The organism is Streptomyces sp. NPDC002577 (genome assembly GCF_053594815.1).
The window spans coordinates 1-54,514 of sequence record NZ_JBSFWK010000055.1 but is presented as its reverse complement, the minus strand read 5'-3'; the positions used below and the strand labels follow the sequence as shown (position 1 = coordinate 54,514).

Below are 54,514 nucleotides of genomic sequence, written 5' to 3'. Positions count from 1 at the left end.
CAGCTGCGCAAGGAACTACCGGGTGAGGTTCTGGAGGCCGATGAGGCTTCTGGGGCTTGCGAGGCGCAGGAGGCTGATGGGACCCCCAAGGAGGCGGTCGGCAAGGCATCGGCCAACTCTCAGGCCCCTGTGGAACCCTCCGACACACCCGAGACGTCCGCCGAGGACGAGACGCCGGAGCCTTCGCCGACCGGACGACAGCGGCTGGCGAAGAGCCTGTGGCCGCCGCGGGTCAGCCGTGCCCAACTGATCGTCGCCCTCCTGTTGTTCGTACTCGGTCTCGGACTGGCCATCCAGGTCCGCTCCAACAGCGACAACAGCGCGCTGCGCGGCGCACGCCAGGAAGATCTCGTACGCATCCTCGATGAACTCGATGACCGTACGCACCGTCTTGAGGATGAGAAGCAGCGTCTCGAGGACCAGCGCACCGAGCTGGAGACCAGCTCGGACCAGGCCGAGGAGGCCCGCAAGCAGACTGTCGAGAAGGAACGCCAACTCGGCATTCTGGCGGGCACGGTGGCGGCGCAGGGCCCCGGGATCACGCTGACCGTAGGAGACGGGAAGGGGACGATCGAGGCCGACATGCTGCTCGACGCCATCCAGGAGCTACGCGCGGCCGGGGCCGAGGCCATCCAGATCAACGACGTCCGGGTGGTCGCCGGCACCTACCTCGCCGATGCGGACGGCGGCGGTGTGAGCGTCGACGGGAACAAGATCACCCAGCCCTATCGTTTCAAGGTCATCGGCAATCCGCAGGACCTCGAGCCGGCGCTCAACATCCCCGGTGGGGTGGTGCAGACGCTGGAAAAGGAGCAGGCCACCGTGACGGTGACGCGCGCGCAGAAGATCGTCGTGGACGCCTTGCGGCCCGCGAAGCGGCCTGACTACGCTCGGTCGTCCTCTCGGTGAAGCCCAGGTGCATGGGGGGTGCCGTGGGAGGGCAGGAGGTTGCGGGGGGTCGGCGCACAGGACTGGTGGTGCGTGGTGGAAACTGTCTGATGGTTACGGACGTTGTGAAGATGTCCGGGTCGGCCGGTGAGTGCAGTCAGGGTTCGTCCTGCCCCACGGGCGGGTCTGTTTCAGTCAAGGGGAATCGCCCGTGAAGTTGTTTGCGAAGTTGTTCGGCAAGAGCGCGCGCCAGGACGGTGGCAGTGCCACCGCCCGGCACCGTGCACCAAGCCATGGGGAGGTCGAGGGGCAGGGTGCCGAGCGCCCCTTGTTCCGCGATCAGGTCGCTGGTCCGGGTGGTGACATTTCGGGCAATCAGGGCGCGTCTTCTGTTGACCCTGGCGCATCGGGGCGCATAGGTTTCGGGGAACCGTCAACCTCAAGTGCGGGTGGAGGGTTTGTCCCCGGCCCGTATGCACCCCATGCCCCTGCGGGGCAGCCGCGGCAGGAGGATCCGTCCATGTCGGCCTTGGTATGTACGAGGTGCGGGAACCGGAACGCCGAGGCCAGCCGATTCTGCTCCAACTGCGGCGCCCCCCTCCGGGCCGGATTGGTGGAGCGCTCCTCCGAGACGACCTCGACGATCTCCATTTCCGGTATCGAGGCCTACGACGCCGAGGTCACCGGTCAGACTCCGTCGCCGATGCTGTCTCCCGAGGCCCAGGCGGCGGTCGACGCGCTTCCGCTCGGCTCGGCGCTGCTGGTCGTCCGGCGGGGACCGAACTCGGGCAGCCGCTTCCTGCTGGACGGTGAGCTGACGACGGCCGGCCGGCACCCGCAGAGCGACATCTTCCTGGACGACGTCACCGTGTCGCGCCGCCACGTGGAGTTCCGCCGCGGAGTGGACGGCTCGTTCACGGTTGCCGACGTGGGCAGCCTCAACGGCACGTACGTCAACCGGGAGCGGATCGACTCGGTCGTCCTGTCGAACGGCGACGAGGTGCAGATCGGCAAGTACCGGCTGGTCTTCTACGCAAGCCAGCGGGGCATCTGACCTGTCAGGAAGGTCCATGCTGCAAACACCGAGCGGCGGTGCCGGGAGCGGCACCGCCGCAGCGGAGAGTCGGCTGATGAGCATCGGCACCGTGCTGAACGTGCTGCGCGACGAGTTCCCCGAGGTCACGATCTCCAAGATCCGCTTTCTGGAGTCGGAAGGCCTCATCGAGCCGCAGCGGACCCCGTCGGGCTATCGCAAGTTCAGCCCTGAGGACGTCGAGCGGCTCGGCCACGTCCTGCGGATGCAGCGGGACCACTATCTGCCGCTGCGGGTGATCCGCGAGCATCTGGACGCCCTGGAGCGCGGTGAGCCCGTGCAGCTGCCTTCCGTGGGCAGGCCGCGCGAGGGAACCGAGGGCGAGAGTTCCGCCGGAATCCCTACCGCCGCCCGCGTGGGCCGGGCCGAGCTTCTTGCGGCCGCCGAGATCGACGAGGAGCAGCTGGCGGAGTGGGAGTCCTACGGGCTCGTCGCTCCGCTGCCCGACGGCGGGTACGACGCGGAGGCGGTGACGGTCGCAGCCCTTGTCGTGGAACTCGGCGGTTTCGGAATCGAGCCGCGCCATCTGCGCGCGATGAAAGCCGCCGCAGAGCGGGACGCGGGGCTGGTCGACCAGGTCGTGGCTCCGTTGCGGCGACACCGTAACCCGCAGACCAGGGCCCATGCGGAGGCCCGTGCCAGGGAGCTCGCGGGGCTTACCGTGAAGCTGCATGCGGCGCTCGTGCAGACGGCGCTGGGCGTGCGCCTCCCCTGATTTCGTACAAGCTCGAACGGCGCCTGTGGAGTGCTCGACTACCCAAAGGTGCCGGGCACGGCCTAGGGTTGCTGTGTGAACGAGCTCGACGTCGTAGGTGTCCGGGTCGAAATGCCCTCCAACCAACCGATCGTGCTGCTGCGTGAAGTGGGAGGCGATCGGTACCTCCCCATCTGGATCGGCCCGGGGGAGGCGACCGCGATCGCCTTCGCCCAGCAGGGCATGGCGCCCGCGCGACCGCTGACCCACGATCTGTTCAAGGACGTGCTCGACGCGGTCGGCCAGGAACTCAGCGAAGTGCGCATCACGGACCTGCGCGAGGGCGTGTTCTACGCGGAGCTGGTGTTCGCGAGCGGAGTTGAGGTCAGTGCCCGGCCCTCCGACGCGATAGCGCTGGCGTTGCGCACCGGGACGCCGATCTACGGCAGCGACGGGGTGCTGGACGACGCGGGGATCGCGATCCCGGACGAGCAGGAGGACGAGGTGGAGAAGTTCCGCGAGTTCCTCGACCAGATCTCGCCCGAGGACTTCGGAACCAACAGCCAGTGAGACGCGTGCCCACCGCGGCCCGCAGCCGTCCGGTGCCGATCATGGCCGGCCCGGAAGGGGGGTCACGAGCGGTGGGTGACCGGCGGCCGCTGTCGGCACATTCGGCTAGCCTTTCCCCGCGGTGAGGTAAAGGAAACCACTCGTAGGGTGATTATCACTCGGCGTGCCGAGTGTGGCGATCGTTGACGCACCCCTGGTGACTGCCTACCGTCGAGAAGGCGGGTCAAGGACGGAGGTCGGCGTGAGAAGCAGCGGCGACGGTACGACTGGGGGTGGCCCCGGACGGGGACCGGTGGAGGCGTATCCGCTCCACAGCAGCACGGCCGACCACACTCCGAAACGGCGGGAAACGGTGTTGGGTAACGGCGGCGTAGCGGTCGAACAGATTGGCTACCGCGGTCCTACGGCCTGCGCGGCAGCCGGCATCACCTATCGGCAGCTGGACTACTGGGCGCGCACGGGCCTCGTCGAGCCGAGCGTGCGGCCGGCATACGGCTCGGGCAGCCAGCGGCTCTACAGCTTCCGGGACGTCGTCGTCCTGAAGATCGTGAAGCGGTTTCTCGACACCGGTGTGTCCCTGCAGAACATCCGCACCGCGGTGCAGCATCTGCGGGAGCGCGGGTTCCGCGACCTGGAGCGCATGACGCTGATGAGCGACGGCGCGACGGTCTACGAATGTTCGTCGCCCGACGAGGTCCACGATCTGCTGCAGGGCGGGCAGGGCATCTTCGGGATCGCCGTGGGCGTGGTGTGGCGGGACGTCGAGAGCGCCCTGTCACAGCTGCACGGCGAGCGCATCGACACCGGCGAGACGCTCGTCGGACACCACCCCGCCGACGAGCTCGCAAGGCGCCGCAACCGCGCTGTGTGAGCGCCGCCCGGTCGGGCCCGAAGGGCCGGTCATCGTCCGTGAGCCGCGGCATTGTCAGACCGCGGCCATTGTCGAACCGGGGCATTGTCAGTGGCGTGAGGCAGCATCGGTGGTGTGAGAACCGCGCCCACCATCCTGCATCTGGACATGGATGCCTTCTACGCCTCCGCGGAGCAGGCGGCGAAGCCGAGCCTGCGCGGAAAGGCCGTGGTGGTGGGCGGGCTGGGGCCCCGCGGAGTCGTCGCCACCGCCTCGTACGAAGCCCGTGCGTTCGGGGTGCACTCCGCGATGCCCATGGGCCAGGCACGCAGGCTCGCGCCCAACGCCGCGTATCTCGTGCCCCGCTTCGGGCTGTACCGGGAGATCAGCGAGCAGGTGATGGGGCTGCTGCACCAGCTGTCGCCGCTGGTCGAACCGCTCAGTCTGGACGAGGCCTTCGTGGACCTGGAGGCAGGCGGCACGGGCTGGGACGAGGACTCCGCGCGGGCCACCGGAGAGCGGTTGCGTGCGGACATCAAGGCGCTCACGGGGCTGACCGGGTCCGTGGGCCTCGCCGCGTCGAAGATGGTCGCCAAGATCGCCTCCGAGGAGGCCAAGCCGGACGGCCTCGTGCTGATACGGCCGGGCACGGAACGGGCCCTGCTCGGTCCTATGTCGGTGCGGGTGCTGCCGGGCGTCGGGCCGGCCACCGGCGACCATCTGCGGCGGGCCGGGATCACCACGGTCGAGGAGATCGCCGAGGCAGGGGAGGACGAGCTCGTACGGCTGCTGGGCAAGGCGCACGGGGCTGCCCTGTACGCGATGGCGCTGGCGCGGGACGAGCGGCCCGTGGTGGCCGAGCGGGACGCCAAGTCGGTGTCGGTCGAGGACACGTACGACGTGGACATCCATGAACGGGTGCGGATCCGCCTGGAGGTGCAGCGGCTCGCGGACCGGTGCGTGCAGCGGCTGCGGGGTGCCGGGCGGTCCGGCCGGACGGTGGTCCTCAAGGTGCGGCGGTACGACTTCTCGACGCTGACCCGGTCCGAGACCCTCCGCGGCCCCACGGACGACCCTGCCGTGGTCCGGGAGGCCGCGGGGCGGCTGCTCGAGGCCGTGGACACCACCGGTGGAGTGCGGCTGCTCGGGGTCGGCGTGAGCGGGCTCGCCGACTTCACACAGGAGGATCTGTTCGCCCAGGCGGCCGGGGAGCGTGCAGAGGAAGCGGAGCACGAGGACGCGGCGCAGCCGCCCGAAGGGGAAGAGCGGGCGCCGGCCGAGCGGCACTGGATGGCGGGTCGCGACGTACGGCATGCCGAGTACGGCGCGGGTTGGGTGCAGGGGAGCGGCCTGGGGCGGGTGACCGTCCGCTTCGAGACGCCCGGCTCCCCGCCGGGACGCGTACGAACGTTCAGGACCGACGATCCGGACCTGGAGCCGACCGAGCCTCTGCCGCTTGTCCCGGGACCAGGAGTGTCGGGCGAGGGCGGCGAGTACGGGATCGCGGGCGGAGAGCGTGACAGACCGGCTGAGCCGGAATCTGCGGGTCGCGGGAGCCCGCAAGCCGGACCGGGAGTCGAGGTGGCTCAGGTGTCCTCCGAATCCGCGAGGCGCCCGAAGTCGCGGTCAGGGGGCGGGGCGGCACCCGGTTCCGAGACGTCCAGGCCGTAGTGGTGGTACAGCTGCAGTTCCTGTTCGGGGGAGAGATGGCGGCCCACGCCGAAGTCGGGGGCGTCCTTGATGAGGGCGCGTTCGAAGGGGATCCGCAAGGTGCCCTCGACCAGCTCGCTCGGCTCCAGGGGCACGAAGGCGTCCCTGCTGAACAGGCCCGTGCGGATGGCCGCCCACTCCGGGATCCCGGTCGCGTCGTCGAGATAGACCTCGTCGACGGTGCCGATCTTGTGTCCGTCGCGGTCGAACGCCTTGCGACCTATCAGAGTGCGCGGATCGATGTCGGTCTGCACGGGCCCTCCAGCTGCTCGCAACTCATCCGTAAGCACTACGAAAGAGCACATTGGGCAAGGCGGCCACTCGAGACGCCGGGTGTCGCATCCGACGGGACCCGGAGCGAGGTCATGGGCGAGGCCCCGTGCCGGGCCCTCGCTGGTAGGCTGACACCGGCTGCTGACCCCGTGCGGGAGAGTCCTCCGGTCCTGATCGGAGGCGCCGAAGGAGCAAATCCTCCCCGGAATCTCTCAGGCCCCTGTACCGCACGGAAGAGGTCACTCTGGAAAGCAGGGCGGGCGTCGACGGCTTCCGCTCTCACCGACGGTGAAAACCGGGCGACATGTGCGTGCCGGTGAAACTCTCAGGTTGAGATGACAGAGGGGGAGGCCGTCCGGGCACCCGCGCGTGGTGCCCACGAAGGTCGCGTCAGACCAGGAGGCCTCCGCACATGACCGCCAACCGCATTCCGCTCTCCCAGCTGGAGCAGGGGATCCCCTTCGAGCAGCGGCACATCGGGCCCGATGCCGGGGAACGGGCCAAGATGCTCGCCCAGATCGGGTACGGCTCGCTCGACGAGCTCACCGCCGCCGCCGTACCGGATGTGATCAAGAGCGCCGATGCGCTGGAGCTGCCCGGTGCGCGGACCGAGGCCGAGGTGCTGGCCGAGCTGCGCTCGCTCGCCGCTCGCAACCAGGTCCTCGACTCGATGATCGGTCTCGGCTACTACGGCACGTTCACCCCGCCGGTGATCCTGCGCAACGTCATGGAGAACCCTGCCTGGTACACCGCCTACACGCCGTACCAGCCGGAGATCTCGCAGGGCCGCCTCGAGGCGCTGCTGAACTTCCAGACGACGGTGGCCGAGCTGACCGGGCTGCCCACCTCGGGTGCCTCGCTGCTCGACGAGGGCACGGCGGCGGCCGAGGCCATGGCGCTCTCCCGCCGTGTCGGCAAGGTGAAGAACGGCGTCTTCCTCGTCGACGCCGACGCGCTGCCGCAGACCATCGCCGTGATCGAGACGCGCGCCGAGCCGACCGGCGTCGAGGTGGTTGTCGCCGACCTGTCCGACGGCATCCCGGCCGACGTCGCCGGGCGCGGGGTCGTGGGTGTGCTCCTGCAGTACCCGGGTGCATCGGGTGCCGTGCGCGACCTCAAGCCCGTCATCGACCAGGCGCACGAGCTCGGTGCGATCGTCACCGTCGCCGCCGATCTGCTGGCCCTCACCCTGCTGACCTCGCCGGGCGAGCTGGGAGCCGACATCGCCGTCGGCACCACCCAGCGGTTCGGTGTGCCGATGGGCTTCGGCGGCCCGCACGCCGGCTACATGGCGGTCCACGAGAAGTTCGCCCGCAACCTGCCCGGCCGTCTGGTCGGCGTCTCCGTCGACGCCGACGGCAACAAGGCGTACCGCCTCGCGCTGCAGACCCGCGAGCAGCACATCCGCCGCGAGAAGGCCACCAGCAACATCTGCACCGCGCAGGTGCTCCTCGCCGTGATGGCGGGCATGTACGCCGTCTACCACGGCTCGGACGGCCTGAAGGCGATCGCGCAGCGGACCCACCGGTACGCCACGATCCTCGCCGAGGGCCTGCGGGCCGGCGGAGTCGAGGTCGTGCACGGCGCGTACTTCGACACGCTGACCGCCCGGGTTCCGGGCAAGGCGGCCGAGATCGTCTCCGCGGCCCGTGAGCGCGGGGTCAACGTACGTCTGGTCGACGCCGACCACGTGGGCATCGCCTGCGACGAGACCACCACGCGTGCGCAGCTGGGCGCCGTCTGGACGGCCTTCGGCGTCGAGGCGGACATCGAGGCGCTGGACGCGACGGCCGCCGAGGCGCTGCCCGAGTCGCTGCTGCGCACCGACGACTTCCTCACGCATCCGGTGTTCCACCAGCACCGCTCGGAGACCGCGATGCTGCGCTACCTGCGCAGGCTCGCCGACCGCGACTACGCGCTCGACCGCGGCATGATCCCGCTGGGCTCCTGCACGATGAAGCTCAACGCGACCACGGAGATGGAGCCGATCACCTGGCCCGAGTTCGGCCAGCTGCACCCCTTCGCGCCGGCCGACCAGGCACAGGGGTACCTCACGCTCATCACGGAGCTGGAGGAGCGGCTCGCGGAGGTCACCGGCTACGACAAGGTGTCGCTGCAGCCGAATGCCGGTTCGCAGGGTGAGCTCGCCGGTCTGCTGGCCGTACGCGGCTACCACCGGGCCAACGGCGACGACCAGCGCACGGTCTGCCTCATCCCGTCGTCGGCGCACGGCACCAACGCCGCGAGCGCGGTCATGGCGGGCATGAAGGTCGTGGTCGTGAAGACCGCGGACGACGGCGAGATCGACGTCGAGGACCTGCGCGCCAAGATCGAGCAGTACCGCGACGAGCTGTCCGTACTCATGATTACGTACCCGTCGACGCACGGTGTGTTCGAGGAGCACGTCGCCGACATCTGCGCGGCCGTGCACGACGCGGGCGGTCAGGTGTACGTGGACGGCGCGAACCTGAACGCGCTGGTGGGCCTCGCCAAGCCGGGCCACTTCGGTGGCGACGTGTCGCACCTGAACCTGCACAAGACGTTCTGCATCCCGCACGGCGGCGGCGGCCCCGGTGTCGGCCCCGTCGGCGTCCGGGCGCACCTCGCCCCGTATCTGCCGAACCACCCGCTGCAGCCAGCGGCGGGCCCTGCGACCGGTGTCGGCCCGATCTCCGCCGCCCCCTGGGGTTCCGCCGGAATCCTGCCCATCTCCTGGGCGTACGTGCGGCTCATGGGCGGCGAGGGGCTGAAGCGTGCGACGCAGGTCGCCGTGCTGTCCGCCAACTACGTCGCCAAGCGGCTCGAGCCGCACTACCCGGTGCTCTACACGGGCCCCGGCGGGCTCGTCGCACACGAGTGCATCATCGATCTGCGGCCGCTGACCAAGGCGACCGGCGTGACCGTCGACGACGTGGCCAAGCGCCTCATCGACTACGGCTTCCACGCGCCGACGATGTCGTTCCCGGTGGCCGGGACGCTGATGATCGAGCCGACCGAGAGCGAGGACCTCGGCGAGCTCGACCGGTTCTGCGAGGCGATGATCGCCATCCACGCGGAGATCGAGAAGGTCGGGGCGGGGGAGTGGCCCGCGGACGACAACCCGCTCGCGAACGCACCGCACACCGCGGGTGCGCTGGCCGGTGAGTGGGAGCACGCGTACTCCCGCGAGGAGGCCGTCTTCCCGGCGGGCGTCTCGGCCGCCGCCAAGTACTGGCCGCCGGTGCGCCGCATCGACCAGGCCTACGGCGACCGGAACCTGGTCTGCTCCTGCCCGCCGCTGGACGCGTACGAGGACTGACGCGACGCGTCCTGACCGGTTCGTGGCAGCTCGTGCCGCGTGCCGGGGACGGCCGTGCGGCATGCGTCGGGGCCGGTTCGGAGATGTCTCCGGGCCGGCCCCTCATATGTCCGGACGGTCCCTGACCTGCCGCCCTCGACGGTGTGCGTACCGCTCAGGCGGCCCTGACCACCTGGCCCGTGCCCAGCGGGCGGTGCGGGGCGATGATCCGGCCGTCCGGCAGCAGCTCACCGGTGTCCTCGAAGAGCAGGACGCCGTTGCAGAGCAGGCTCCATCCCTGCTCCGGGTGGTGCGCCACGGGGACCGCGGCCTCGCGGTCGGCGGAGTCTGCTGTCGGGCACGGTGGCTGGTGCTGGCACATGGATGGGTTCTTTCGCTGCGATGTGATGTCTGTCCTGCGGCTCGATGCCTCGTTCATGGCCGCCCCCCGTTCAGTTCGGTCCGGAACCAGTGTTGCCCCACGGGCGAGAATCCGCAGGGATTTGGCAGCACCTCTCCTCACAGGTTGATGACGCATCACCCGTGCGGACGGTTCACCCCAACTGCACTCTCCCTTCGGGCGGTTCGCCGTGGTCCCACGGGACTAGTCCGGATGGGTCGGTGGGCATGCGTGCGCCCCGCGGCCGGACTACCACGGCAGCGGGGCGCACGAGGTGGACGCTCTTCAGGCGGCCGGCTGGGCCGGCTCTGTCGGGTGGGCCGGCCCGGCCGGCTGGCCGACCAGGGGAGTCCGGTTCAGCCGGTGGGTCACCACGGGCAGCAGGTCCGCGACGAGGTGCGGGCGGTGTGCGGCGATGCCGGGCGGTGCGGGCGCGATCGGCACCAGGACGTCCGTCGCGGCCGGATTGCCTACGGCACCGTCCGCCGTGCAGTCGCCGTGCAGCCACAGGGTGAGCATGTACAGCTCGGGCACCGACAGCAGTCGGGGCTGGTACGGCGTGGCCATGACCTCGGCCTGGCGCAGTGCCAGCTCGGTGGCGGCGATGTAGGGGCCCTCGAAGAAGTGCGAGAAGGCCCATCCGTCGGGTGTCAGCCTCGTCTCGGCAGCGGCCACCGCGCGGTCGCCCGCGCGGATCAGAAACCGCCAGCCGGTGAGGGTGGTGGTGGGTGAGGAACCGGCCGGGGTGTCCCGGTCCAGTACGTGTACGGGCAGGGGCAGTTCGGGTGTGACGGGTCCCTCGACGGAGCGCAGGGACGGGGTGTGGGCCTCGCGGACCGCGGTGGGGGAACCGAGTGCCGTGAGGACGCTGCGAAGTGCGGGCGCGGGAGCCGGGGGAACATGCAGCGGCATGGTGGGTCGCCTCTCATCCGACAGGCATGGTGGGACCAGGGGAAGGTGCAGACATCGCTGTGAGCTCGCGGGGTCAGAGGGGGCGGGGGCATCGGCCAAGCGCCAACTCTCTGCCTCGCCAGCGGAGTTTATACGACGGTTGTTCACGCAGTGTTTCGCCTAGCCGTCCACCGTATTGCAGGCAAGGCCGATTTAGGCCGCTCTAAAGAGGTGTTCGTCCCGATTCTCTGGGTAGTCAAGTCCCTGACCTCGCATTCTCCGGTGGAAGCGGACGGCTGAAACTCGTCGGCTATTTCACCAGACAACTACGAGCGGTATCTGCAGAGTGTGACATGCCCCGTGAATGTGCCGCGGGACATCCGCGCAGAGCGTACCGGGTCATGGGCCGGTCAAGGGGCGTTATCGATCAATTGCCTGGGCATCATCCCCGGTGACACTGCGGCCGGTCCGTCGGCTGCCCGTCCGAGGAGGGACGCTTCGATGGGGGAGAAGGTCGAGGCAGCCGCGTTCGACCTGGCCGATCGGCACGAGTACCGGAGGAAGCTCCGGCAGTGCCTGGCGGGGCTGGCGCGCCTCCTGGAAGAGAAGCGCTTCGATCGACCCAGGAACCTGATGGGTCTGGAGATCGAGCTGAATCTCGTCGGGGCCGATGGCCTGCCGAGAATGATGAATGCAGAAGTGTTGAAGCGCATCGCCAGTCGCGATTTCCAGACCGAACTGGGAATGTTCAATCTGGAAGTGAACATAGCGCCACACCGATTGGAGAACCGCGTTCTCGACCGGCTCGCCGAGGAGCTGCGGACGGCACTCGCATATGCCGATCGCAAAGCGAACGAGGTCGATGCGGGGATCGCGCTGATCGGCATTCTGCCGACTCTCGGGCGCCATCACCTGGTTTCCGGAAACCTCTCGGACGTCGATCGCTACATGCTGCTCAACCAGCAGATCGTGGCGGCCCGCGGAGAGGATTTCGCCCTCGACATCGAGGGCGTGGAACATCTCGTGTGCACCTCGGCGTCCATAGCGCCGGAGGCTGCCTGTACCTCCGTGCAGCTCCATCTGCAGGTCACACCCCAGCGATTCGCGGACGTGTGGAACGCCGCGCAGGCCGTCGCCGCGGTGCAGATCGCCGTGTGTGCGAACTCTCCGTTCCTGTTCGGGCGTGAGCTGTGGCGGGAGTCCCGGGTCCCGCTGTTCCTCCAGTCCACCGACACGCGGCCGCCCGAGCTGCAGGCGCAGGGGGTGCGGCCGCGCACCTGGTTCGGGGAGCGGTGGATCAACGACGCGTACGAACTCTTCGAGGAGAACCTGAAGTACTTCCCCGCGCTGCTCCCCCTCCCCGACGGGGAGGATCCGTTGAGCGTCCTGGACGAGGGCGGGGTGCCGCGCCTTGCCGAGCTCGTGCTGCACAACGGCACCGTCTACCGCTGGAACCGGCCGGTGTACGGCATCGCGGACGGCGTCCCCCATCTGCGCGTGGAGAACCGCGTGCTGCCTGCCGGACCCACCGTCACCGACGTCGTCGCCAACGCCGCCTTCTACTACGGCGTCGTACGGGCACTCGCCTCGGACGCGCGGCCCGTGTGGACCCGGATGCCGTTCGAGGCCGCGGCCGACAACTTCGAGACGGCATGCCGCCATGGCATCGAGGCGCAGCTGCAGTGGCCGCGCCCCGGTCGGCGCGGCGGGACGGCCGAGGTGCCGGCGGTGGCCCTCGTACGCGACGAGCTGTTGCCGCTCGCCGCCGCGGGCCTCGACGCGTGGGGCGTCGAGCCCGCCGACCGCGACTTCTACCTCGGCGTGATCGAGGAGCGGTGCCGCAGGCGGGTCAACGGCGCGTCCTGGCAGGCGGCCACGTTCCACCGTGCGCTGGAGAGCGGCCTCGACCGGGACGCCGCGCTCGCCGCCACCACGCGGCGCTACTGCGAGCTGATGCGCGCCGGTGAGCCGGTGCATACGTGGCCGGTGGGGTTGCCTGCGGCGGTGCCGACGGGGTGACGGCACGCGCCTGGGCGTCCCCCGGCTACCGCTTGGAGGTGCCCCCGGACGGGCTGTAATGCGCCGGCCGGACGCAGTCCCCGAAGTCAGTCCTGGGCGCCCGCCTCCATGATCGCCTTGAGTATGACAGCGTGGATCTGCGACGGATCGGTGACCCGGTGGCCGGATCCGCCGGTGGCCTCTGCGATCGCCTGCAGCTCCTTCTGGTCCGCTTCGGGACCCACGGCGATCGCGATGAGCGGTATGGGGCGCTTGGGGTCGGCGAGTTCGCGCAGCCTGGAGATCAGCTGGGAGCGGGAGATGCTGCCCGGGTCCTGGTTCACGCCGTCGGTGAGGATCACCAGGGCGTTGAATTTGCCGCTCACATACGAGGCCGTGGCCGCCTTGTACGCGGCGAGCGTGGTGTCGTACAGGCCGGTCGCCCCGCCTTGGACGGGCTGCAGGCCGGCGAAGGCGGCGGACAGTCTGCCCCGTTGTGTGCTGTTCCCCTTGCTGTCGCCGAGGCGTGCGGTCGGCACCAGCTCGCGATAGTCGCGGGCCCCGTCGAGATGCGTGGAGAACTCCCACAGGCCGATCTCGTCCTCCGGCGTGAACTGTGCGAGAGCCTGCAGCAGCGACGCCTTCGTCACCTCCATACGGGACTGGCCGTGTCCCGGGACGATCTCCGCCATGGAGCCGGAGGCGTCGACGACGGTGGTGAGCCGGGCGCTCTGCACCGTGATCGTCCACATGCCCAGCGTCTCCTGGAGATCCTTGTCATCGGGGTCTTCGGAGGCGGCCTCGGCGTAGGGCTGCGGGGAGCGCCCGCCGGCCTCCGTGACGAGTTCTGCCGACACCGTGTCCTCGTCCGTGCGGAACCCGTGCTCGGCCAGGATCCGCTGCCCGGCGTCCTCGCCGAGCAGCGTCATGAAGCGCAGTGCCGCGCGGCTCTCGTCCGTGGTCAGGCGTGTCTCGTCGACCATCGTGAAGGGGTAGTCGAGCCGCGGTGACCCGTCCTTGGGGTAGAAGAGGTCGAGGCCGTCCCCGCCGTCGGCCGACGAGTTGTACGTGAAAGCGGCCTGCTCGGAGAGGAACAGCGCCTGGTTGCGGCGCGGATTGCCCTCCTCGGTGCCCGAGGAGTCGCGGGCCAGCGTTTCCAGGGCCTGGGAGTCGCTGTCGGCCGTGCGCTGCGAGAGCACTTTCGCCATCGCGGCCACCTGGGTGTCCCCGTCGGGGCCGGTCCGCTCCGCGGACGCGCCCAGTGCGGTCAGCGCGAGCAGACCGGTCGCGCTGCGCGCCGGGTCGGCGGCGCCGAGCCGCAGCTTGTCGTCCTGCATCGCCGCGCCCGTCAGTTCGGCCCAGGAGTACGTCTTCTTCGGGAAGCCCAGCGACTCGGCGGCCGACGGGACCATGGCCACCCCGATCGGGGACGAGGCGATGTCGCCGGTCGTCGTGACGGACGTGCGCCCGCCGTCGGTGGCTCGCTCGACCCACAGGTCGGAGTCCGGAACCCACACCTGGTAGTCCGGCTGGTCCGTGTTCTTCTTCAGGGCTGCTGCCACCTCGTACGCCTCGCGCGCGGTCACACGGATGTCCATGCAGTTCCCGTCCGAGGTGACGTTCTTGTCGCGGACGTACCGTGCGGCGGAGCGCAGGGCGGGTGCGACGTCCGGGGAGGCGACCACGTCGAGGTGCACCGTGGTGTCGTCGCACGCGCCGCCGAACGGCAGCAGGCCGCCGCGCACCGCGCCCGCGGTGCCCGCGGCGACGGCCAGTACCAGGACCGTGGCGATGGCCACGGCACGGCGGCGGGCTCGAGGAGGGGACTCGATGTCGGCTGTCCCATACTCGTCGGGCAAGCTGTGACGTCCCATGGCGGTGGTGCCCCTCCTTGATAAGCCTTGAGCGGTAGAGCAAGGAAAAGGGGAAGGCACGGTTCCACAGCGTCCGTCCCCCCGGCCGGTCGCGCACGATCTTCGTACTTGTTGTCGAGACCTTAGCGGGACGTCGGTGGGGATGAGGCGGGATTAGTCAACTGGAGGCAGGAGTGCAGGCGGAGGCAGGGCCGGTGGCCGGTTCTTATCCAGAGGAGCGGCTCTCACGGCGGATCTTCCGGGACGAGACACTTCTCGTTCTGGGGCTTTCGCTCGGTGCGAGTGGGGTGTCCGCACTGATCAGCTTTGTCGGTTCGGTCACCAAGCCGGGAGGTCTGAAGGACCAGGCGGCCACGATGAACGCCTCGGCGGCTCCGGGCCGTCCATGGCTTGATCTCGCATGGCAGCTGTTCGGTATCGCGACCGCACTGGTGCCCGTCTTGCTGGTAGCGCACTTCCTGCTGCGGGAGGGCGCGGGGTTGCGCACGATCGGCTTCGATCGCTCCCGGCCGTGGACCGATCTGGGCCGCGGCGCCGTGATCGCAGCGGTGATCGGCAGTACGGGCATCGCCTTCTACCTGGCGGCACGCGGCCTGGGGTTCAACCTGACAGTGGTGCCCGAGGCGCTGCCCGACGTGTGGTGGAAGTACCCCGTGCTCGTTCTGGCGGCGATCCAGAACGCCGTCCTGGAGGAAGTGATCGTGGTCGGCTATCTGCTGCGCCGGCTGGATCGGTTGGGGTGGACGCCGGTCGCCGCGCTCGCGGGCAGCGCTGTGCTGCGCGGTTCGTACCACCTCTACCAGGGGGTCGGCGGATTCGTCGGCAACATGGCGATGGGCGTCGTCTTCGTGCTCCTGTACCGGCGGTGGGGCCGGGTGGGGCCGCTGGTGGTCGCCCATTCGCTGCTCGATATCGGGGCGTTCGTCGGGTATGCGCTGCTGGCCGGGAAGGTGGGGTGGCTGCCCACGGCGTGACCGCGTGACGGCATGACGTGCTGCGATGGGGGCGTACGAACTCTTGCTCGTACGCCCCCACAGTGCTGTCAGGCGAGGAGCTCCCCGTCGATGACCGTGACTGCGCGGCCGGTCAGCAGCGTGCGGTCGCCCTGGAGTTCCGTGCGGACCAGGCCGGAGCGGGCCGATGCCTGCAGGCCCGTCAGTTCGGTACGGCCCAGGCGTCCGGACCAGAAGGGCGCGAGCGCCGTGTGCGCACTGCCGGTGACCGGGTCCTCGTCGATGCCGACGCGGGGGAAGAAGCAGCGCGAGACGAAGTCGTAGCCGCGGGCCGGGTCTTCGGCGGGGGCGGTCGCGATGATGCCGCGCTTCGAGTGCTCGACCAGGGCCTTCAGATCCGGGGCGAGCGCGAGGACCGCCTTTTCGTCGGCGAACTCGACGAGCAGATCGCCCGTGTGCGGGCCGGTGTCGTACGCGGAGAGGGGCTGTGCACCCAGGGCGGCCGGCACTCCTTCGGGGATGTCCACCCGGGTGAGCGGGGCGGTCGGGAAGTCCAGCGTGATGCTGCCGTCCGCGCGTACGGTCGCGGCGAGGACGCCGCTGCGCGTGGCGAAGCGCACCGTGCCGTCGGCGGCGCCGGTGGTGTGCAGGACATGGGCGGTGGCCAGCGTCGCATGGCCGCACAGGTCGACCTCGGTGGCGGGCGTGAACCAGCGCAGAGCCCAGTCGGCCTCGCCGCCCTCGGGCAGCGGGTGGGCGAACGCGGTCTCCGCGTGGTTGACCTCGGTGGCCACCTGCTGCAGCGACTCGGCGTCCGGGAACTCCTCCAGGAGTACGACTCCGGCCGGGTTGCCGGCGAAGGGCCGGTCGGTGAAGGCATCGACGATTCGAATCCGCATGAGGGCGACGTTAGGGGCGTCCTGGAGGCGGGGGCCAAGGCCAATCGCCGGAACCTGGCCCCCTTTGTGCGGCAGCCCCCTTCGTGCGGCAGTCGGGGATCGCGCGAGAAGGCATTGCCATCCGAGCGTTCCCGATATATCGTTGACGCATCGCGACCGATCAACGATGGAAGGAGCGATTGCGATGCGTTCCCATGGATACGAACACGGACATGGACACGGGAAGGGGCCGTTCGGGCCCGGCCATCAGGGTCGGGGCGGCTTCGAAGGCCGCCGGGCCGCCTTCGGCCCGTTCGGCCCAGGTGGTTTCGGCCCCGGCTTCGGCCCGGGTGGACCCTGGGGCGGGCGCGGTGGCCGAGGCGGACCGGGAGGTCCGAGGGGCAGGGCGCGGCGCGGTGACGTACGCGCGTCGATCCTCGCCCTGCTCAAGGACCGCCCGATGCACGGCTACGAGATGATCCGGGAGATCGGCGAGCGGAGTGGAGGGGTGTGGAAGCCCAGCCCCGGGTCGGTGTACCCGACGCTCCAGCTGCTCGAGGACGAAGGCCTGATCGCCAGTGCGGACCAAGGCGGCAAGAAGCTGTTCTCGCTCACCGAGTCCGGCCGCGAGGCGGCCGACGAGGTGCCCGAGGCGCCCTGGGAAGAGGCCGGGCGCGGGGTCGACTGGGAGGCGCTGCACGAGATCCGGCAGGCCGGCTTCGGCCTGATGGAGGCGTTCGGGCAGGTCTGGAAGACCGGCACCAAGGAGCAGCGCGAAAAGGCGCTCTCCGTGATCAATGAGGCCCGCAAGAAGCTGTACCTGATCCTGGCCGACGAGGACTGACGCCCGCTGGGCTGACGACGGACGTACGGCGTGACGGCGCCCCGCACTTCGCAGTGCGGGGCGCCTTCGCGTGCCCGATGGTGTGCCGTGCCGTGCCGTGCCGTGCCGTGCCGGTTCGGCTCAGGTGACCAGCCCGTCCAGCTTGCGCAGCGACTCGTTCAGTGCGGCGCTTGCGGAGTCCTTGAGCTTGCCGGCCATCAGCGACACGGCGGCGCCGGTGAACTCGCCGTCGATGCGCACCGTCGTGGCGTCGCCGTCGGGCGTCAGCGAGTAGCGCGTGGAGACGGTGACGGCCATCGGACCCTTGCCCCGGATGGCCAAGGTCCGGGCGGTCTCCAGCTCCTCGATGGTCCAGATCACCTCGGCGGGGAAGCCCATCAGCTTCATGTTCTCCTCGAACGTGCCGCCCACCTCCAGTACGGCCGGGCCGCCTTTCGGGAAGCTCGTGTGCGTGGCGTTCCACTCGCCGTAGGAGGAGAAGTCGGTGAGCTGCGCCCAGACCTTCTCGGCGGGCGCCTCGATCCGTGCTTCCGCGCTGACTTCGGCCATGCGACCACCCCATCTTGTCGTGCGCTGCGCCCGGCGCAGCAACGGTGTCGCGGAAAGTAGCCGCAGGGCCTTGAATATTCAATACTGATGAACAGTCAGAAAATGTGGATGCGGCGCCACGGTGTCGCGCGTGGTGTCCGGGCAAAGGCGACGCGCTCCTCATCCGGAAAAAACCGCGCGATCTCCTCCGTAAGGATGAGAACCCGCTCATGTTTGCCCAACCTGCGTGGGACGCAAAAATGCTTCCCGCCGTGGATGCCGTAGAGCGCAGAGGCTGATGAGGTGGGAGATGTGCAACCTCGAATTCCCCTCCAGGCCGTGGGCCGCGGCTCTATCCGTGCCGAGTCCGATGCCGGACTCAGCGTGGAGCTGGCCTCGGTGGTCGCGGCTGCGCGGCGGCGGGCGGTACGGGACGGGGACCGGCAGATCGACACCGCACATCTGCTGCACACCCTCATGGAGTCGGACCCGGACGTGCGGGCGGTCTTCGAAGGCGGTGCGCAGGTCGCGCGGCTGCTGGGCTATCTCGTGCAGCGCAGCATCGGATACGGACTGAGATGGCAGAGCACGGTCGAGGACTCGGGTGCCCTGCCCGTCGTAGCGGGTGCCGGCTGGTCTCCCGCGGCGGCCGCCGCCATGGACGCGGCCCGCGAGCGCGCTCGGCTCCGCGGTGCGTCACAGGCGTGCGGCGTCGATCTCCTGGCGGCCCTGGTCTCCGACCCCGAGTGCCGCGCGGTCGAGGTGCTGGGGCGGGCCGGGGTCGATGCCGGGCGGCTGCTCCTGCGCATCGATTCGGGATGCGAGTGCGTGGGCGGCCGGGAAGGCGGGCGCTGAGGGTACTGAGGGCGGGCGCCGGACGGGCCGGGTCCACCGGTTGAGACAGGTGTCAATGGGGGTGACGGTCATGACGGCGCCTGCCATGATGTGCCGGTGCATGCGTCTCAGGGGATTCAGGTCAACCACGGAAAGGGCGTCGGCCTGGGCCTCGCCCTCATATCGGCGCTCGCCTTCGGCGGTTCGGGGGTCGCGGCCAAGCCGCTGATCGAAGCGGGTCTCGACCCGTTGCACGTGGTCTGGCTCAGGGCGGCGGGTGCCGCACTCGTGATGCTGCCCGTCGCCTGGCGCCACCGCTCCCTGGTGCGCCGCCGCCCCGCTCTGCTGGCCGGATTCGGTCTTCTCGGTGTCGCCGGTGTGCAGGCCTGCTACTTCGCCGCGATCTCTCGTATCCCTGTCGGAGTCGCGCTGCTCGTCGAGTACCTTGCCCCGGCGCTCCTCCTCGCGTGGGTGCGCTTCGTGCAGCGGCGGCCGGTGACCCGGGCCGCCGCGGTCGGTGTCGTCCTCGCGGTCGGCGGTCTCGCCTGCGTCGTCGAGGTGTGGTCGGGTCTGGGCTTCGACGCGGTCGGCCTGTTGCTCGCCCTGTGCGCGGCCTGCTGCCAGGTCGGCTACTTCGTCCTGTCCGACCAGGGCAGCGACGCGGGCGAGGAGGCGCCGGACCCGCTTGGCGTCATCGCTTACGGACTGCTGTTCGGCGCCGTCCTGCTGACGGTCGTCGCGCGCCCCTGGGGCATGGACTGGTCCGTGCTGGGCGGAACCGCGCAGATGGACGGCACACCGGTCGCGGCATATCTGCTGCTCGGCTGGCTCGTCCTCGTCGCGACCGTCGTCGCCTACGTCACCGGCGTGCTGTCCGTCCGCAGGCTCTCCCCGCAGGTGGCGGGTGTCGTGGCCTGCCTCGAGGCGGTCGTCGCCACCCTCCTCGCCTGGATCATGCTCGGTGAACACCTGTCGGCGCCCCAGATCGTCGGCGGGGCCGTCGTCCTTGTCGGCGCGTTCATCGCGCAGTCGTCGGCCCCGGCGAAGCCACCGGCCGAGCCGGTCGCGGGCGTGCGGCCGGTCGCCGAGGGAACCTCGCACGGTGAGGGCGAGCCCGGCGGCCGAGGCAACCCGGCCGACCTGGGCAACCCCGGCGAACAGGACGTGCCCAGTGCCTTGTCGGCGCGCGGTGGCCCCGCATAGGGGACCCCACGGGCCCCGCGCGGCAAGGTCACGCCGGGCGTCTGCGCAGTTGATGGGCCCGGGCAGCGGAGTCCCGCGGACCCGACCGCTCCGCGAGGCCCTCGGCGATCCGGTCCTGCACCGCCTCGGGCTTCTGGCCCGCGTACTTGAACTTCGCCCGGACGTCCACCACTTCCAGGAGCAGCCCGCGGATCCCGGACAGCATGCGACCGTACGGCGCCGCTCCCACAGCGGCGCCGGGGGAGCCGACCTCCGGCTGGAAGTGGGTCAACTGCCGGTTCAGCAGCTCGGCCTTCTCGTGCGGATCGTCCACGACGCGGGCGGTGCACCAGAGCTGGACCGCGGCGTAGAAACTGGTGGGCACGCCGTGCTCGGGCGGGATGTCCTCCGGGGCTTGCCACGGGCCCGGTACGAACACGTAGTCGTCCACCACGCTCAGCAGCACCTCGGGATCGGACTCCAGGGCCGGCCAGAGCGGGTTGTGGCGCGAGAGATGGGCGATCACCTCACCGCGCGCGCCGCGCTCCGCGTCGTAGACGAAGTGCATGGGCTGGACGTGGGGCGGGCCGTCGGGCAGGCCGTTGACGGCGAGCTGCCCGAAGTCGTGGCCCGCGAGCCAGTGCTGCCACTCGGCGTCGTCGCGCGGTGCGTCCCAGGGGTGGATCAGCATCACAGACCGGCCAGGTAGGCGGGGATCTCCACGGAGCCGTCGAGGTCCTCCGAGGGGACGGGGGCGTCGTAGCCCTTGCGCAGCGGGACCACGCCGGCCCAGTGCGGAAGGTCCAGGTCCTCCGGCTCGTCGTTGGGGCCGCCCGTGCGCACCTTCGCGGAGACCTCCTCGAGGTCGAGGCGCAGCACCGCGGTCGCCGCGAGCTCCTTTGCGTCGGCGGGGCGTGAATCGGTGGCGCGGCCGGGCACGACGTGGTCGACGAGTGCGTCCAGCGCGGTACGCAGTTCTTCGGGGTCGGTCACCTGGTGGGCCACGCCGTGCACCACCACGGAGCGGTAGTTGATCGAGTGGTGGAACGCGGACCGAGCGAGGACCAGCCCGTCGACGTGGGTGACCGTGAGGCACACGGGGAGTCCCGGATCGGCCTGACCGGCCATCCGCAGCGGCCGCGAACCGGTCGAGCCGTGCACGTACAGACGGTCGTCCACCCGGCCGTACAGCGTCGGCAGGACGACCGGAGCACCGTCGCGTACGAATCCGAGATGGCAGACGTATGCCTCGTCGAGTATCGAGTGCACCAGCGCGCGGTCGTACGACGCGCGCTTGCGGCCCCGGGTGGGGACGGTGCGCTCGGTCGGGGCGTAGGCGGTCTGGTCTGGCATGGCTGCTCGTCTCCTTGCGGTGTTGCGGTGTGGCGGCGCTGTTGTGCTGCGGAGCTGTGGGCTTGGTGCTGGTGGTGCGGGAACGGGCTTGCGATGCCGATTGTACTAGTGCATACTCGGCTTTGTGCTAGGAGAGTATCGGATTGCGGGCCGGCGTGCAGCAGAGATTGCGGGCAGCGTCGAGCGCGCGGTGGGTTCGGGTGACCTGGAACCTGGCCAACTCCTGCCGCCCATGAGGGAGTTGGCGCAGCAACTGGGGGTCAATCCCAATACAGTGGCGGCCGCTTATCGCACGCTGCGTGAACGCGGTGTCATCGAGACGGCGGGTCGGCGCGGCAGCCGTGTCCGCTCCAAGCCGGCCACCACGGCGCGTGGGCGGACCCGTGTCCACGTGCCCCCAGGGGTGCGGGACGCGTCCAACGGCAACCCGGACCCCGCGCTGCTGCCATCGCTCGCCGAGGCGTTCGCGGCGGCCGCGGCGCAGGGGGACGAGCGGCCGGTGCTCTACGGACAGCCCTCCGTGGATCCCCAACTCGCCCGCCACGCGCGCGTGGCCTTCGACGCGGAAGGCGTCCCCGACGGGCCGCTCGCCGTCACCTCCGGGGCGCTCGACGCCGTCGAGCGGGTGCTCGCGGTGCACCTCAAGCCCGGCGACGCGGTCGCCGTGGAGGATCCGGGCTGGGGCAGCATGCTCGATCTCGTAGCCGCACTCGGACTGCGTGCGGTCCCCGTCGGCGTCGACGACGAGGGGCCGCTGCCCGACGACGTGCAGCAGGCGCTGCTCGGCGGCGTGCGCGCCGTCGTCGTGACGGCCCGTGCGCAGAACCCCACCGGCGCCGCGGTGAGTGCCGCACGCGCGCGTGCTCTGCGCAGAGTCCTGGCCGCGCACCGAGAGGTACTGCTCATCGAGGACGACCACGGGCACGGCATCGTCGACGTGCCCCTCCATCCCCTCGCCGGTGCCACGCACAGCTGGGCGTTCGTCCGATCCACCGCCAAGGCGTACGGGCCGGATCTGCGCCTCGCCGTGCTCACCGGCGACCCCCTCACCGTCGACCGTGTGCTCGGCAGGCAGCAGCTCGGCCCTGGTTGGGTCAGCCATCTGCTCCAGCGTGCCGTCGTGCGCCTGTGGACCGGGGGAGCGGTGGACGAGAAGGGGGTGGCCGCCTCCTACGGGCGGCGGCGCGACGCGTTGATCGCCGCCCTCGCCGAGCGGGGCATCGGGGCGCACGGACGCAGCGGTATGAACGTATGGGTGCCGGTGCCGGACGAAACGGCGGTGGTGGCGCGCCTGCTGCATGCCGGGTGGGCTGTCGCGCCGGGTGCGCGCTTTCGTACGAGCGCGTCACCTGGCGTGCGTATCACCGTCTCGGCGCTCGCCGCCGAGGACATCGGGCCGGTGGCGGACGCCGTCGCGTCCGCCACCGGCCCGGCTCCGGCGCGGCGCTACGACTGAGGGGGCTGGTCCGGCGCCGGTACGTCGGTGGGGTTCCGTCCACGCCGCAGTGCCCCTCAGAGGTCGCCGCGCTGCCGCTTCCGTACGCGAGCCCGCGGCTGTGTCAGCGCCGCGCCCGCCAGGATGATGAGTGCGCCGACCGGTGTCGACCACGACAGGGACTCCCCGAGCACGGCGACGCCCGCGGCCGTGGCGATGACGGGAACGAAGTACGTGACCATCTGGGCCGTCGTCGGGCCGACCTCGGCGACCAGGCCGTACTGGACGAGGAAGGCGAGACCTGTGCCGAGGATGCCGAGTGCCGCGATCGCGAGCAGCGGCACCACCGCGATCTGCGTGGGCAGGGTCGTGAAGGCGGTGGTCACCACGGCCAGTTGGAGGGTCGCGAGGAGGAGCTGCGCGCCGGTCAGTGACAGGTTGGAGTAACCCGACCCGGCGAGCGTTCGGCGCACGTAGATCCAGCCGACCGCGTAGCTCAGCGATGCCACGAGTGCCATCGCCGTGCCGGCGAAGTCGAGACCGCTGAAGCCCTGCCAGGCGCCCAGCACCGTCAGCACGCCGATGAAGCCGATTCCGAGGCCGGTGACCCGGCGCCGCGTCGGGCGGTCCTCGGAGAGGGCGACCAGCGACAGCACCATGCCCCACAGCGGTGACGTGGCGTTGCAGATCCCGGCGAGCGTCGACGGAATGGTCAGCTCCGAGAACGCGAACAGGGAGAACGGCAGGGCGTTGAGCAGAAACGCCGCCACCATGAGATGCCCCCATGTGCGCACTCCACGCGGCAGCCGCTCCCGCTTGACGACAAGCGCTACCGCGAGCACCGCAGCCCCGAAGAACAGCCGCCCCAGGGTCACCTGGAGAGGCGCGTACCCGTGCGTGCCCACCTTGATGAGCAGGAAGCTGAAGCCCCAGACGAGTGACAGAAAGCCGAACCGGATCCGCCAGTCGAGAGCACCGTGGCGCGGCGGGGCGGCAGGCGTGGCGGACCCCGCGGGCGGGGCGGCGGTGGGCAGGGCGGCGGTCGGTTCCGCGGCGGTGCGGGACCCGTGAGGGGGAGTGACGGTGCTCATGGATTGCACGATGTCGCAGAACAACCTCTTAGCGCAAGCGAGATTTCTTACCCGATATCGCGTAGCATTGCTTACATGTTGAACCTGGAGCGCCTGCGCACCCTCGACGCCCTGGCCCGGCACGGCTCGGTCAGCGGCGCCGCGGCGGGGCTGCATGTCACGACGTCGGCCGTGTCCCAGCAGATGTCCAAGCTCGAACGCGAGGTCGGGCAGCAGCTCGTCGCGAAGAACGGCCGGGGCGTGCGCCTCACCGACGCCGGCCGCCTGCTCGCCGATCACGCGGCGCGCATCCTCTCCCAGGTCGAGCTCGCCCAGTCCGACCTGGAGGCACAGCGCGGACAGGTCGTGGGGGAGCTGCGGATATCGGCGTTCCCGACGGCCGCGCGGGGGCTCTTTCCCGCGGCCCTCGCCGCGCTGCGTGCCGAGCATCCCGGCCTGCGCGTGCGCACCCAGGAGCTGGAGCCCGAGGCAGGGGTGGCCGGAGTGGTGAGGGGCGACGTCGACATGGCGGTCGTCCTCGACTGGTACAACAAGCCGCTGCCGCTGCCGGACGGGCTCGTCAAGGCGTCGCTCCTCGACGACCCGGCCGATGTCGCGATGCCCGTCTCGCATCCCCTCGCCGACCGTCAGGAGGTGGACCTCGACGAGTTCGCCGACGACGAGTGGATCACTTGGGCGGAAGGGGAGTTCTGCCACGAGTGGCTGATGTTCACCCTGCGCGCCAAGGGCATAGAGCCGCGCATCGCCCATCGAGCCGAGGAGCACCACACGCAGCTGGCACTCGTGGCCGCCGGGCTGGGCGTGTGCGTCGCACCACGGCTGGGCCGCGAGCCCGTGCCCGGCGGCGTCAGCACCGTGCCGGTCCGCCAACGCGTACGGCGGCACGTCTACGCCGTGTGGCGCGCCGACGCGGACCGCCGGCCGTCGATCAGGGCGTCGGTGAAGGCGCTGCAGGCCGCGGGGGCGGCGGTTGGTTGATGTACGGGGGCTTGGCCCCTCGGCCGGGCAGTCGCGGGGCCGCCTCGCACGGCGCGGGGCGGCGTCCACCGCGCCGTGAACTGCTCTCCTTGGCGTTCAGGCGCAGGCTGCGGTGGGACGGTCGGCCCGGCCCGGTCGGCTCCCGATCGGCTAGGCCTTGGGCGTTGCCAGCTTGCGGAAGTCCCAGGACGCGATCGCTTTCGGGGTAAGCCGGAGCCACGCGTGCCGGCCGTCGTGCGGCATCTTGTCCATGCCGAAGTTCTTCCGGGCGAAGAGCTCCTCGGGGGTCTCCAGTTCGGGAACCTGCTCCTCGCCCGTGCGGGGTACCTCGCCGACGAATTCCACACTGCCGGTCAGTTCGACGCCGCGCAGCTCGCCGTACTCCTCTCCCGCGTCGACGACGACGGCGATTCGCGGATCGTGCCGGATGTCGGACCAGCGTTTGCTGCGCGTGATCGAGTACAGCCACAGTGATGTGCCGTCCCAGGCGAACCAGAGCGTGCTCACATGCGGCGCGCCGTCCGGCGACACCGTCGCCACCCGGCAGGTCCGCTGCGTGGAAAGGAACTCGTCGAGCTCGGCCGGTGTCATCATGATCCTGCGGCCCCGGCGCTGTGTGACGGCCATGCGACTCCCCCTTCTGCGGTATCGGCTCGGAACCAAGCCCTCGAGCCGACTCGACGACGGCCCTGACATCGAGTCAGAGAAGCATGTGCCGTCTTCCGTCCTGGCGCAATGGTGGCTACTCTCGCCCGCCCGGACGCCACCACAGGGGTTCCCGCCACAGGAAGGCCTTACCAGAGGAAGGCCCCACGACAGGAAAGTCATGCCGTCGTACGCAGAGCTCAGCGCACTTCTCGCCCCCACCACCACCGTGCTGCTCACCGTCGAGTGCCAGCAGGGCGTCGTCGGCACGGACAGCGCGCTGCCCGAACTCGCCAAGGAGGCACGCGCGTCGGGGGCGCTTACGAACATCGGGCGCCTCGTCGCCGCGGCCCACGACAGCGGCGTACAGGTGATGCATGCCATGGCCGAGCGGCGCCCCGACGGACGCGGCGCCAACAGCAATGCCCGGCTGTTCCGCGCCGCGGACCGGCTGCCCGTACGGCAGCTGTCCGGTACGAGCGCGGTACGCGTCGCGGAACCCATCCAGGTGGCCGCGGCGGACCTCGTCGTACGGCGGCTGCACGGCCTGTCGCCCCTCGCCGGCACCGACGTGGACCCGCTGCTGCGCAACCTCGGCTGCCGCACGCTGGTCGTGACAGGTGTCTCGGCGAACGTCGCGATCCCCAACGCCGTCTTCGACGCGGTCAATCTGGGTTACACGGTCGTCGTCCCGGCCGACGCGATCGCGGGGGTGCCCTCCGACTACACCCCCGCGATGATCCGCAACACGCTCGCCCTGGTCGCCACGATCACGACGACCGACGACATCCTCGGCTGCTGGAGACGCCCCCGCCGCACCCCGTGACCACGGCGGACGAGACGCGCGCGGCCGCGGGCCCTGACCCCGCGCGGCCACGCCGGCCGACCTCGCTCGGTTCCGCGCCGGCCGACCTCGCTCGGGTCCACGCCGGCCGACCCGAGGGCCCTGCCGAATACTTCTCCGGCTAGACCAGCCGGATCTCCTCGCCGGACACCTCGATCTTCATGGCGGCCAGCGGCTGCGTGGCGGGGGACTGCTTCACGCTGCCGTCCTCGATGGAGAACTTGCTCTTGTGGCAAGGGCAGTCGATGGTGCCGTCGGCAACGGCCGTCACGGGACACCCCTGGTGGGTGCAGATGCTCGTGAAGGCCTTGAACGTGCCCTCCGACGGCTGGGTCACCACGACCTTCTGGTCGGTGAAGATCTTGCCGCCGCCCACCGGGATGTCCGAGGTCTTGGCGAGGACCGTCCCCCCCGCGCCACCCCCGCTGGCAGCCGAGGAGGACCCCGACGTCTCGGTGGACGGCGTCGACTCGGCGGACCCGGTGCTCCCGGAGTCGTCCGAGCTGCCGCACGCGGCCAGCGCGGCGGTCAGTCCGGCTGCGCCCACCGTGGCGACGACGGTCCGGCGGGACGGCTTGGGGACAGACCCCTGCGAAACGGTCATTGCTGGGTTCCTTCCATGGTGGTGCTGGGTGTGCTGCGATCTCTTACCGAATCTCATACGCACCGGGGCGGCATGTGGTTCAACTGTTCCATCTGTCTCTTCGGGCGCAGAGGAACCCCGGCCGGTCGTGGCGGCAAGAAGGTGATCGAAAGCGTATGTGCCCGGCAGTAGCCTGGGGCAATGCTCACAGAAGTGACAGCAAATCGATATATCACTCCGTTGCGGGAGGGGGGATCGCTGCCCGGCCTCGTCGAGGCGGACGGCCACGGCGCCTTCGGCACGTATGTGATGAAATTCACCGGCGCCGGGCAGGGGCGCAAAACGCTTGTCGCCGAAGTGATCTGCGGAACGCTCGCCCGGCGACTGGGGCTGCGCGTGCCGCGGCTTGTGGGCATCCGGCTCGACCCCGTGCTCGGTCTGGGCGAGCCCGATCCGGAGGTGCAGGAGCTGCTGAAGTCCAGCGGCGGCCTCAACCTCGGCATGGAGTATCTGCCGGGCGCCATCGGCTTCGATTCCCTGGCGTACCAGGTCGATCCGCTCGAAGCGGGGCGCATCGTATGGTTCGACGCGTTGGTGGGCAATGTGGACCGCTCGTGGCGCAACCCCAACCTCTTGGTGTGGCGCGGGGATGTGTGGCTCATCGACCACGGCGCGACCATGATCTGGCACCACAACTGGCCGGCGGCCGGGGCCGTGGCCGGCAGGCCGTACGACGCGTCCGACCACGCCCTCGCGCCCTTCGGGCCGGACATCGCGGCCGCGGCCGCCGAACTCGCCCCGCGCGTCACGGAAGAGCTCCTCACGGAGGTGGTCTCCGACGTCCCCGACGAGTGGCTCACCGGCGAGGCCGGCTTCGACAGCGCGGACGACGTGCGCCGCGCCTATGTGTCCGCCCTGCTGCCGCGCGCCGGGTCGGTCCATGAGCGGATCACCCTCGGTGAACCCGCTGAGCGCACGCGCGCCAAGGCTCCGGGCTGGATCACCACCGACGCGTCCGCGCGGAATGCGTCGTCACGGAAGGGCGAGGCGGCGTGACGGACGTGGCCGGCCGGGACGTGTTCGAGTACGCGGTGCTGCGCGTCGTGCCGCGTGTGGAGCGTGGAGAGCAGTTCAACGTGGGGGTCGTGGTCTACTGCCGCGCCAAGTCCTTCGTGGCCGCCCGCACCCATCTCGACGAGGGAAAACTGGCGGCGCTGGACCCGGACGCGGACGTCACGGGCATACGGGCCGCGCTGCGTGCCGTCGAGGGCGTCTGCCACGGAGGCGAGGCCGCGGGACAGGCCGCGGGTGACGATGTCGGACGGCGCTTCCGCTGGCTGATCGCGCCGCGTTCCACCGTCGTGCAGCCGGGCCCGGTGCACACCGGGCTCACCGCGGACCCCGAGGCCGAGGTGGAGCGGCTGCTCGACCTGCTGGTGCGCTGATCGCAGGCGGTCGGCTCCCCTGGCGGCGAGGTAATGCGTCACAGGTGGCCGGGGCGCCGTTGACACCGAGTGCCAGGGCTTCTAGCGTCACGTCTGCTGGGTACTAAGCGGTCGCTCACCTCAAGGGCGTACCGCCAGGAGCCGCATCCAGCACTGTCCGGGCTTTCGAGCCTCCGGGATCGAAAGGCCTCAAGGCTTTCCAAGGGCGAGGAGAACCAACCATGTCCACCACCGAGCAGCGTGTCGCCGTCGTCACCGGGGCCGCGCGCGGCATCGGCGCCGCGACCGCCGTACGACTGGCCGCCGAGGGCCGCGCCGTCGCCGTGATCGACCTCGACGAGGCCGCGTGCAAGGACACCGTCGAGCAGATCACCGCGGCCGGCGGCAAGGCCGTCGCAGTCGGCTGCGACGTCTCCGACGAGGCCCAGGTGGAGGCCGCCGTCGCGCGCATCGCCGAGGAGCTCGGCGCCCCGACGATCCTGGTGAACAACGCGGGCGTGCTCCGCGACAACCTGCTGTTCAAGATGAGCGTCTCCGACTGGGACACCGTCATGAACGTGCACCTGCGCGGCTCGTTCCTCATGGCCCGGGCCTGCCAGAAGCACATGGTCGACGCCGGCTTCGGCCGCATCGTCAACCTGTCCTCCTCCTCCGCGCTGGGCAACCGCGGCCAGGCCAACTACTCGGCCGCCAAGGCCGGCCTGCAGGGGCTCACCAAGACCCTCGCCATCGAACTCGGCAAGTTCGGCATCACCGCCAACGCCGTCGCCCCCGGCTTCATCGCCACCGAGATGACCAAGGCCACCGCCGAGCGCGTGAAGATGGGCTTCGAGGAGTTCAAGGCCGCGGCCGCCACGCAGATCCCGGTGCAGCGCGTCGGCGAGCCGGAGGACATCGCCAACGCCGTCGCCTTCTTCACGGGCGAGGCGGCCGGCTTCGTCTCCGGCCAGGTCATGTACGTGGCCGGCGGCCCGCTCAACTGACATCGGAGAGCCACCGATCATGACTGTGCAGGACAGCGGCAAGGTCGCCATCGTCACGGGCGCCAGCCGCGGCATCGGCTACGGCATCGCCGAGGCGCTCGTCGCCCGCGGCGACCGGGTGTGCATAACCGGCCGGGGCGAGGACGCGCTGAAGGAGGCCGTCGAGAAGCTCGGCCCCGACCGCGTCATCGGCGTCGCGGGCAAGGCCCACGACGTCGCGCACCAGGCCGCTGCCGTGGAGCGCACCATGGAGGCCTTCGGCCGGGTCGACCACCTGGTGAACAACGCCGGTACGAACCCGGTCTTCGGACCCATGGCCGACCTCGACCTCGACGTGGCGCGCAAGGTGTACGAGACCAACGTCCTCTCGGCGCTCGGCTTCGCCCAGCAGACCTGGAAGGCCTGGCAGAGGGACAACGGCGGCGCGATCGTCAACGTCGCCTCCGTGGCCGGCCTATCCGCGTCCCCCTTCATCGGGGCGTACGGCATGAGCAAGGCCGCCATGGTCAATCTGACCCAGCAGCTGGCGCACGAGTTCGCGCCGCAGGTCAGGGTGAACGCGATCGCCCCGGCCGTGGTGAAGACCAAGTTCGCCGCGGCCCTGTACGAGGGGCGTGAGACGGAGGCGGCGGCCGCCTACCCGCTCGGCCGGCTCGGCGTGCCCGAGGACATCGCAGGCGCGGCCGCGTTCCTGGCCTCCGACCAGGCGGGCTGGATCACCGGACAGACCCTCGTGATCGACGGCGGGATCTTCCTGAACGCGGGCGTCGGATGATGAGGACCGCGTAACACAACCGCATAACAAAGGCCGTATAACGGGGCGACGCATCAGCTGTGACGTCGCCCCCGGACACCGGCTCCAGGCCCTGTTGTCGAACTCCCGTCGTCCGCCCGAAGTGCGGGGCAGGCGGGAGTTCGACGACAGGGCCTACTGCCCCGCTGGGACACCTGAATGGCCCGGCGGGGCACTGCGGTATGGTCTGCCGACTCATGGCATGGCTGATCGAGGAGCGTGCGCGTGTTCTACCGGATCAAATCTCTGCGCTATGTGGCGGCTGCGGCCTCCATATCCCTGCTCGCCGGGTGTGGTCTGGTGTCCTCCGGTGACGGCGAGGACCAGAAAGAGATCGTCGTGGGAACCACCAGTGCCCCGAGCACGCTGGATCCGGCGGCCTCCTGGGACGGCTCATGGGAACTCTTCCGGAACATCTACCAAACTCTGCTGAGCTACCCGTCCGGGGCGTCGGAGCCCGAGCCCGACGCGGCCGAGAGTTGTGAGTTCACCGACACCTCGAACCGCACGTACCGCTGCACGCTCCGCGCCGGCATGAAGTTCTCCAACGGGGACACGCTCGACGCCGCGGCGGTCAAGCACTCCATCGACCGGATTCTGAAGATCGATCTGGCGGGCGGCCCGGCCGGTCTGCTCGGCAGCCTGGACAAGGTCGAGACGGAGGGCGACCGGGACGTCGTCTTCGAGCTCAACAAGCCCGACACCACGTTCCCGTTCGTCCTGGCCACCCCCGCCATGTCGATCGTCGACCCCGCCGAGTACCCGGCGAACGCGCTCCGCAAGGACGGCAAGGTCACCGGCTCCGGTCCGTACACCCTCGAGGGGTACGAGGACGGCACGGAGGCGGATCTCGCCAAGAACCCGAACTACAAGGGGCTGGCCGACCGCAAGAACAGCGCCGTCACCATCCGCTACTTCCAGGACTCGAGCAAGATGTTCGATGCCCTCAAGAAGAAGCAGATCGATGTGATCCTCCGTGGACTCGCGGCCAAGGACGTCGTCGATCTGCAGGCCCATGCCTCGCAGGACGACCTCCAGCTCGTCGAGGGCGCCGGCATGGAGATCAGCTACCTGGTCTTCAACCCCAAGGACCCCTGGGCGCGGAAGCCTGCCGTCCGTAAGGCGATCGCCCAGCTCATCGACCGCGGCGCCATCGCGAACAAGATCTACAAGAACACGGTCGAACCGCTGTACTCGATGGTGCCCCGCGGGCTCGCCGGGCACACGACCGTCTTCTTCGACCGCTTCGGCGACCCCAGCCTCAAGAAGGCCAAGTCCATCCTGACCTCGGCAGGGATCACCCAGAAGGTTCCGCTGACCCTCTGGTACACCACCGACCGCTACGGCTCCGCCACCGCCCCGGAGTTCCAGGAGATCAAGCGGCAGCTGAACGACTCCGGCCTGTTCGACGTGACGGTCAAGGGCCGCCCCTGGAAGACGTACGTCGAGGGGTACAGCAAGGGCGAGTACCCGGTGTTCGGACGCGGCTGGTTCCCGGACTTCCCCGACGCGGAGAACTTCATCGCGCCCTTCGTGGGTCAGGAGAACGCCCTCGGCACGCCCTACTCGGCTCCGGAGATCACCAATGAACTGCTGCCTGAGTCCCGCAAGCAGAGCGACCGCGGCGCGGTCGTCAAGCAGTTCGAACGGGCCCAGCAGATCCTCGTGGACGACGCACGGCTGCTTCCGCTGTGGCAGGGCAAGCAGTACGTGGCGGCCAACGAGGAGATCGCCGGCGCCGAGCGCGCCCTGGATCCGTCGACGATCATGATGATGTGGGAGCTGCAGCGCAAGACCAGCTGGTAGCCGCGCGCCGGCCGTCGGCTGTCGACCGGGAGCTCGTGACCATGAGGTGATGGTCACGAGCTCCTGCGCATGCGCCCGCGATCATGGGAGGCGCCCTCGGCTGTCAGTGGGCGCAGGTAGGTTCTGCGGTGTGGAAGCGGCCGTACGTCCTGCGGTCGCGAACCGACCGCACCCCGGAGGATGTTGACGTGACCGACACCGCCATGCTGCCCGAGTCCTGGCGCGGCGTTCTCGGCGAGGAGCTCCAGAAGCCCTATTTCAAGGAGCTCGCCGACTTCGTCGAGGACGAGCGTGCGAAGGGTCCCGTCTACCCGCCGCGTGAAGAGGTCTTCGCCGCGCTGGACGCGACGCCGTACGACCAGGTCAAGGTGCTGATCCTCGGCCAGGATCCGTATCACGGCGAAGGCCAGGGCCACGGCCTGTGCTTCTCCGTCCGGCCCGGCGTGCGGACGCCTCCGTCGCTGCGCAACATCTACAAGGAGATGCAGGAGGAGCTGGGTCACCCCGTCCCGGACAACGGATATCTGATGCCGTGGGCGCAGCAGGGAGTCCTGCTGCTCAACGCGGTGCTGACCGTCCGGGCTGGGGAGGCGAACTCGCACAAGGGCAAGGGCTGGGAGAAGTTCACGGACGCGGTGATCCGCGCCGTGGCCGGGCGGCCCGACCCGGCCGTCTTCGTGCTCTGGGGGAACTACGCGCAGAAGAAGCTCCCGCTGATCGACGAGACCCGGCATGTGGTGGTGAAGGGAGCGCACCCCTCGCCGCTCTCCGCCCGGAAGTTCTTCGGCTCACGTCCTTTCACGCAGATCAACGAGGCCGTGGCAGCGCAGGGTCACGCCCCGATCGACTGGCGGATCCCGGATCTCGGCTGACGCCGGGGACCGGCAGTGCACGCGTCTGCGGTGGGCCGGGGCCGACTGCGACCCCGCCCGCCGCCCACCGAGGCGCCGCGCCTGACCGGGATTGCCGGCGCCGGCGGCTACCGTCGCGATGCATGGGAACGATCGTCGTACGGGCGTGGAGGACGCGGTGGCGGAGCGGCAGGAGAAGGCGGCGGACGACGCCATGATGACCCGCATCGGGCAGGTGATCATTCTGCACCGGGGAGGTGACCGCGCCGAGGCGCGCGACCGCTTCCTCGGCCTCTGGTCGGAGATCGGCGAGGACGGCGACCCGCTCCACCGCTGCACGCTCGCCCACTACATGGCGGACACCCAGGACGACCCGGCGGACGAACTTGCCTGGGACCTGCGGGCACTGTCGGCGGCGGAGGAGCTGACGGACGGGCGGCTGGCCGTGCACCACCAGTCCCTTGCGGTGCGCGCCCTGTACCCGTCGCTGCATCTCAACCTGGCAGCCGACTACATCAAGCTCGGGCGGTCGGAGGCGGCGCGCACCCATCTCGGCCGGGCGCGGGGCGCGGTGGGTGCGCTGGGGGACGACACCTACGGGGACGGTGTCCGGGCCGCCATCGGGAGGCTGGAGCTCGAACTGGGCGAAGAGGGAGGGGGAGACGGAGCCGACGGGGGAGGGGGAGGCCGAGGCGCGGGGCCCTCACGGGAAGGGCCGCTGGGACCGCCGCGCAACGAGCCATAGCCCCACGCGGAGCACGGAGCGGCTCAACGACCGTACATGTCCCGGCAGGCGGCCTCCTGCGGGCTGTCCGGTCGCCACTGGCCGTACTCCCTGCCCAGAGCGCAGAGATCCGGGTCCGAGTAGCGGTCGGGCAGCGGCAGGGGCTGTGCGGGCCGGGGCCGGAAACGAGGGATCTTGGGGCGCGCTGACCGCGCCCGGTGGGAGCTGCGGGGCGCGGGTTCCGGTGACGCGCCGGCGGTGGTGTGCGGGTCCGAGGTCGGAGAGGCGCGGTGGGACGGCCTGATGAGCTCCAGCGCTTCACGAGCGGGAGCCTGCACGATCTGGGGCTCGGCCTTCTCGCCGTTGTCCGCTGCCGGTGAGGCGAGGGGTGAAGGGTCCGTCGCGGGCTGCAGACGGGGGGCGGAGGGGCGCTCCACGGTCACGCAGCCGGAGACCGCCGAGACCGCGGTGGCCGCCATCACCATCAGCAGCGCTGTCGTCGTCGTTCGATGCACCTGCGCAACTCTGCTGCGTCCCAGGTCTCTTGGGGAGCGGACAAGCGGAGGTTGCTCCGCACGGGTGACGCCCGTGACACCGGGGTGCCCCGCCCGGTGGACCGGGCACCCCGGCGCCCGTGCCCCTCCGCTGCCGCAGCGGGCACGGTTTCGGTCCGTCGGGACTCAGTCGCCCGTCGCCCCGTCGATGCATTCGCGCAGAAGGTCCGCGTGGCCGTTGTGGCGGGCGTACTCCTCGATCATGTGCACGTAGATCCACCGGAGGTTGAACGGTTCGCCGCTGCGGGACTTGCCGGTGGCCAGATCGTCCAGCTCGTACTGCGCGGCCAGGGCGCGGGCCGCCTCGATCTCGGCCTGCCAGACGGGGAACGCCGCCTCGCGGGTGTCGGACCCGGTGGGGTGGAGGTCGCCGTCCGGGTCGGCGTCGTCGTAGTAGATCGGCGGGGCGTCCTCGCCCGCCAGCACCCGGCGGAACCAGGCTCGTTCGACCTCGGCCATATGGCGGACGAGCCCGAGCAGCGACAGGTCCGACGGCGGTACGGAGGCGCGCCGAAGCTGCTCGTCGTCGAGGCCCTCGCACTTCATCGCAAGGGTGGTCCGGTGGAACTCAAGCCATGCCTCCAACATGGCGCGTTCGCCTGCGTTCGTGGGCGTCTTGGTGCGGTGCGTGGACTGTGTCGTCATGGGTGCCATCCTGGCCAAAGCACACGCCAGGTCACCAGCGGTTATTCGATCAGCATCCCCTTCAGCAGCTCCCGCAGGCCGGCGACCAGCTCCTCGAGGCTCGGCACCCGAGCGTCGAACGACCCCGCCACGTACCGCCCGGCGGCGAGCCGGGCGCCGCCGGCCTGGCCGCCTACAGCGCCGATCGGCTGCCGCGCACCTCCGCGAACGTCCGCAAGGCCGCACAGGACGCCCGCCTGCCGTCCGTCGACAGCCGCCCCGCCGTGGCGATGCGCACGGCGCTCATGTCCGCCTTCTCCCGGCTCGGGCCGGGGCTCCTCCTGCGTACCTTCGACGGCATCGCCGACGGGCGGCCGCCCCAGCAGCCGTATGCTTCGGGAACACGTGACCGGGTCCGCACCCGACCAGGCCCGCATCTGACCGGGCCCCACCGGGGTGCCTCCACCGCCAGGCGAGGAGAACATCTGTGAAGGTCGGCTGCATCGGACTCGGTGACATCGCGCAGAAGGCGTATCTGCCCGTGCTCACCACGCAGCCGGGCGTGGAGCTGCATCTGCAGACGCGGACGCCCGCGACGCTCGAGCGGATCGCCGCCGTCCACCACATCCCCGCCGAGCGCTGCCACACCGACCTGGACGCGCTGCTCGCCCAGGACCTCGACGCGGCCTTCGTGCACGCGCCGACCGAGGTGCACCCCGAGATCGCCGCGCGGCTGCTCGAGGCGGGTGTCGCGACCTACGTGGACAAGCCGCTCGCGTACGAACTCGCGGACTCCGAGCGGCTCGTCGGCCTCGCGGAGGAGCGGAACACCAGCCTCGCCGTGGGCTTCAACCGGCGCTTCGCACCCGGCTACGCCCAGTGCACCGAGCACCCGCGCGACCTGATCGTGATGCAGAAGAACCGCATCGGCCTGCCGGCCAGACCGCGCACGGTCGTGCTCGACGACTTCATCCACGTCGTCGACACCCTGCGCTTCCTGGCGCCCGGACCGCTCGACCACTTCGGTGTGCGGGCGCGCCTCGAGAAGGGGCTGCTGCACCACGTCGTCCTGCAGCTGGGCGGGGACGGGTTCACCGCGATCGGCATCATGAACCGGCTCAGCGGATCCACGGAGGAGATCCTCGAGGTGTCCGGGCAGGACACCAAGCGGCAGGTGCTCAACCTCGCCGAGGTCGTCGACCACAAGGGGCAGCCGACCGTGCGGCGGCGCGGGGACTGGGTGCCGGTGCCCCGGCAGCGCGGCATCGAGCAGGCGGTGCTCGCCTTTCTCGACGCCGTACGGGCGGGCAAGGTGCTCAGCGCGCGGGATGCGCTGGAGACCCATGAGCTGTGTGAGCGGGTCGTACGCGAGATCGAGGAACAGGGCGCCTGACGGCGAGTACGACCTCGGCCGCGCAGAGCGCGATCAGTGCGGCGAGGGCGGTGTGCACGGGCCAGTCGCCGAACCGGACGAAGGGTGTCGTGCCCCGGGCCAGCGGCACCTGGTAGACCGCGGCGGCGCTCGCGCTCGTGCCGAGCGGCGCGCCGATCCGTTCACCGCTCGGGCCGTAGACGGCGGAGACGCCGGTGAGCGTGGCGTGCACCATCGGGCGGCCCGTCTCGGCGGCCCGGATCGCCGCCAGTGACGCATGCTGCTGCGGGGCCCAGCTGTGCTGGAACGTGGACGTCGCCGACTGGGCGACCAGCACCTGCGCACCGTCGCGGGTGAGGGAACGGCTCATGTCGGGAAAGGCCGTCTCGAAGCAGACCATCGGCCCGATCGTGGGGCCGCCGTTCACCGGCATCAGCACCTGGTGAGTGCCCCGCATGCGGTCCTCGCCCGCGGCCTTGCCCACGGAGGTCGCCCAGCCCAGGAGGGAACGGGCCGGTATGTACTCGCCGAAGGGAACGAGCCGCATCTTGTCGTAGCGTTCGCCGGTCGGGCCGTCCGGCCCGATGAGGACCGAGCTCTTGTAGATGCCGGGCCGGTCGGAGCGGCGGGCGTCGACGTTCACCAGGATGTCGGCGCCGACCTGCCGGGACAGGGCGGCTGTCCGCTTCGCCAGGTCGGGGCGGGCGGACAGGTCGAACCCCACACTGCTCTCGCCCCAGACGACGAGGTCCAGGTGCCGGCCGGCCAGGGTCCGGGTGAGGGCCTCCTCGCGCGCGAAGCGCTTCTCGGGGCCCCCGACGCCGTCGATGACGCCAGGCTGCACGACGGCGATACGGGTGCTGCCCGCAGGCTCGGGCCGGGGCGCCCATATCCAGGCCGCGGAGCCGGCGGTCGCCACGGCGACAAGCCCGGCCACCGCCGGAACCCGCGCCGCCCGCACCGAAACCAGCGCCGCGACCGCGGTGTTGACGGCGACGACGGCCAGACTGATCAGCCACACCCCGCCCAGCGAGGCCAGCCGCAGCGCCGGCGCGACCTGCCACTGGCTGGAGCCGAGCAGTCCCCACGGGCCGCCCAGGCCCTGCCAGGACCTCACCAGTTCGATCATCAGCCAGCCCGACGGCACGACGACCAGCGCCGTCAGGACCCGCCCCGGCGTGGGCCGGCCGCCCAGCACATGCCGTACCAGCCAGCCCCAGGGCGCCCACAGCAGCCCCAGCAGGGCGGCGAGTATGAACAGGAACACGTGGAGGCTGGGCAGCAGCCAGTGGTGCACGGCCAGCATGAAGCCCATGCCGCCGAGCCACCCGTCGAGCAGGGCCCGGCGCTCCGTGCCGGCCGAGCGCACCAGCAGGATCCAGGGCACGAGCGCGACGTAGGCGAACCACCACAACGACGGCGCGGGGAAGGCGAGCGCGGGCAGTGCGCCGGCCACCAAGACCGCCGCGCCGCGCCACCAGGGGGAGTCGAGACGCTCGAGCCAGGCGTCCCGGCTGCCGAGCCGAGTGTCGAGTCGTCGCACATCGAGTCGTCGCACGTCGAGACGGTGTGCGCCGAGCACATCCATGCCCTGCCTCCCAGGTGCCCTGCGGCCCGGTGCCGCCCCCGAGATCGCCGCGGCCCGGTGCCTGTTGTCCAGTGTGCGCGTCCGGGACGATCTCGGACAGGGGGCATGAGCGCAGGCAGGGGACACCGCCGGCAGTCCGAGCGCGGCGCCGACTGCCTGGCACGTCGCCGGCAGCCCGTGCGCGAGCCGGCGCCCGGCCCCGGACGGTCTGCCCTGGGACGGGACGCCTCAGGTGGCGGCGGGTGCTTCCTGCGCCTGCCGGACCCGGCGCCACTTCTCCTCCACGACGACCTGACGCAGCCGCCAGCCGCCGTCCGTACGCAGCAGCGAGAACGCGTAACGGCCGCCGCAGACGAAGTCCGGAGCCGTGGACGTCGTGGCGGCGGCCCCGTCGCCTCCCGCCAACCGCATCGGATTGACGTAGTCGGCCTGCACGCGCGCGGCGTCGCCGGTGTCGTGGTCCAGGATCGCGAACCGCACGCGGCGGTTGACGATCAGATGCTGCCGCATCGGGAAGAGCTCCATCGCTCCGGCCAGCCACCCGGCGACCTGCGCGGCGTCCCCTTCGATGCCGCCGGCCGAACGGTAGTCCGCTCGTCCGTCAGGGGTGAACAGCCCTCTGTACGCCGCCCAGTCACCGTCGTCGACGGTCACCGCGTAGTCGGTGATCAGTGCATCGATGGCGAGCCGGTCCATCACGGTCGCGAGTTCCATGCGCTGCGTCATCGGTTCAGTCTTGAGCACGCGGCGCGCCGCGCCAAGGGGCGTGCAGGTGACTACGTCGACCATGCCGCACAAATGACTGGCAGGATCCGGACGCCTGGCACCACTCTGATCACCGTGGAAGAAACGCATCTGATCGAGAAAGAAGAACCAAAACTGAAAGAACCGAACCTGAAAGAACCGAACCTGAAAGAACAAGAGCCGAGACAGCGCATACGTGCCGTTCACACGGCGTCCACGGTCACCGTGTACCAGGCGTACACCCCGGGGATCGGGCTGCCCGCGGCGCGTGACGGGCGCTTTCCGGCCGCCTGGAAGCGCGACCGGATGACATGGATCAAGCCGTCGTTCCTGTGGATGATGTACCGCTGCGGATGGGGCACTAAGGAGGGGCAGGAGACCGTCCTGGCCGTGGAGATCAGCCGCGACGGCTTCGAATGGGCTCTGCGCAACGCCTGCCTCTCGCACTTCGTCCCCGGGCTCCACGCCGACGAAGGCGACTGGAAGCGGCAGTTGAAGCAGGCGCCCGCGCGCGTGCAGTGGGACCCCGAGCGTGACCTCCACCTGCGGCCGCTGCCGCACCGGTCCCTGCAGCTGGGGCTCTCCGGCGAGGCCGCCCGCCGGTACGCGGACGAGTGGACGGTCGGCATCACGGACGTGACTCCGCTCGCCAGGGAGGTCCACGCGCGCGTGCGTGAAGGCGACCTGTCCGGTGCGTCGGGCCTGCTTCCCGCGGAGAGGCCGTATCCCGCGGACGAGGAACTCATCGGGCACCTTCGGGCGTAGCCACGACGGCCTTCGAAACGTAGTCGCCGGGCTCTCGGTCGTGGCCCGCCGATGTCCGGCCGTCGGCGCCGTAGGATGCGGGCGATGATTCACACCATCGTGCTCGATGTGGGCGAGACCCTCACCAAGGACGACCGGTACTGGGCGTCATGGGCCGACTGGCTCGACGTGCCGCGGCACACGCTCTCCGCCCTCGTGGGGGCCGTCGTCTCCAGGGGCGGCGACAGCGTCGAGGCCCTGCGTCTGGTGCGGCCAGGCATCGACGTCGACGCCGAGTACTACGCCCGGGAGGCGGCGGGGCACGGCGAGGATCTCGCCGAGTCCGACCTCTACCCGGACGCCCGGCCCGCCCTCGCCGGGCTTCTCGGACTCGGCATGCGCCTCATCGTCGCCGGGAACCAGACCTCGCGCGCCGCGGAACTCCTACGGGACCTCGACCTGCCCGTCCATCTCATCGTGACCTCGGGGGACTGGGGCGTCGCGAAGCCGGCCCCCGAGTTCTACGAGCGAGTCCTCGAGGTGGCGCGGGCCGAACCGCACGAGACCCTGTACGTCGGTGACCATCCCGCCAACGACGTCTTCCCCGCCAAGGAGGCCGGGCTGCGCGTGGCCCATATCCGCCGCGGACCGTGGGGGCACTTCTGGGCCGACGACCCGGCCGTCGTCGAGGCGGCCGACTGGCGGATCGACAGCCTCAGGTCGCTGGCGGAGATCGTGGCTCCCTGACGCCGGACGGGCAGCCGACGCCTCAGCCGGCGGACTCGCCCGCGTGCGGGCTGAGGACCCCCGCCGTCACCAGGGCGAACAGCACGATGCCGAGGAGGACCCGGTAGTACACGAAGGGCATGAAGCTCTTGGTCGAGATGAACTTCATGAACCACGCGATCACCGCGTATCCGACAGCGAAGGCGATGAGGGTCGCGAAGATCGTCGGGCCCCAGGAGACATGGCCGCCCTCACCCGCGTCCTTGAGTTCGAAGACTCCGGAGGCGAGCACCGCGGGGACGGCCAGGAGGAACGAGTAACGGGCGGCGGCCTCGCGCTTGTAGCCCATGAGCAGGCCGCCGCTGATGGTGGCCCCGGACCGGGAGACGCCGGGGACCAGGGCCATCGCCTGGCAGACGCCGTAGATCAGGCCGTCCCGTACGCCGAGATCCTGCAGCGTCTTGCGCTCCTTCACCGCGCGGTGCTTGCCGCCGTTCTCGTCGCGCGCCGCGAGGCGGTCGGCTATGCCGAGGATGACGCCCATCACGATGAGCGTGGTGGCGATCAGCCGAAGGTCGCGGAACGGGCCCTCGATCTGGTCCTTGAACGTGATACCCAGCACGCCGATCGGCAGCGAACCGACGATCACCAGCCAGCCCATCTGCGCGTCGTGGTCGCTGCGCATGGCCTTGTTCGCGAGTGACCGGAACCACGCCGAGACGATCCGCGCGATGTCCTTGCGGAAGTAGATCAGCACCGCCGCCTCCGTGCCGATCTGCGTGATGGCCGTGAACGCGGCACCGGGGTCGTGCCAGCCCGCGAAGGCCGCGGTCAGCCGCAGATGAGCGCTCGAGGAGATGGGGAGGAATTCGGTCAGCCCCTGGACGAGTCCGAGGATGAAGGATTCAAACCAAGACATGAAGTGCGGATCCAAGTGCTGATCATGAGCTGACCGCGGACTCGCAGGTCAGGGGGCGGGCGTACGGAAGGCGTGACGGTGCTGGTAGGTGGTGCGTGACGGGATGGGACGGCTGTGGCGGCGGTGCTGCGTGCACGCGCTGATAATGCGCTGATCAGACTTCGCCGTGGGGCAGCGTAGCGTCCCCGGGTGACACGGGTGCGACCGGGTGAGGGCGGCCCGGTGCGTGCCGTGGTGCTATTCGACGTCGGCCTCCGTTACGTCTCCGCCGCCCGGACGGCGGCCTGCGCGGGCCTGGCCCTGCCCTCCGCGGCGTGCTGCGAGGGCCAGCAGCGGACCGGCCACGAGCAGAAGCGCGAGCGCCGCGTACCCGTAGGTGAGAGCGGACAGCGTGGCGACGGCGGCGACGAGGAGGGGGCCGCCCGCGTCACCCAGTTCCCGGCCGAGTTCGGCGGCGCCCATGGTCTGACCGATCCGATCGGCGGGCGTGCCGGTGGCCAGGGCCGCGAACCCCAGGGGTGTGATCAGCCCGGTGCCGGCTCCGATCAGGACGGCGCCGCTCAACACGCCCACGAGGCCGGGTAGCGTCGCGCAGCCGAGCCCCGCCGCCGTGATCAGCAGGCCCGCCGTGAGGCCCCGGCGTACGGTGAGCCGCCCGTCGTCCAGCGCGCGGCCCGCCTTCGGCTGGACGAACGCGGCGCAGGCCGCCAGCACGGACACCGCCGCTCCGGTGGCGACGGTGCCGAGCCCCGCCGCGGCGCCGGACACCGGCAGGAACCCCACGCCCACCGAGAGCGCGGCCGTCGCCCCGGCCAGCGCGGCCGTCGGACCCAGGAAGACCGGATCGGCAAGCCGCCGGGCCAGGTCGAGCAGCGTCTGCCGGGCCTTGGGCAGCGGCGGTACGTGCGGTACGGACAGCGCAGCCCAGAGGGCGACCACCGCGCCCAGCACCGCCAGGACCGCGAACAGCGATCGCAGGCCGCCGGCCCACACCAGCACGCCGCCGAGCAGCGGACCGAGCGTGTAGCCGATCGACTTGTAGAAGCCGTAGCTGCCGTACGCCCGCCCGTGGCCGGACGCCGGGTTCAGCCGTGCCACCAGCGCCGACGCGGACGGCGAGAACGCCGAGGCGGCGGCTCCCTGGCCGAGCCGGGCCGCCCACAGCCAGCCGGGGGAGTCCGCCACGACATACGCGGCGGACGCGGCGGCGAAGGCGACGAGCCCGCCCAGCAGCACGGGCCGGGCACCGATCCGGTCGGCGAGCGTCCCGAACAGCGGTTTGAGCAATACCTCGGCACCGTCGTAGAGGGCGAGCAGCCCGCCCAGTACGAGGAGCGAGGTCACCGCGTCGCCGGACAGGCCGCCGAGATTCGCGGCGATACCGTGCGCGCCGAACGCGGTGGTGAATCCGGCGGCGTACAGCGGCCACATCTGCCGTCCCGGCGCGGACTGCCCGGGTGAAGCCGTGGTCGTCGCCCGTCTCCCGGGGGCCTCGTCAGAGCTCACACCTCGGAACGTATCGGTTGGAGGCATCAACGGTCACGGTCTCGGGCTGGGGTCTGGCCGGTGGGTCGTGGAGACCAGCGGAATCTGTAGGTGCGGAATCATCCGCGTCCACCTCAGGGCGGTCAAATGCCCAGGTGGTGAACTGGGCGCAGGTGTACGACTGCTTCGGGGACGTCGATCGCGTCCCCGAGCTCTTGGAGCGGGTGGAGCGCGAGGACGACGCAGAAACGCGGGATGAGCTCGGTTACCGGCGGTCCTCACATGACTTGGTGTTCCCCGCCAGTTTCGCCGCCCTGCCGCGCCTCGTTCGCCTCGCCTCCCGGAGCGCTCGGGCGCGTGGACTCGCCGGGACGATCATGCGATGCGCGGCAGGAAGTCACGGCTGTGACGAGCTGCTGACGGACTGCGCCGGCGCGATCGTGGAGTTCCTTGAGCTGCTGGACCGGCACCTGCGGTCGTGGCCAGCCGACTACTCGCGACCTGCCTCGATCTCCTCCGGCCCTCGGCATCGGCGTCTGCCTGGATGGCGCGCAGGATCCTCTACCTGGGTCCGACCACCTCACCGCAGGGAAGAGCAAGACAAGGCCAGCGGGTACTCGCGTCGTCTGTTGGTTCGGGACGCACGAACCGGTCCTCCTGCGCGCCCGTTCTTGTGCAGGTTGAGCTTGGGGCGCGGCACGGTCCGGTGGGCGTGGCTAGCTGAGCCAGATGACCATGGCGTGCCCGTGGCGGGCTGCCGCCTGGAAGAACGGAATCAGTGCCTGGTAGTGGCTGGTCACATAGTCCAGCGATTCGCCGCGTTCCCAGATGATGTTGGGGTAGATGTCGGCTTGGGCGAGATCTACCGGGGTGACACCGTCGATCAGCGCGTCATGGGGCGTGGCAGTGAGCGCTTCAGCGGCGATGCGGACACGTTCTGGAGTGAGGTAGCGGGGTGGCCCATAGCCCCAGTCCTCTGTCCCGGGGATCTCTTCCTCGCCATGGACGATGTCGACGGGGAATCCGAGGTGGCGGAGCAGGAAGTCGATGGCATGCCATGCCTTGTCGGTGTCGTGACAGCGGGCTTCGGACGCCTCGGGTCTCTTGTCCAGCTCCGCCTCGATCAGCTCGTCGACGAACTCCTGGGCCCACTCGGGGTCGTGGAGTGCGCGATCAAGTTCAGCGGGTGCGAGACGGACGTACTCTCCGATCATGCTCATGGCCGGATGGTAGGAGGCGGCACTGACAGTGCCGTCATGCGTGGCCGGGTGGCAGTTGTCCGGAGATGTGGTCGCGGTACTCCTGGAAGGCGTGCCAGCCTGTGGTGTCCTGCGGGGTTATCAGGTCTCCCTCCGAGCAGTCGAGCACCCTGCAACGGAGTGTGGTGGCGAGGCGGAAGACAGGATTGAGGACGTCGTCCCCGGAGCCGCGTATGTGGAGCATGATCGAGTCCACAGGGTCCTTCGAGCCGATGTTGAGCTCCATGGACCAGCCGGGGCCGAGGAGTTCGCCCCAGGTGGGGTCTGAGAGATCGGCTTCAGGGGCGGCCTGCCGCAGGGCCACCGACACGACGGGGCAGAGTACTCGCGACCGGCGAGGCCTGTAGCCGGCCCGATCACCACAACGCGGGCACCAAGCCAAGACGCAGCACAGCTGAACTATGAGGTCACGACTTGTACTTCCGCCCCTCAGGAGATGGGGAGCGGACATATTCAACCCACTTCAGGTCACATGCGCCGAGCTCGTCGAAGTTGCGCTGTGCTTCGACAAGGCTGAGTGACCCGTTCGGGCCTCCGCGGACTACCTCTTCGTCGTGCTCGTCCTGGCCGCGTGCTTCAAGGGTCAGATAGCCTCAACAGGGACACGCGTATGGGCCGTTCTCAGGGTCTCAGAACGATGTTGAACCACCCGGCGGGCACGTTGCTCTCGTCATCAGTCACGAGAGCACAGATACCAGGAGCGAGCGACCGGCGAGTTCGTGATCCTCACACCACGAGGACGCTCCCACGACGCGACAGCCGTACGGAGAGAGGACCTGCTCCCCGCACCCGCGGGGATGGTCCCTCTTCACACGCTCGGACACCCACTCGCAAACCAGAACGGGCTTGACGGTGCCGTGGAATAGGAGCCCGTGGCCTTGGTGCAGCCGATGAACCAGACTTCCCGGCATGGGACGACCGCGACGCCCGCCCATACGGGGCGCTTCCTCTGGCCCGGCTGGAGGCACAGCTCGCGAAGGCGCTGCGCGCGGCCGGCGTCCACCGAGCACCCCGCCGACCAGCAGACGCGCCAGGCGCAGGAGCTGGCGGCCGCCGCGGCCGAACAGCCCAGCGCCGGGCAGCGCACCGCGCGGGCCGCGGCCGCCGTCCTCGCCGAGCCCGACCGGCTCGCCGCATGCGCCCAGCAGCAGATCGACACCGCCCGCCGCGCCGCGGCCGCAGCCGAGCAGGCCAAGGCCATCAAGGAACGCATCGAGGCAGCCTCCAGGCGTGGCCGGATGGCGTTGCGGCTGGCCGGCACCTCCCGCGCCGAACAGGACACTCTGCTCGCCCAGTACACGCGGCAGATGGCCGACGCGTACGAAGAGCAGCAGCGCGCTGAAAGCACCGCCGATTTCTCCCGCCAACGGGCCGGCGTCCGTGGTGTCAAGATCTGCGGATGTCGTCTGGCGTCTGTAGACGCCGGGGGTCAGGCCGTGCTCCCGCTTGAAGGCCGTGCTGAACGCGAACTCGGATGTATATCCGATCCGGTTGGCCACGGTCTTGAGCGGAGCATCGGAGTCGCGGAGGAGCCGGGCTGCGGTGGTCATGCGCCACCAGGTCAGGTACGACAGCGGTGGTTGACCTACCAGGGTGGTGAACCGCCGTGCGAATGCCGCTCGAGACAGACCCGCCAGTGCTCCCAACTCTCCCACCGTCCACGGTCGTTGCGGCGCGCCGTGAATGCCCTGGAGTGCGGCGTGGATGGCCGAGTCGTGCAGGGCCGCGGTCCAGCCGGTGGTTGCATCGTGCCGGGGCCGCTCATCGAGCCAGGCCCGCATGACGTACAGCAACAGGGCGTCGAGCAGTGCGGGCAGCAGGGCGTCACTGCCGAGCCGGGGCTCTGCCAGTTCGGTCGCGAGAAGTTCGGTGGCTCCGCGCAGTGACGAGTGCTGTGATCGGCGGCGTGTAGGGGGCGGACCATGACGGCGAACGAGTCGGGATGCGATGCGCGGCCGGGCGGGTAACGGGCTCTGGTGTTCGGCTCGTTGCTCGTCAGCTAGACGCGGCAGCACCCGCTAAGGCAGGGCGCGGGGGCGGACGGCGAGCCCGATACGGCTCGCCGTCCGCCCCCGCGGCGTTCTGACGTCGTCACCGCGCGGGATGTCAGAATCCGATGGCCTCGCGCAGCAGCAGGACGATGCCGCGTCCGGGCTGCGGCTCGGTGTTGAGGACGAGCAGACGGTTGACCGCGCTCGGCTGCCCGTAAACCGCCTGGGCGCGCGCGGTTTCCAGCGGGAGGGCGTGCTCGTCGACCCGGCGCAGTGCGGTGCTCAGGTCGGGCACCACCTTTTGCGCACCGACGACCCAGATCGCCCTCGCGGCGCCGCCGGCGGAGGCGGGCAGCTGGCTGCCGCTGCCCGAGGCGATGACGAGCGAGCCGGTCTCGGTGACGGCCGTGACGCTGGCGACGAAGACGTCGGGGGAGGCCATCAGCCGGCGGATCTGGTCGAGCTCGGTGGCGCGGTCCATCTTCAGCACGCGCGGCCGGATGGCCTGGTAGCGGTCGCCCGCCTCGATGTCCTGCGCGATGCCGGAGAGCCGAAGCGTCTCGCTGGCCCCGGTGAACACGCCCGCGCCCTCCGGTATCAGTTCCTTGATGCGGGCGCGGGCCGCCGCGGCGTCGTCGAGCAGTTCGGCGGTGAAGCCGTTCGCCCGCAGCGCCGCGGTCGCCCGGTCCAGCCGTTCGGCGGACGCCGGTGCGGCGAAGTCGTCGGCCACCCCCGTGGCCGACGCGTCCGCCTCACCGGCACCCGGTGCCCGACCGGTGTCCCCGGCCTTACCGAAGTCGTGCGCCTGAGCGTCGGGGCCGGGCGCCGAACCTCCCAGCGGGGTCGTGTCGACGTACCTGACCTCGTAGACCCGCTCGGTGAACTGCCATCCCTCCGGCGTACGCCGGTAGGTGTCGTGGTAGACGGCAAAGTTCAGGCCCGAGCGGCCGTCGAGCACACGCGCGATCTCCTGCATGTAGGTGCGACCGGTGGCGGTGTCGCCGTCGATCCGGATGGTGCCCGGGTGGCTGTTCTGCACGAAGAAGTCCCACTGGCTCTGCAGGCGTTCGCGTCCGGTCCGGATCTCCTCCCGGCCGATGAGCTCGACCGGGACGTTGGGCATGCGCAGAACTCCGTCGGGGGTGAACAGCGCGGCGAGGCGAGCGCAGTCGCGCAGCATCACCGCGTCGGTGAACTCGCCGCGCAGTGCCTCGATCTCGACGCGGTCGGCGATCTCCTGGAAGTCGTTCATGCTGAGCGTCCTGTCCTGTGGATGGTGTATTCGTCTTCACCAGTCCGACAACGCAGCCCCGCCGAATGTGAGGCGAGGCGCGGACCTCACATTCCGCCGCTCTGATTTGTCGTACGGGAGAGGGCACGTGAACGAGGGAGCCAGAGAGCGAATGACCACTCCGTCGGAACAGACACAGCGGCAGGCAGACGAGCAGCGGGACCCGGGGCTGAGCGCGATCATGAGCGAGCGGCGACAACTGCTCAATCTCGCCTACCGGCTGCTCGGGTCCCTGGCCGACGCGGAGGATGTCGTCCAGGAGACCTACACCCGCTGGTACGCGATGTCCCGGGCGGAGCAGGGAGCCATCGAGTCACCGGGCGCCTGGCTGACGAAGGTGGCCGGCCGCATCTGCCTGAACCTGCTCGGCTCGGCGCGCGTCCGGCGGGAGGCCTACGTCGGCGAATGGATCCCGGAGCCGCTGCCCGACCCGGCCGAGTGGATCGCCGGGGCGGCGGGCGGCGCCGGTGTGGACCCGGCCGACCGGATCACCCTCGACGAGTCGGTGACCATGGCCTTCCTGGTCGTGTTCGAGTCGATGACCCCGGCCGAGCGCGTCGCGTTCGTGCTGCACGACGTCTTCCGCTACCCGTTCGCCGAGGTGGCCGAGATCGTCGGCCGCAGCCCGGCGGCGTGCCGTCAGCTGGCGTCCTCGGCCCGCCGCCGCATCGCTGCCGCGCGGGCCGAGGCGAGCCCGGACGCGGCCCGGCAGGCGAGCGTCGTCCGGCGGTTCAAGGCGGCCTGGGAGACGCAGGACATCGAGGCCCTGATCGGCCTGCTTGACCCGCGCGCCACCGCGATCTCCGACGGTGGCGGCCGCGCCATCGCCCACCTGCTGCCGATCGAGGGCGCCGAGCAGATCGCCCACCTCTACCTGACGATCGCCCGCTTCGCGGCGCCCCGGACGATCGTCGAGCGCACGGTCAACGGGCTGCCGGGCCTGGTCATCGAGTCCGGGGGCCGGATCGAGACGGTGTTCGCCTTCAAGGTTGCCGACGACGACCGGATCACGCACATCTGGGCGGTGCGCAACCCGGACAAGCTCCGCCCATGGGGGCTGTCCTAACGTGTTGGCGGCTGTGGCTACCACCGAACGTGTCCTGCGCGACGCGGACGCCTACCTCAAGTGCCTCATCGCCCAGCCCCCATCAGACCAGCACGCGGCTACCGCTCGCCAACTAACGATCGGAACCGCCAACTATCGCTCGTGGTCACACCCATCCCCTGCCCGAGTGATGCTCTTGCGCCCACGCCGGAAGGTACCCACAACCTGTGCGGAACCACGGCGCATACGAGTTGCTGACCGGCAGCGGTGAACACCTCGCCGGGCCAGCATGCCGGGCGGTGGCTTTGTTCACGAGAACCTCGTGTCCAGGTGCTGTCGGTTCTTCTCGTGCAAAGCCAGGGCGGCTTCCAGCATGTCGCCCGCGGCCCAAATGCGGTGGCGGTCCGCCGTCGCGTCGTCCAGGCGCCCGCCGAGGTGGCCGAATTCGGCGGCGAAGTGCATGCCGACGGCGACCGCGATTGCGGCACTGCGAGGATGACCACCCAGCAGTGCACGAGCCAGAGTCCGACGGTCTCGACTCACAGGCAGGCCGACCTGGCCAAACGCCCTGTGATCCTCATACCTCACAGGGCACCCCGGACCGGTGTCACGCTCCGCCCATCACGCTCGCCCACCCGGCAGGAACATCGCGAACGCGCAGGTCAGGGCGGTGCGTGACAGGTGGAGCGCCGGGGAGCGTGACAGCGCACCGGAAGCCGGGCGAGGAGCCCGGCGCGGCACCGTTGGTCAACCAGAGGCGGCCCGGGTGCTGGGCACCCGGCAAGCGGCAACGGCACCATTGGCCCAATAGCGGGAGGAGAGTGCGTATGGACGGTGGCGGTGGCGGGGGCGACGGTGGCAGCCATGGCGGGGGGAATGACGGGGGAGTCTTCTCCAGTAGCAGTGGCGGTGGAGGCGGCCGGAAGGGTGGGCCGGGCGACGATCTTCGGGGGATTGTGCTCGCGATTGTGTTGATGTTGCTCGCTGCTGGCATCGTCGCCTTGATCGCGTACATGAACAGGCCCGAGCTGTTGCGCTGATTTTCCGCCTGCGCGGACTATTCGATCCGGTCAGCGGCGGTATTGCTGGCGGGCTGATGAGCTGCGGGGCTTCCCGGCTACCGTCCGGTTCTTGTCGCTGGAGCCGTTGCTGGGACCGGTGCCGTTCCTGGAGCTGTCGGGGATCGACTGGGTGATCGTCGGTGGCGAGAGCGGCTCGGCTCACCGGCCGTTGGCCTTGGCTTGGGTCCGCGACATTCGAGACCGGTGTGTTGATCTCCGGGTGGCTCTGTTCTTCAAGCGGGTCGGTGGCCTGACTCCGAAGGCCGGCGGCCGTTTGCTCGATGGCCGGACCTGGGATGAGTACCCCGCCACGGCGGCCGTGGCGGGGTGCGAAACGGGCGACCCCGCGTAATCAGAAGTCGCTCCGTGATGCGGTCCAGTCGCAACGATGGGTGACCGCGGACGAGGTTGTATCAGCTTTCGGTGTGTGCCTTCGTCGGTACGACTCTCGCGGAGAGGGCGCGCAGATCATCGAAGGCTCGGAAGAGATGTGTGTCCAAGCCCAGTGAGGGGTCGTCGATCCAGGCTTGGGCCGCGTGGTGGAAGGCGGCCCAGCCGGTCTGAGCAGCCAGGTTGGCCAACCGGTCGGCGACACCGCGCTGCACCAGCGCCTCCGCTACGGCTTCGGTGAGCGACGCGGCCTTGGCCAGATCGCGTTCGCGGAGCGCTGGGGTCACCGCGATGATCGCCAGTCGCGGTTCGGAGAACGGGCGGTTTTCCTCGAGGATCCGTCCGGCTCTCCGGAAGGCGCAGAGCAGCACCTCGAGCGGCTGGAGACCATCGGGCGCTTCGGCCACGGCCTGCATCAGCGCGGCCCGCAGGTCGGCTTCGCCGTCGAAGAGCACCTCGCGCTTGTCCGGGAAGTGCCGGAAGAACGTGCGCTCGTTGACGCCGGCCCGGGCGGCGATCTCAGCCGTCGTGGTCTGGTCGAACCCGCGTTCCTGGTACAGCTCCAGCGCCGCCTGCTGAAGGCGGCGGCGCGCTTCTACTCCGCTCCGTGGCACCCTCCGAGGATATCGGATGTGTCAGTTAATGGCGCTACTTGACGCCAGTGACTGGCGCTACCTAATGTCAGTGACTGGCACTACGTAGTGCCAGTCACTGGCGTTAAGCGGAGAGAGTGTTCATGCATGTCTTTGTTACCGGTGGTTCCGGCCAGACCGGCCCCGCCGTCGTCTCCGAACTCATCACGGCTGGCCACACCGTCACCGGGCTGGCGCGCTCGGATGCCGCCGCCGCCCGGCTGGAGTCACTGGGGGCCACACCACACCGCGGCTCCCTGGACGACATCGACAGCCTGCGCAGCGGCGCCGGAGCCGCCGACGGCGTCCTGCACATGGCCTACGGCGGCGACTTCTCTGACCTCGACGACATGATGAGGCGCGACCGAACCGCGATCGAGACGCTTGGGCAGCCCTTGGAAAACTCGGGCAAGCCGCTCGTCGTTACTTCGGGCACCCTGGTCATGCCCGCCGGCCGGGAGACCACCGAGAAGGACGAGCCCGACGCGGCCGGGATTGCCGCCTTCCGCATCGCGGGTGAGCGGGCTTGTCTGGGCTTCGCCACCCGGGGAGTGCGTGCGAGCGTGGTCCGGCTCGCTCCTACCGTCCACGGCCCCGAAGACCACGGTTTCATCCCCATGCTCATCGCCACCGCGCGAAAGACCGGTGTGTCGGCCTACGTCGGCGACGGCACCAACCGGTGGCCTGCCGTACATAGGCTCGACGCGGCGGTCCTGTTCCGCCTGGCACTGGAGAAGGCGCCTGCAGGCAGCGTGCTGCATGGAGTGGCCGAAAGCGGCGTCACCCTGAAGAGCATCGCAGAGACGATCGCCCGCGGCCTGGATCTGCCCGCGGTCTCGCTGACCCCCGACGAGGCTGCCACGCATTTCGTGAGCCCGTTCATGGCCACCGCCTACGGCTTCGACGGGCCCGTCTCCAGCGCTCACACCCAGGAGCTGCTCGGCTGGTCGCCCACCCACCGGACACTGTTGGAAGACCTGAAGCACGGCGATTACCTCGCCGCTCCAACCTCCTGACCATCTCGCACCGGCGCCGACAAGACGATGAACTGGTGCCGTGCGATCTTCCCGAGGTGGACTGCGAAGAGGACGGAACTGGCGACTTCGCAACGGATGCAGGCTTCTCTGAACCAACTCCGGAAGGTGCTGAGCGTCAGTGGTTTGCCACGCGCCAGCGTCCGGCCGGCTCGCGTCAATCGTGGCCGAGGAGTTCCTCGCGCCGGGCCAGCGCCCACACGCGCTCCTCCTCGATGTCCGGGATGAAGTTCTGCCGCAGGAACACCGCCCAGGGGTCCGCGCCGAGCGGGCCCAGGCGTGCTATCCGCTCGGTCTCGTCGCGTTGCAACTGCGCCAGCGCGTCCAGCACATCGGCTGGGTCCGCGCCGTAGGCGTCGCAGAGCAGCCGCAGCCGACCCTGCGCTGACGATCGGGAAGCCGCAAAGGCACGCTGTACCAGGCCAGTTGTGCGAGGTCGTCCAATGCCTCGCCGGGGATGGCCAGGTCCCAGTCAATGACGCCCACCAGGCGGTCGTCCGCCCAGACCGAGTTCCAGCTCGTCAGGTCACCGTGACGCATGATCAGCCCGGGACGCCAGCGGGCGTCTGGGTCGCACCAGACGGCCTGCGACGAGGGCCGGAAGTCGCGTACGGCCTCGTGATAGTCGCGCAGCCACCGCCCGAGCGCGGTGACGCCCTCGTCCGCGAGGAGCGCCCGCGGCCACGGGTACAGCCCGACTTCGCCGCGCAGCAGCGACACCACCTCGTGGCCGTCCACGGGACCGTCACCCAGGGCGCGCGGCACGCCAGCAAATCCCACCTGCTCCAGGTGGCGCAGTAGTTCCCGCACCGCGGGGGTCCATACGCGCCAGGGCCTGAGGATGGTCTCGCCCTCACGGCGCACCGTCGACAGGCTGCCGCGCATCGATTCACCGTCCTGGATCATGGTGGAATCCTAGTGAGTGGCGGAATCCTGGGGCCGGGGCTCCGGACGCCGCCTCCGGCAGGCTCCAGGCGCGGGAACTGGGCCGGGTCGGGCGGTGCGGTGGGGCGGCGGTCGAGCTGGGCAAGTTTCTCCTTTGCTCCGGTGAGGCTGACCTGGAGCCCCTCGACTGCGCCCAGCCAGCCTTCGCGCTCGGCTTCGGCGATGCGGGCGAGGAGGTTGTCGCGGATGTCGACGAGCCGTGCCCGTCGGGCCGGATCCGGCCGGAGGAGTGAGCATCTGACACAAGCTTCTCTGAACCAGGGACCGTCCCGAACGTCGATGTCTACGACTTGCCGGTCCGTGGGAGACCCAGCGTTGCTCGCGCCAGCAACCTGACGGGCTGGGCAGTGCGCCCCTTGTCAGAGGCTGCTGGCAGCATCGCCGCTAGATCGCCCCGGAGGCGTCCGAGGCGGCTGCGTGTGACGTTCAGGGCCGGGTCGTCGGCGGGCATGCCGAGGAGTTCATGCAGTTCGCGGACTCGGAATGCCCGGCTGGGGTGCTGGTTGAAGGCGTTCAGGGTGGCCTGGTAGGCGGTGGTCGGACCAGGCCGGTCCGGATGAGGTGACGGTCTCTCACTGGCCGCGTTCAGCCGATACGCCCGTAAGGAAGACCGAGATGGCATCATCGATCAGCATCTCGCCCTGAGACGTCGTGATCCGTCGGGACGTGACGAGCGCCGAGATGCCCTGAACCGTAGCGGACAGCAGCAGGGTCAGCCGGCCGACGTCGCGTGCGTTGTACGCGCCCGCTTCGACACCCGCGTTCATGATGTCGGTCATGGCGCCGAACAGGCGTTCCGCGGCGCTTCGGACCGCTTCCGAGGGACCGTCGGCCTTCGTCGCGAACATGAGGTCGAGCAGCGCCGGGTCCCGCTCGGCGAACCTCAGGTATGCCGAAGCCGCCGCGTGAAGGGCGCGGGCATGGTCCGCCGAAACCTGCGAAGCCGCCTCGTGAATCTGGTCGGCAAGCCGGACGAAGCCCCGTTCCGCCAATGCGTCGAGCAGGGCGCTCCGGTCGACGAAATGGCTTCGGGGAGCTCCATGGCTGACGCCCGCCTCACGCGCCAGTTCCCGGAGGGACAGCGCGTCGATCCCACGATCACGAAGCACCGCCTCCGCCTGTTCGAGCAGCACGGCACGGAGATTGCCGTGGTGGAAAGGCCGATGAGACATGGCTTCATACTATGAAAATAGACGTTGACTAGTTACTAGACACTGCCTAGTCTCGCAGGTGCGGTTCACACGACCCGACGACCCAGCCGAGCGATCTGGTAACGGAAAGAGGCCCGGAGATGACCCGTCAGAACACCGCGCTGTGGCTGCCGAAGCGAGGCGCGCGCTTCGAGGTGGGGCCCGCCCCCTACACGCCTCCGGCGGCGAACGAGGTCGTCGTCCGTGTGCGGGCGATCGCCGTGAATCCCATCGACGGCATACCGGGCTTCCTCTACCGCCTGGCCCTGCCCTGGCTGACCTTCCCGGCCGTCGTGGGCTCGGACGTCGCCGGCGAAGTCGTCGAGACCGGTTCGGGCGTGACACGGCTTCGGCCAGGCGATCGCGTCCTCGGGCACGCGTTCGGCGTCGAGAAGTCGCAGAACCGCGCAGCCGAGAGCGCCTTCCAGCACTACGTCGTGCTCATGCAGCACATGGTCTCCCCCATCCCCGACTCGCTGCCCTTCACGCAGGCGGCCGTGCTCCCGCTGGCCCTCTCGACCGCCTCGACCGGCATGTTCCAGCAGGACCACCTGGGACTGGCGATCCCGGGTGAACCCGACCTCTCCGACCCCGTCGACCGGTCGGAGACGGTGCTCGTATGGGGTGGTTCGACAAGTGTCGGGGCCAACGCGATCCAGCTCGCCCGCAACGCCGGCTACCAGGTCGTGGCCACTGCCTCACCGCACAACTTCGACTACGTCCGATCCCTGGGCGCCGCCGAGACCGTAGACCGCAGCAGCCCCACCGCCGTCGAGGAAATCGTGGAACGGATCGGCGGCAGTCCGCTCGCGGGCACGCTCGCGATCGGATCCAGGTCGCTCACGAAGACGATCGCGATCGCGGCCAGGACCGCGGGCAGCAAGCGGATCGCCTCGGCGCAGCCCGCACTGTTCACGCGCATCGCGGGACGGCGCGCGCGGCGGCTCGGTGTGCGGGTGAGCAGCATCTGGGGCGGCACCCTGAAGGACAACGAGGTCGGACCGGCGATCTACGTCAGCTTCCTGCCGACGGCACTCTCCACCGGCGCCTACCGCGCCGCACCGGACGCGACCGTCGTCGGCCACGGACTCGCACGCATCCCTGACGCGCTGCAACAGCTCAAGAACGGCGTCTCCGCGAAAAAGATCGTCGTTACCCTCTGAGAGGGCGTTTACCGATTTTCGGCGTCTCGGGGTCAGCTGGGTCTTTCGAGACTGAGGCGGGTGGCTGCAAGGAACCCGTCGAGGGCGCCGTGCCGGTACTGCAGCGCTTTCAGTCGTCGGCGGAGCAGAGTCTCCAGCTCGGTGAGGGTACGGCGGCCAGGTTGGCCAGGCTCCGTTTGATGTGCGCCCACAGGGCCTCCACCGGATTCAGCTCCGGCGCTTATCCGGGCAGCAGCACCACGGTCAGCCACTCGCGCTACGCCACGAACGCCTTAGTTTCGTCAGGACCTCGATGGGCTCGATGAGGGTCCGGCCGAGGTCGGTGAGGCTGTATTCGACCCGCCGTGGCGCTTCGGCATGGCGGTCGACCAGGCCGTACTGCTGGAGCCGGCGTAGCGTCTGGGTGAGGACCTTGCGCGAGACGCCGCCGATGAGGTCGACGAGCTCACCGTGCCTGCGAGGCTTCTGGCTGAGGCCGAAGAGCACGAG

General features: G+C 70.1%; 57 protein-coding genes, 2 pseudogenes and 1 riboswitch (1 of these 60 cut by a window edge). Of the genes and pseudogenes, 30 read left to right on the top strand and 29 right to left on the bottom strand.

The features are described from left to right. The 6 genes from ACWD4J_RS38770 to ACWD4J_RS38745 all read left to right on the top strand — a co-directional run. Positions 1 to 909: the 3' portion of a DUF881 domain-containing protein gene (locus tag ACWD4J_RS38770; protein ID WP_451400247.1), read on the top strand. The gene continues 27 nt to the left of window position 1, outside the view; only the last 909 of its 936 coding nucleotides appear in the window; the start codon falls outside the window, past its left edge; its stop codon occupies positions 907 to 909. Between the two features lie 130 nt (positions 910 to 1,039). Next, positions 1,040 to 1,942 (top strand): FHA domain-containing protein, encoded by a 903-nt coding sequence (locus tag ACWD4J_RS38765; protein WP_451400246.1) that lies wholly within the window; start codon positions 1,040 to 1,042, stop codon positions 1,940 to 1,942. 16 nt (positions 1,943 to 1,958) lie between these two features. After that, positions 1,959 to 2,696 carry a transcriptional regulator FtsR gene (ftsR, locus tag ACWD4J_RS38760; protein WP_451400245.1) on the top strand — a complete coding sequence of 246 codons (738 nt, stop codon included), beginning with the start codon at positions 1,959 to 1,961 and terminating at the stop codon, positions 2,694 to 2,696. A 75-nt stretch (positions 2,697 to 2,771) separates the two neighbouring features. Beyond that, positions 2,772 to 3,245, top strand: coding sequence for a bifunctional nuclease family protein (locus ACWD4J_RS38755; RefSeq protein ID WP_067272821.1), 474 nt, complete (start codon positions 2,772 to 2,774; stop codon positions 3,243 to 3,245). Positions 3,246 to 3,486: 241 nt separating this feature from the next. Beyond that, positions 3,487 to 4,116, top strand: coding sequence for a MerR family transcriptional regulator (locus tag ACWD4J_RS38750; RefSeq protein WP_451400244.1), 630 nt, complete (start codon positions 3,487 to 3,489; stop codon positions 4,114 to 4,116). Between the two features lie 114 nt (positions 4,117 to 4,230). Next, entirely contained in the window at positions 4,231 to 5,766 is a 1,536-nt protein-coding gene (locus ACWD4J_RS38745) for a DNA polymerase IV (protein WP_451400243.1), read from the top strand. Here ACWD4J_RS38745 and ACWD4J_RS38740 read toward each other — a convergent pair. Next, a complete protein-coding gene (locus tag ACWD4J_RS38740) occupies positions 5,682 to 6,059 on the bottom strand; it encodes a PRC-barrel domain-containing protein (protein WP_451400242.1) in 378 nt (125 codons plus the stop codon). The two genes, ACWD4J_RS38745 and ACWD4J_RS38740, sit on opposite strands and share 85 nt — an antisense overlap. Positions 6,060 to 6,220: 161 nt before the next feature. Next, positions 6,221 to 6,316: riboswitch (glycine riboswitch) on the top strand. Positions 6,317 to 6,490: 174 nt separating this feature from the next. Between ACWD4J_RS38740 and gcvP the strand changes: the two genes are divergently transcribed. Beyond that, on the top strand, positions 6,491 to 9,376 hold the full coding sequence (gcvP, locus tag ACWD4J_RS38735; RefSeq protein ID WP_451400241.1) for an aminomethyl-transferring glycine dehydrogenase: 2,886 nt from the start codon (positions 6,491 to 6,493) through the stop codon (positions 9,374 to 9,376). Between the two features lie 154 nt (positions 9,377 to 9,530). Here the strand turns inward: gcvP and ACWD4J_RS38730 are convergent, their stop codons facing one another. Both ACWD4J_RS38730 and ACWD4J_RS38725 read right to left on the bottom strand, forming a co-directional pair. Beyond that, the gene (locus tag ACWD4J_RS38730; RefSeq protein ID WP_451400240.1) at positions 9,531 to 9,737 is read right to left on the bottom strand and encodes a DUF5999 family protein; all 207 of its coding nucleotides are present in this window, start codon (positions 9,735 to 9,737) and stop codon (positions 9,531 to 9,533) included. A 303-nt stretch (positions 9,738 to 10,040) separates the two neighbouring features. Then, positions 10,041 to 10,667 carry a hypothetical protein gene (locus ACWD4J_RS38725; RefSeq protein ID WP_451400239.1) on the bottom strand — a complete coding sequence of 209 codons (627 nt, stop codon included), beginning with the start codon at positions 10,665 to 10,667 and terminating at the stop codon, positions 10,041 to 10,043. Positions 10,668 to 11,147: 480 nt separating this feature from the next. Here ACWD4J_RS38725 and ACWD4J_RS38720 point away from each other — a divergent pair, with 480 nt between their 5' ends. Continuing rightward, positions 11,148 to 12,665 carry a glutamate--cysteine ligase gene (locus ACWD4J_RS38720; RefSeq protein ID WP_451400238.1) on the top strand — a complete coding sequence of 506 codons (1,518 nt, stop codon included), beginning with the start codon at positions 11,148 to 11,150 and terminating at the stop codon, positions 12,663 to 12,665. An 86-nt stretch (positions 12,666 to 12,751) separates the two neighbouring features. Here the strand turns inward: ACWD4J_RS38720 and ACWD4J_RS38715 are convergent, their stop codons facing one another. Further along, positions 12,752 to 14,518: a substrate-binding and VWA domain-containing protein gene (locus tag ACWD4J_RS38715; protein ID WP_451400237.1), complete on the bottom strand. Its 1,767-nt coding sequence runs from the start codon at positions 14,516 to 14,518 to the stop codon at positions 12,752 to 12,754. Between the two features lie 173 nt (positions 14,519 to 14,691). On the opposite strand from ACWD4J_RS38715, the gene ACWD4J_RS38710 reads away from it, so the two are divergent. Continuing rightward, positions 14,692 to 15,492, top strand: coding sequence for a CPBP family intramembrane glutamic endopeptidase (locus ACWD4J_RS38710; protein ID WP_451400236.1), 801 nt, complete (start codon positions 14,692 to 14,694; stop codon positions 15,490 to 15,492). Positions 15,493 to 15,560: 68 nt separating this feature from the next. On the opposite strand, the gene ACWD4J_RS38705 is transcribed toward ACWD4J_RS38710, so the two are convergent. Continuing rightward, entirely contained in the window at positions 15,561 to 16,370 is an 810-nt protein-coding gene (locus ACWD4J_RS38705; RefSeq protein ID WP_451400235.1) for a PhzF family phenazine biosynthesis protein, read from the bottom strand. Between the two features lie 184 nt (positions 16,371 to 16,554). Between ACWD4J_RS38705 and ACWD4J_RS38700 the strand changes: the two genes are divergently transcribed. Continuing rightward, the gene (locus tag ACWD4J_RS38700) at positions 16,555 to 17,193 is read left to right on the top strand and encodes a PadR family transcriptional regulator (RefSeq protein ID WP_451400234.1); all 639 of its coding nucleotides are present in this window, start codon (positions 16,555 to 16,557) and stop codon (positions 17,191 to 17,193) included. Positions 17,194 to 17,313: 120 nt separating this feature from the next. On the opposite strand, the gene ACWD4J_RS38695 is transcribed toward ACWD4J_RS38700, so the two are convergent. Beyond that, positions 17,314 to 17,742 (bottom strand): type II toxin-antitoxin system Rv0910 family toxin, encoded by a 429-nt coding sequence (locus ACWD4J_RS38695; RefSeq protein ID WP_451400233.1) that lies wholly within the window; start codon positions 17,740 to 17,742, stop codon positions 17,314 to 17,316. 318 nt (positions 17,743 to 18,060) lie between these two features. On the opposite strand from ACWD4J_RS38695, the gene ACWD4J_RS38690 reads away from it, so the two are divergent. Continuing rightward, positions 18,061 to 18,576: a Clp protease N-terminal domain-containing protein gene (locus tag ACWD4J_RS38690; RefSeq protein WP_451400232.1), complete on the top strand. Its 516-nt coding sequence runs from the start codon at positions 18,061 to 18,063 to the stop codon at positions 18,574 to 18,576. Positions 18,577 to 18,666: 90 nt separating this feature from the next. Continuing rightward, entirely contained in the window at positions 18,667 to 19,758 is a 1,092-nt protein-coding gene (locus ACWD4J_RS38685) for an EamA family transporter (RefSeq protein ID WP_451400231.1), read from the top strand. Between the two features lie 28 nt (positions 19,759 to 19,786). Here the strand turns inward: ACWD4J_RS38685 and ACWD4J_RS38680 are convergent, their stop codons facing one another. Then, positions 19,787 to 20,428, bottom strand: a complete 642-nt coding sequence (locus tag ACWD4J_RS38680; protein WP_451400230.1) for an FMN-binding negative transcriptional regulator — start codon at positions 20,426 to 20,428, stop codon at positions 19,787 to 19,789. Continuing rightward, positions 20,428 to 21,090, bottom strand: coding sequence for a pyridoxamine 5'-phosphate oxidase family protein (locus ACWD4J_RS38675; RefSeq protein WP_451400229.1), 663 nt, complete (start codon positions 21,088 to 21,090; stop codon positions 20,428 to 20,430). The genes ACWD4J_RS38680 and ACWD4J_RS38675 overlap by 1 nt, the downstream gene beginning before the upstream one ends. A 124-nt stretch (positions 21,091 to 21,214) precedes the next feature. Between ACWD4J_RS38675 and ACWD4J_RS38670 the strand changes: the two genes are divergently transcribed. After that, positions 21,215 to 22,546, top strand: coding sequence for an aminotransferase class I/II-fold pyridoxal phosphate-dependent enzyme (locus ACWD4J_RS38670; RefSeq protein WP_451400228.1), 1,332 nt, complete (start codon positions 21,215 to 21,217; stop codon positions 22,544 to 22,546). Between the two features lie 56 nt (positions 22,547 to 22,602). Here ACWD4J_RS38670 and ACWD4J_RS38665 read toward each other — a convergent pair whose 3' ends face one another. Then, positions 22,603 to 23,616 carry a DMT family transporter gene (locus ACWD4J_RS38665; RefSeq protein WP_451400227.1) on the bottom strand — a complete coding sequence of 338 codons (1,014 nt, stop codon included), beginning with the start codon at positions 23,614 to 23,616 and terminating at the stop codon, positions 22,603 to 22,605. A 75-nt stretch (positions 23,617 to 23,691) separates the two neighbouring features. On the opposite strand from ACWD4J_RS38665, the gene ACWD4J_RS38660 reads away from it, so the two are divergent. Then, positions 23,692 to 24,594: a LysR family transcriptional regulator gene (locus ACWD4J_RS38660; RefSeq protein ID WP_451400226.1), complete on the top strand. Its 903-nt coding sequence runs from the start codon at positions 23,692 to 23,694 to the stop codon at positions 24,592 to 24,594. A gap of 150 nt (positions 24,595 to 24,744) precedes the next feature. Here ACWD4J_RS38660 and ACWD4J_RS38655 read toward each other — a convergent pair whose 3' ends face one another. Then, complete coding sequence (locus ACWD4J_RS38655) at positions 24,745 to 25,221, bottom strand: pyridoxamine 5'-phosphate oxidase family protein (protein ID WP_451400225.1); 477 nt, start codon at positions 25,219 to 25,221, stop codon at positions 24,745 to 24,747. A 199-nt stretch (positions 25,222 to 25,420) separates the two neighbouring features. Here ACWD4J_RS38655 and ACWD4J_RS38650 point away from each other — a divergent pair, with 199 nt between their 5' ends. Beyond that, positions 25,421 to 26,065 carry a cysteine hydrolase gene (locus ACWD4J_RS38650; RefSeq protein WP_451400224.1) on the top strand — a complete coding sequence of 215 codons (645 nt, stop codon included), beginning with the start codon at positions 25,421 to 25,423 and terminating at the stop codon, positions 26,063 to 26,065. A 139-nt stretch (positions 26,066 to 26,204) separates the two neighbouring features. Here ACWD4J_RS38650 and ACWD4J_RS38645 read toward each other — a convergent pair whose 3' ends face one another. Beyond that, a complete protein-coding gene (locus ACWD4J_RS38645; protein ID WP_451400223.1) occupies positions 26,205 to 26,687 on the bottom strand; it encodes a Rieske (2Fe-2S) protein in 483 nt (160 codons plus the stop codon). Between the two features lie 180 nt (positions 26,688 to 26,867). Here ACWD4J_RS38645 and ACWD4J_RS38640 point away from each other — a divergent pair, with 180 nt between their 5' ends. From ACWD4J_RS38640 to ACWD4J_RS38610, 7 genes are all read left to right on the top strand, one after another. After that, entirely contained in the window at positions 26,868 to 27,722 is an 855-nt protein-coding gene (locus ACWD4J_RS38640; protein ID WP_451400222.1) for a HipA family kinase, read from the top strand. Between the two features lie 5 nt (positions 27,723 to 27,727). Then, positions 27,728 to 28,111: a DUF3037 domain-containing protein gene (locus ACWD4J_RS38635; protein ID WP_451400255.1), complete on the top strand. Its 384-nt coding sequence runs from the start codon at positions 27,728 to 27,730 to the stop codon at positions 28,109 to 28,111. A gap of 221 nt (positions 28,112 to 28,332) precedes the next feature. Continuing rightward, the gene (gene fabG, locus ACWD4J_RS38630; RefSeq protein ID WP_451400221.1) at positions 28,333 to 29,094 is read left to right on the top strand and encodes a 3-oxoacyl-ACP reductase FabG; all 762 of its coding nucleotides are present in this window, start codon (positions 28,333 to 28,335) and stop codon (positions 29,092 to 29,094) included. Positions 29,095 to 29,113: 19 nt separating this feature from the next. Then, positions 29,114 to 29,869, top strand: a complete 756-nt coding sequence (locus tag ACWD4J_RS38625; RefSeq protein WP_451400220.1) for an SDR family oxidoreductase — start codon at positions 29,114 to 29,116, stop codon at positions 29,867 to 29,869. A gap of 243 nt (positions 29,870 to 30,112) precedes the next feature. Beyond that, positions 30,113 to 31,693, top strand: coding sequence for an ABC transporter substrate-binding protein (locus ACWD4J_RS38620; RefSeq protein WP_451400219.1), 1,581 nt, complete (start codon positions 30,113 to 30,115; stop codon positions 31,691 to 31,693). Between the two features lie 188 nt (positions 31,694 to 31,881). Further along, on the top strand, positions 31,882 to 32,565 hold the full coding sequence (gene ung / locus ACWD4J_RS38615) for a uracil-DNA glycosylase (RefSeq protein ID WP_451400218.1): 684 nt from the start codon (positions 31,882 to 31,884) through the stop codon (positions 32,563 to 32,565). 118 nt (positions 32,566 to 32,683) lie between these two features. After that, positions 32,684 to 33,289, top strand: a complete 606-nt coding sequence (locus ACWD4J_RS38610) for a hypothetical protein (protein WP_451400217.1) — start codon at positions 32,684 to 32,686, stop codon at positions 33,287 to 33,289. A 23-nt stretch (positions 33,290 to 33,312) separates the two neighbouring features. Here ACWD4J_RS38610 and ACWD4J_RS38605 read toward each other — a convergent pair whose 3' ends face one another. Beyond that, positions 33,313 to 33,783 carry a hypothetical protein gene (locus tag ACWD4J_RS38605; protein ID WP_451400216.1) on the bottom strand — a complete coding sequence of 157 codons (471 nt, stop codon included), beginning with the start codon at positions 33,781 to 33,783 and terminating at the stop codon, positions 33,313 to 33,315. Positions 33,784 to 33,948: 165 nt separating this feature from the next. Further along, positions 33,949 to 34,467, bottom strand: a complete 519-nt coding sequence (locus tag ACWD4J_RS38600) for a DinB family protein (protein ID WP_451400215.1) — start codon at positions 34,465 to 34,467, stop codon at positions 33,949 to 33,951. A gap of 2 nt (positions 34,468 to 34,469) precedes the next feature. Between ACWD4J_RS38600 and ACWD4J_RS38595 the strand changes: the two genes are divergently transcribed. Both ACWD4J_RS38595 and ACWD4J_RS38590 read left to right on the top strand, forming a co-directional pair. Then, on the top strand, positions 34,470 to 34,937 hold the full coding sequence (locus tag ACWD4J_RS38595) for a hypothetical protein (RefSeq protein WP_451400214.1): 468 nt from the start codon (positions 34,470 to 34,472) through the stop codon (positions 34,935 to 34,937). Further along, the gene (locus ACWD4J_RS38590) at positions 34,934 to 35,839 is read left to right on the top strand and encodes a Gfo/Idh/MocA family protein (protein ID WP_451400213.1); all 906 of its coding nucleotides are present in this window, start codon (positions 34,934 to 34,936) and stop codon (positions 35,837 to 35,839) included. Before ACWD4J_RS38595 ends, ACWD4J_RS38590 begins: the two co-directional genes overlap by 4 nt. Here ACWD4J_RS38590 and lnt read toward each other — a convergent pair. Together lnt and ACWD4J_RS38580 are read right to left on the bottom strand one after the other, a co-directional pair. Then, on the bottom strand, positions 35,763 to 37,406 hold the full coding sequence (gene lnt, locus ACWD4J_RS38585) for an apolipoprotein N-acyltransferase (protein WP_451400212.1): 1,644 nt from the start codon (positions 37,404 to 37,406) through the stop codon (positions 35,763 to 35,765). The genes ACWD4J_RS38590 and lnt overlap by 77 nt on opposite strands. A gap of 228 nt (positions 37,407 to 37,634) precedes the next feature. Further along, on the bottom strand, positions 37,635 to 38,132 hold the full coding sequence (locus ACWD4J_RS38580; protein WP_451400254.1) for a nuclear transport factor 2 family protein: 498 nt from the start codon (positions 38,130 to 38,132) through the stop codon (positions 37,635 to 37,637). 243 nt (positions 38,133 to 38,375) lie between these two features. On the opposite strand from ACWD4J_RS38580, the gene ACWD4J_RS38575 reads away from it, so the two are divergent. Continuing rightward, positions 38,376 to 38,915, top strand: a complete 540-nt coding sequence (locus ACWD4J_RS38575; protein WP_451400211.1) for a DUF4291 domain-containing protein — start codon at positions 38,376 to 38,378, stop codon at positions 38,913 to 38,915. An 84-nt stretch (positions 38,916 to 38,999) separates the two neighbouring features. After that, a complete protein-coding gene (locus ACWD4J_RS38570) occupies positions 39,000 to 39,641 on the top strand; it encodes an HAD family hydrolase (protein WP_451400210.1) in 642 nt (213 codons plus the stop codon). Positions 39,642 to 39,663: 22 nt separating this feature from the next. Here ACWD4J_RS38570 and ACWD4J_RS38565 read toward each other — a convergent pair whose 3' ends face one another. The 7 genes and pseudogenes from ACWD4J_RS38565 to ACWD4J_RS38535 form a co-directional block, all read right to left on the bottom strand. After that, positions 39,664 to 40,539, bottom strand: coding sequence for an undecaprenyl-diphosphate phosphatase (locus ACWD4J_RS38565; RefSeq protein WP_451400209.1), 876 nt, complete (start codon positions 40,537 to 40,539; stop codon positions 39,664 to 39,666). A gap of 237 nt (positions 40,540 to 40,776) precedes the next feature. Further along, a complete protein-coding gene (locus tag ACWD4J_RS38560; protein ID WP_451400253.1) occupies positions 40,777 to 41,970 on the bottom strand; it encodes an MFS transporter in 1,194 nt (397 codons plus the stop codon). A 770-nt stretch (positions 41,971 to 42,740) separates the two neighbouring features. Beyond that, positions 42,741 to 43,244, bottom strand: a complete 504-nt coding sequence (locus tag ACWD4J_RS38555) for a YfbM family protein (RefSeq protein ID WP_451400208.1) — start codon at positions 43,242 to 43,244, stop codon at positions 42,741 to 42,743. A gap of 34 nt (positions 43,245 to 43,278) precedes the next feature. After that, positions 43,279 to 43,593, bottom strand: a complete 315-nt coding sequence (locus ACWD4J_RS38550) for a hypothetical protein (protein ID WP_451400207.1) — start codon at positions 43,591 to 43,593, stop codon at positions 43,279 to 43,281. A 97-nt stretch (positions 43,594 to 43,690) separates the two neighbouring features. Further along, positions 43,691 to 43,870, bottom strand: a complete 180-nt coding sequence (locus ACWD4J_RS38545; RefSeq protein WP_451400252.1) for a CPCC family cysteine-rich protein — start codon at positions 43,868 to 43,870, stop codon at positions 43,691 to 43,693. Between the two features lie 822 nt (positions 43,871 to 44,692). Then, positions 44,693 to 45,187 (bottom strand): annotated as a pseudogene (locus tag ACWD4J_RS38540) (helix-turn-helix transcriptional regulator); the annotation flags it as partial. A 202-nt stretch (positions 45,188 to 45,389) separates the two neighbouring features. Continuing rightward, positions 45,390 to 46,526: an LUD domain-containing protein gene (locus ACWD4J_RS38535; RefSeq protein ID WP_451400206.1), complete on the bottom strand. Its 1,137-nt coding sequence runs from the start codon at positions 46,524 to 46,526 to the stop codon at positions 45,390 to 45,392. Positions 46,527 to 46,677: 151 nt separating this feature from the next. On the opposite strand from ACWD4J_RS38535, the gene sigJ reads away from it, so the two are divergent. Further along, positions 46,678 to 47,631 (top strand): RNA polymerase sigma factor SigJ, encoded by a 954-nt coding sequence (gene sigJ, locus ACWD4J_RS38530; RefSeq protein ID WP_451400205.1) that lies wholly within the window; start codon positions 46,678 to 46,680, stop codon positions 47,629 to 47,631. Between the two features lie 288 nt (positions 47,632 to 47,919). Here sigJ and ACWD4J_RS38525 read toward each other — a convergent pair whose 3' ends face one another. Continuing rightward, on the bottom strand, positions 47,920 to 48,072 hold the full coding sequence (locus ACWD4J_RS38525; protein WP_451400256.1) for a hypothetical protein: 153 nt from the start codon (positions 48,070 to 48,072) through the stop codon (positions 47,920 to 47,922). 597 nt (positions 48,073 to 48,669) lie between these two features. Here ACWD4J_RS38525 and ACWD4J_RS38520 point away from each other — a divergent pair. Beyond that, on the top strand, positions 48,670 to 49,023 hold the full coding sequence (locus tag ACWD4J_RS38520; RefSeq protein ID WP_451400251.1) for a DUF5131 family protein: 354 nt from the start codon (positions 48,670 to 48,672) through the stop codon (positions 49,021 to 49,023). A 61-nt stretch (positions 49,024 to 49,084) separates the two neighbouring features. On the opposite strand, the gene ACWD4J_RS38515 is transcribed toward ACWD4J_RS38520, so the two are convergent. Further along, a complete protein-coding gene (locus tag ACWD4J_RS38515) occupies positions 49,085 to 49,675 on the bottom strand; it encodes a TetR family transcriptional regulator (protein WP_451400204.1) in 591 nt (196 codons plus the stop codon). Positions 49,676 to 49,797: 122 nt separating this feature from the next. Between ACWD4J_RS38515 and ACWD4J_RS38510 the strand changes: the two genes are divergently transcribed. Then, positions 49,798 to 50,709 carry an SDR family oxidoreductase gene (locus tag ACWD4J_RS38510; RefSeq protein WP_451400203.1) on the top strand — a complete coding sequence of 304 codons (912 nt, stop codon included), beginning with the start codon at positions 49,798 to 49,800 and terminating at the stop codon, positions 50,707 to 50,709. A gap of 175 nt (positions 50,710 to 50,884) precedes the next feature. Here the strand turns inward: ACWD4J_RS38510 and ACWD4J_RS38505 are convergent, their stop codons facing one another. The 3 genes from ACWD4J_RS38505 to ACWD4J_RS38495 all read right to left on the bottom strand — a co-directional run bounded on the left by ACWD4J_RS38505 (position 50,885) and on the right by ACWD4J_RS38495 (position 52,805). Then, positions 50,885 to 51,037: a hypothetical protein gene (locus ACWD4J_RS38505; protein ID WP_451400202.1), complete on the bottom strand. Its 153-nt coding sequence runs from the start codon at positions 51,035 to 51,037 to the stop codon at positions 50,885 to 50,887. Beyond that, the gene (locus tag ACWD4J_RS38500; RefSeq protein WP_451400201.1) at positions 51,010 to 51,633 is read right to left on the bottom strand and encodes a phosphotransferase; all 624 of its coding nucleotides are present in this window, start codon (positions 51,631 to 51,633) and stop codon (positions 51,010 to 51,012) included. The genes ACWD4J_RS38505 and ACWD4J_RS38500 overlap by 28 nt, the downstream gene beginning before the upstream one ends. 611 nt (positions 51,634 to 52,244) lie before the next feature. Continuing rightward, positions 52,245 to 52,805, bottom strand: a complete 561-nt coding sequence (locus ACWD4J_RS38495) for a TetR/AcrR family transcriptional regulator (protein WP_451400200.1) — start codon at positions 52,803 to 52,805, stop codon at positions 52,245 to 52,247. A 158-nt stretch (positions 52,806 to 52,963) separates the two neighbouring features. Between ACWD4J_RS38495 and ACWD4J_RS38490 the strand changes: the two genes are divergently transcribed. Beyond that, positions 52,964 to 54,025 carry a zinc-binding alcohol dehydrogenase family protein gene (locus tag ACWD4J_RS38490; RefSeq protein ID WP_451400199.1) on the top strand — a complete coding sequence of 354 codons (1,062 nt, stop codon included), beginning with the start codon at positions 52,964 to 52,966 and terminating at the stop codon, positions 54,023 to 54,025. Between the two features lie 32 nt (positions 54,026 to 54,057). Here ACWD4J_RS38490 and ACWD4J_RS38485 read toward each other — a convergent pair. Both ACWD4J_RS38485 and ACWD4J_RS38480 read right to left on the bottom strand, forming a co-directional pair. Further along, positions 54,058 to 54,281, bottom strand: a pseudogene (locus ACWD4J_RS38485) (IS630 family transposase); the annotation flags it as partial. After that, positions 54,269 to 54,514 (bottom strand): winged helix-turn-helix transcriptional regulator (locus ACWD4J_RS38480; RefSeq protein ID WP_451400198.1); only part of this gene is annotated, 246 nt, incomplete at its 5' end. The pseudogene ACWD4J_RS38485 and the gene ACWD4J_RS38480, both read right to left, overlap by 13 nt.

What these genes read in the sequence shown, in the direction of transcription:
- ACWD4J_RS38725 (WP_451400239.1), bottom strand. Translation starts at nt 10,667, where the DNA reads ATGCCGCTGCATGTTCCCCCGGCTCCCGCGCCCGCACTTCGCAGCGTC.
- ACWD4J_RS38565 (WP_451400209.1), bottom strand. Translation starts at nt 40,539, where the DNA reads ATGTCTTGGTTTGAATCCTTCATCCTCGGACTCGTCCAGGGGCTGACC.
- ACWD4J_RS38500 (WP_451400201.1), bottom strand. Translation starts at nt 51,633, where the DNA reads ATGATCCAGGACGGTGAATCGATGCGCGGCAGCCTGTCGACGGTGCGC.
- gcvP (WP_451400241.1), top strand. Translation starts at nt 6,491, where the DNA reads ATGACCGCCAACCGCATTCCGCTCTCCCAGCTGGAGCAGGGGATCCCC.
- ACWD4J_RS38645 (WP_451400223.1), bottom strand. Translation starts at nt 26,687, where the DNA reads ATGACCGTTTCGCAGGGGTCTGTCCCCAAGCCGTCCCGCCGGACCGTC.
- ACWD4J_RS38625 (WP_451400220.1), top strand. Translation starts at nt 29,114, where the DNA reads ATGACTGTGCAGGACAGCGGCAAGGTCGCCATCGTCACGGGCGCCAGC.
- ACWD4J_RS38580 (WP_451400254.1), bottom strand. Translation starts at nt 38,132, where the DNA reads ATGACGCAGCGCATGGAACTCGCGACCGTGATGGACCGGCTCGCCATC.
- ACWD4J_RS38720 (WP_451400238.1), top strand. Translation starts at nt 11,148, where the DNA reads ATGGGGGAGAAGGTCGAGGCAGCCGCGTTCGACCTGGCCGATCGGCAC.
- ACWD4J_RS38555 (WP_451400208.1), bottom strand. Translation starts at nt 43,244, where the DNA reads ATGAGCATGATCGGAGAGTACGTCCGTCTCGCACCCGCTGAACTTGAT.
- ACWD4J_RS38650 (WP_451400224.1), top strand. Translation starts at nt 25,421, where the DNA reads ATGCCGTCGTACGCAGAGCTCAGCGCACTTCTCGCCCCCACCACCACC.
- ACWD4J_RS38700 (WP_451400234.1), top strand. Translation starts at nt 16,555, where the DNA reads ATGCGTTCCCATGGATACGAACACGGACATGGACACGGGAAGGGGCCG.
- sigJ (WP_451400205.1), top strand. Translation starts at nt 46,678, where the DNA reads ATGACCACTCCGTCGGAACAGACACAGCGGCAGGCAGACGAGCAGCGG.
- ACWD4J_RS38610 (WP_451400217.1), top strand. Translation starts at nt 32,684, where the DNA reads ATGCATGGGAACGATCGTCGTACGGGCGTGGAGGACGCGGTGGCGGAG.
- ACWD4J_RS38525 (WP_451400256.1), bottom strand. Translation starts at nt 48,072, where the DNA reads ATGCACTTCGCCGCCGAATTCGGCCACCTCGGCGGGCGCCTGGACGAC.
- ACWD4J_RS38730 (WP_451400240.1), bottom strand. Translation starts at nt 9,737, where the DNA reads ATGTGCCAGCACCAGCCACCGTGCCCGACAGCAGACTCCGCCGACCGC.
- ACWD4J_RS38600 (WP_451400215.1), bottom strand. Translation starts at nt 34,467, where the DNA reads ATGACGACACAGTCCACGCACCGCACCAAGACGCCCACGAACGCAGGC.
- ACWD4J_RS38660 (WP_451400226.1), top strand. Translation starts at nt 23,692, where the DNA reads ATGTTGAACCTGGAGCGCCTGCGCACCCTCGACGCCCTGGCCCGGCAC.
- ACWD4J_RS38560 (WP_451400253.1), bottom strand. Translation starts at nt 41,970, where the DNA reads ATGTGGCCGCTGTACGCCGCCGGATTCACCACCGCGTTCGGCGCGCAC.
- fabG (WP_451400221.1), top strand. Translation starts at nt 28,333, where the DNA reads ATGTCCACCACCGAGCAGCGTGTCGCCGTCGTCACCGGGGCCGCGCGC.
- ACWD4J_RS38655 (WP_451400225.1), bottom strand. Translation starts at nt 25,221, where the DNA reads ATGGCCGTCACACAGCGCCGGGGCCGCAGGATCATGATGACACCGGCC.
- ACWD4J_RS38675 (WP_451400229.1), bottom strand. Translation starts at nt 21,090, where the DNA reads ATGCCAGACCAGACCGCCTACGCCCCGACCGAGCGCACCGTCCCCACC.
- ACWD4J_RS38640 (WP_451400222.1), top strand. Translation starts at nt 26,868, where the DNA reads ATGCTCACAGAAGTGACAGCAAATCGATATATCACTCCGTTGCGGGAG.
- ACWD4J_RS38680 (WP_451400230.1), bottom strand. Translation starts at nt 20,428, where the DNA reads ATGCTGATCCACCCCTGGGACGCACCGCGCGACGACGCCGAGTGGCAG.
- ACWD4J_RS38510 (WP_451400203.1), top strand. Translation starts at nt 49,798, where the DNA reads ATGCATGTCTTTGTTACCGGTGGTTCCGGCCAGACCGGCCCCGCCGTC.
- ACWD4J_RS38570 (WP_451400210.1), top strand. Translation starts at nt 39,000, where the DNA reads ATGATTCACACCATCGTGCTCGATGTGGGCGAGACCCTCACCAAGGAC.
- ACWD4J_RS38490 (WP_451400199.1), top strand. Translation starts at nt 52,964, where the DNA reads ATGACCCGTCAGAACACCGCGCTGTGGCTGCCGAAGCGAGGCGCGCGC.
- lnt (WP_451400212.1), bottom strand. Translation starts at nt 37,406, where the DNA reads ATGGATGTGCTCGGCGCACACCGTCTCGACGTGCGACGACTCGATGTG.
- ACWD4J_RS38695 (WP_451400233.1), bottom strand. Translation starts at nt 17,742, where the DNA reads ATGGCCGAAGTCAGCGCGGAAGCACGGATCGAGGCGCCCGCCGAGAAG.
- ACWD4J_RS38705 (WP_451400235.1), bottom strand. Translation starts at nt 16,370, where the DNA reads ATGCGGATTCGAATCGTCGATGCCTTCACCGACCGGCCCTTCGCCGGC.
- ftsR (WP_451400245.1), top strand. Translation starts at nt 1,959, where the DNA reads ATGCTGCAAACACCGAGCGGCGGTGCCGGGAGCGGCACCGCCGCAGCG.
- ACWD4J_RS38665 (WP_451400227.1), bottom strand. Translation starts at nt 23,616, where the DNA reads ATGAGCACCGTCACTCCCCCTCACGGGTCCCGCACCGCCGCGGAACCG.
- ACWD4J_RS38715 (WP_451400237.1), bottom strand. Translation starts at nt 14,518, where the DNA reads ATGGGACGTCACAGCTTGCCCGACGAGTATGGGACAGCCGACATCGAG.
- ACWD4J_RS38535 (WP_451400206.1), bottom strand. Translation starts at nt 46,526, where the DNA reads ATGAACGACTTCCAGGAGATCGCCGACCGCGTCGAGATCGAGGCACTG.